Source organism: Allobosea sp. P1_A7 (genome assembly GCF_056406775.1).
Genome location: NZ_JBFTZN010000054.1, coordinates 1 through 50,746, shown reverse-complemented (window position 1 = coordinate 50,746; position 50,746 = coordinate 1). Strand labels below are relative to the sequence as shown.

43 protein-coding genes and 2 pseudogenes are annotated in these 50,746 nt (G+C 63.9%); 23 read left to right on the top strand and 22 right to left on the bottom strand.

What is annotated here, in order from left to right; translation table 11 throughout:
* A partial coding sequence (locus tag AC1D34_RS12125; RefSeq protein ID WP_476824317.1) for a methyltransferase domain-containing protein occupies positions 1–2,549 on the bottom strand: 2,549 nt, incomplete at its 3' end.
* Between the two features lie 737 nt (positions 2,550–3,286).
* On the opposite strand from AC1D34_RS12125, the gene AC1D34_RS12120 reads away from it, so the two are divergent.
* Complete coding sequence (locus AC1D34_RS12120) at positions 3,287–4,114, top strand: class I SAM-dependent methyltransferase (protein WP_476824316.1); 828 nt, start codon at positions 3,287–3,289, stop codon at positions 4,112–4,114.
* Between the two features lie 367 nt (positions 4,115–4,481).
* On the opposite strand, the gene AC1D34_RS12115 is transcribed toward AC1D34_RS12120, so the two are convergent.
* The 3 genes from AC1D34_RS12115 to AC1D34_RS12105 all read right to left on the bottom strand — a co-directional run bounded on the left by AC1D34_RS12115 (position 4,482) and on the right by AC1D34_RS12105 (position 8,659).
* On the bottom strand, positions 4,482–5,171 hold the full coding sequence (locus AC1D34_RS12115; RefSeq protein ID WP_476824315.1) for a hypothetical protein: 690 nt from the start codon (positions 5,169–5,171) through the stop codon (positions 4,482–4,484).
* A 569-nt stretch (positions 5,172–5,740) separates the two neighbouring features.
* A complete protein-coding gene (locus AC1D34_RS12110; protein ID WP_476824314.1) occupies positions 5,741–8,137 on the bottom strand; it encodes a putative bifunctional diguanylate cyclase/phosphodiesterase in 2,397 nt (798 codons plus the stop codon).
* Positions 8,138–8,197: 60 nt separating this feature from the next.
* Positions 8,198–8,659, bottom strand: a complete 462-nt coding sequence (locus AC1D34_RS12105) for a putative pterin-binding protein (RefSeq protein ID WP_441493515.1) — start codon at positions 8,657–8,659, stop codon at positions 8,198–8,200.
* Between the two features lie 246 nt (positions 8,660–8,905).
* Between AC1D34_RS12105 and folE the strand changes: the two genes are divergently transcribed.
* The 4 genes from folE to AC1D34_RS12085 all read left to right on the top strand — a co-directional run bounded on the left by folE (position 8,906) and on the right by AC1D34_RS12085 (position 13,418).
* Positions 8,906–9,571: a GTP cyclohydrolase I gene (gene folE / locus AC1D34_RS12100; protein ID WP_476824313.1), complete on the top strand. Its 666-nt coding sequence runs from the start codon at positions 8,906–8,908 to the stop codon at positions 9,569–9,571.
* A gap of 26 nt (positions 9,572–9,597) precedes the next feature.
* The gene (locus AC1D34_RS12095) at positions 9,598–10,092 is read left to right on the top strand and encodes a 6-pyruvoyl trahydropterin synthase family protein (RefSeq protein ID WP_476824312.1); all 495 of its coding nucleotides are present in this window, start codon (positions 9,598–9,600) and stop codon (positions 10,090–10,092) included.
* A 464-nt stretch (positions 10,093–10,556) separates the two neighbouring features.
* Positions 10,557–12,989, top strand: coding sequence for an arylsulfatase (locus tag AC1D34_RS12090; RefSeq protein ID WP_476824311.1), 2,433 nt, complete (start codon positions 10,557–10,559; stop codon positions 12,987–12,989).
* A gap of 57 nt (positions 12,990–13,046) precedes the next feature.
* Positions 13,047–13,418, top strand: coding sequence for a hypothetical protein (locus tag AC1D34_RS12085; RefSeq protein WP_476824310.1), 372 nt, complete (start codon positions 13,047–13,049; stop codon positions 13,416–13,418).
* 165 nt (positions 13,419–13,583) lie between these two features.
* On the opposite strand, the gene AC1D34_RS12080 is transcribed toward AC1D34_RS12085, so the two are convergent.
* The 7 genes from AC1D34_RS12080 to AC1D34_RS12050 all read right to left on the bottom strand — a co-directional run bounded on the left by AC1D34_RS12080 (position 13,584) and on the right by AC1D34_RS12050 (position 22,063).
* Complete coding sequence (locus AC1D34_RS12080; protein ID WP_476824309.1) at positions 13,584–15,680, bottom strand: acetate--CoA ligase family protein; 2,097 nt, start codon at positions 15,678–15,680, stop codon at positions 13,584–13,586.
* A gap of 61 nt (positions 15,681–15,741) precedes the next feature.
* Positions 15,742–17,376, bottom strand: a complete 1,635-nt coding sequence (locus AC1D34_RS12075; protein ID WP_476824308.1) for an ABC transporter substrate-binding protein — start codon at positions 17,374–17,376, stop codon at positions 15,742–15,744.
* 41 nt (positions 17,377–17,417) lie between these two features.
* Positions 17,418–18,440, bottom strand: coding sequence for an oligopeptide/dipeptide ABC transporter ATP-binding protein (locus AC1D34_RS12070; RefSeq protein WP_476824307.1), 1,023 nt, complete (start codon positions 18,438–18,440; stop codon positions 17,418–17,420).
* Between the two features lie 17 nt (positions 18,441–18,457).
* Positions 18,458–19,270 (bottom strand): ABC transporter ATP-binding protein, encoded by an 813-nt coding sequence (locus tag AC1D34_RS12065; RefSeq protein WP_476824306.1) that lies wholly within the window; start codon positions 19,268–19,270, stop codon positions 18,458–18,460.
* Positions 19,267–20,169, bottom strand: coding sequence for an ABC transporter permease (locus AC1D34_RS12060; protein ID WP_441493499.1), 903 nt, complete (start codon positions 20,167–20,169; stop codon positions 19,267–19,269). The genes AC1D34_RS12065 and AC1D34_RS12060 overlap by 4 nt, the downstream gene beginning before the upstream one ends.
* Before the next feature lie 10 nt (positions 20,170–20,179).
* Positions 20,180–21,148, bottom strand: a complete 969-nt coding sequence (locus tag AC1D34_RS12055; protein ID WP_441493498.1) for an ABC transporter permease — start codon at positions 21,146–21,148, stop codon at positions 20,180–20,182.
* A 12-nt stretch (positions 21,149–21,160) separates the two neighbouring features.
* The gene (locus AC1D34_RS12050; protein WP_441493497.1) at positions 21,161–22,063 is read right to left on the bottom strand and encodes an amidohydrolase family protein; all 903 of its coding nucleotides are present in this window, start codon (positions 22,061–22,063) and stop codon (positions 21,161–21,163) included.
* A 270-nt stretch (positions 22,064–22,333) separates the two neighbouring features.
* Between AC1D34_RS12050 and AC1D34_RS12045 the strand changes: the two genes are divergently transcribed.
* Positions 22,334–23,113 (top strand): IclR family transcriptional regulator, encoded by a 780-nt coding sequence (locus AC1D34_RS12045; RefSeq protein ID WP_441493496.1) that lies wholly within the window; start codon positions 22,334–22,336, stop codon positions 23,111–23,113.
* A gap of 10 nt (positions 23,114–23,123) precedes the next feature.
* On the opposite strand, the gene AC1D34_RS12040 is transcribed toward AC1D34_RS12045, so the two are convergent.
* Positions 23,124–23,843 carry a TetR/AcrR family transcriptional regulator gene (locus tag AC1D34_RS12040; protein ID WP_441493495.1) on the bottom strand — a complete coding sequence of 240 codons (720 nt, stop codon included), beginning with the start codon at positions 23,841–23,843 and terminating at the stop codon, positions 23,124–23,126.
* A 135-nt stretch (positions 23,844–23,978) separates the two neighbouring features.
* On the opposite strand from AC1D34_RS12040, the gene AC1D34_RS12035 reads away from it, so the two are divergent.
* Positions 23,979–25,034: an ABC transporter ATP-binding protein gene (locus AC1D34_RS12035; protein WP_441493494.1), complete on the top strand. Its 1,056-nt coding sequence runs from the start codon at positions 23,979–23,981 to the stop codon at positions 25,032–25,034.
* A 117-nt stretch (positions 25,035–25,151) separates the two neighbouring features.
* Here the strand turns inward: AC1D34_RS12035 and AC1D34_RS12030 are convergent, their stop codons facing one another.
* The gene (locus tag AC1D34_RS12030; protein ID WP_476824305.1) at positions 25,152–25,295 is read right to left on the bottom strand and encodes a hypothetical protein; all 144 of its coding nucleotides are present in this window, start codon (positions 25,293–25,295) and stop codon (positions 25,152–25,154) included.
* Positions 25,296–25,414: 119 nt separating this feature from the next.
* On the opposite strand from AC1D34_RS12030, the gene AC1D34_RS12025 reads away from it, so the two are divergent.
* The 5 genes from AC1D34_RS12025 to AC1D34_RS12005 are packed head-to-tail and all read left to right on the top strand — an operon-like array spanning position 25,415 to position 30,119.
* Complete coding sequence (locus AC1D34_RS12025) at positions 25,415–25,966, top strand: extracellular solute-binding protein (RefSeq protein WP_476824318.1); 552 nt, start codon at positions 25,415–25,417, stop codon at positions 25,964–25,966.
* 24 nt (positions 25,967–25,990) lie between these two features.
* Complete coding sequence (locus AC1D34_RS12020) at positions 25,991–26,839, top strand: ABC transporter permease (protein WP_476824304.1); 849 nt, start codon at positions 25,991–25,993, stop codon at positions 26,837–26,839.
* Positions 26,836–27,636, top strand: a complete 801-nt coding sequence (locus AC1D34_RS12015) for an ABC transporter permease (RefSeq protein ID WP_441493491.1) — start codon at positions 26,836–26,838, stop codon at positions 27,634–27,636. The genes AC1D34_RS12020 and AC1D34_RS12015 overlap by 4 nt, the downstream gene beginning before the upstream one ends.
* Position 27,637: 1 nt before the next feature.
* On the top strand, positions 27,638–29,296 hold the full coding sequence (locus AC1D34_RS12010) for an AMP-binding protein (RefSeq protein ID WP_441493490.1): 1,659 nt from the start codon (positions 27,638–27,640) through the stop codon (positions 29,294–29,296).
* A gap of 22 nt (positions 29,297–29,318) precedes the next feature.
* On the top strand, positions 29,319–30,119 hold the full coding sequence (locus AC1D34_RS12005) for an enoyl-CoA hydratase/isomerase family protein (RefSeq protein WP_476824303.1): 801 nt from the start codon (positions 29,319–29,321) through the stop codon (positions 30,117–30,119).
* 177 nt (positions 30,120–30,296) lie between these two features.
* Here AC1D34_RS12005 and AC1D34_RS12000 read toward each other — a convergent pair whose 3' ends face one another.
* From AC1D34_RS12000 to AC1D34_RS11970, 7 genes are all read right to left on the bottom strand, one after another.
* Positions 30,297–31,085, bottom strand: a complete 789-nt coding sequence (locus tag AC1D34_RS12000; RefSeq protein ID WP_441493488.1) for an SDR family NAD(P)-dependent oxidoreductase — start codon at positions 31,083–31,085, stop codon at positions 30,297–30,299.
* 13 nt (positions 31,086–31,098) lie between these two features.
* Positions 31,099–32,172, bottom strand: coding sequence for a phosphotransferase family protein (locus AC1D34_RS11995; protein ID WP_441493487.1), 1,074 nt, complete (start codon positions 32,170–32,172; stop codon positions 31,099–31,101).
* 8 nt (positions 32,173–32,180) lie between these two features.
* Entirely contained in the window at positions 32,181–32,936 is a 756-nt protein-coding gene (locus AC1D34_RS11990; protein ID WP_441493486.1) for an SDR family NAD(P)-dependent oxidoreductase, read from the bottom strand.
* A gap of 10 nt (positions 32,937–32,946) precedes the next feature.
* Positions 32,947–34,152 carry an acyl-CoA dehydrogenase family protein gene (locus tag AC1D34_RS11985; RefSeq protein WP_441493485.1) on the bottom strand — a complete coding sequence of 402 codons (1,206 nt, stop codon included), beginning with the start codon at positions 34,150–34,152 and terminating at the stop codon, positions 32,947–32,949.
* Complete coding sequence (locus tag AC1D34_RS11980; protein WP_441493484.1) at positions 34,145–34,585, bottom strand: PaaI family thioesterase; 441 nt, start codon at positions 34,583–34,585, stop codon at positions 34,145–34,147. Before AC1D34_RS11980 ends, AC1D34_RS11985 begins: the two co-directional genes overlap by 8 nt.
* Positions 34,582–35,571: an NADPH:quinone oxidoreductase family protein gene (locus tag AC1D34_RS11975; protein WP_476824302.1), complete on the bottom strand. Its 990-nt coding sequence runs from the start codon at positions 35,569–35,571 to the stop codon at positions 34,582–34,584. The genes AC1D34_RS11980 and AC1D34_RS11975 overlap by 4 nt, the downstream gene beginning before the upstream one ends.
* Before the next feature lie 81 nt (positions 35,572–35,652).
* Entirely contained in the window at positions 35,653–36,828 is a 1,176-nt protein-coding gene (locus AC1D34_RS11970; RefSeq protein WP_441493482.1) for an acyl-CoA dehydrogenase family protein, read from the bottom strand.
* A gap of 145 nt (positions 36,829–36,973) precedes the next feature.
* On the opposite strand from AC1D34_RS11970, the gene AC1D34_RS11965 reads away from it, so the two are divergent.
* From AC1D34_RS11965 to AC1D34_RS11955, 3 genes are all read left to right on the top strand, one after another.
* The gene (locus AC1D34_RS11965; protein WP_441493481.1) at positions 36,974–37,780 is read left to right on the top strand and encodes an IclR family transcriptional regulator; all 807 of its coding nucleotides are present in this window, start codon (positions 36,974–36,976) and stop codon (positions 37,778–37,780) included.
* 205 nt (positions 37,781–37,985) lie between these two features.
* Positions 37,986–38,411: a hypothetical protein gene (locus AC1D34_RS11960; RefSeq protein ID WP_476824301.1), complete on the top strand. Its 426-nt coding sequence runs from the start codon at positions 37,986–37,988 to the stop codon at positions 38,409–38,411.
* Positions 38,412–38,813: 402 nt separating this feature from the next.
* A complete protein-coding gene (locus AC1D34_RS11955; protein WP_476824300.1) occupies positions 38,814–40,463 on the top strand; it encodes a SulP family inorganic anion transporter in 1,650 nt (549 codons plus the stop codon).
* A gap of 102 nt (positions 40,464–40,565) precedes the next feature.
* Here AC1D34_RS11955 and AC1D34_RS11950 read toward each other — a convergent pair whose 3' ends face one another.
* Positions 40,566–41,591 (bottom strand): saccharopine dehydrogenase NADP-binding domain-containing protein, encoded by a 1,026-nt coding sequence (locus tag AC1D34_RS11950; RefSeq protein WP_476824299.1) that lies wholly within the window; start codon positions 41,589–41,591, stop codon positions 40,566–40,568.
* A gap of 105 nt (positions 41,592–41,696) precedes the next feature.
* Between AC1D34_RS11950 and AC1D34_RS11945 the strand changes: the two genes are divergently transcribed.
* The gene (locus AC1D34_RS11945) at positions 41,697–42,320 is read left to right on the top strand and encodes a TetR/AcrR family transcriptional regulator (RefSeq protein WP_476770860.1); all 624 of its coding nucleotides are present in this window, start codon (positions 41,697–41,699) and stop codon (positions 42,318–42,320) included.
* Positions 42,321–42,380: 60 nt separating this feature from the next.
* On the opposite strand, the gene AC1D34_RS11940 is transcribed toward AC1D34_RS11945, so the two are convergent.
* Positions 42,381–43,250, bottom strand: coding sequence for a LysR substrate-binding domain-containing protein (locus AC1D34_RS11940; protein WP_441493476.1), 870 nt, complete (start codon positions 43,248–43,250; stop codon positions 42,381–42,383).
* 120 nt (positions 43,251–43,370) lie between these two features.
* On the opposite strand from AC1D34_RS11940, the gene psrA reads away from it, so the two are divergent.
* From psrA to AC1D34_RS11905, 7 genes and pseudogenes are all read left to right on the top strand, one after another.
* Entirely contained in the window at positions 43,371–44,462 is a 1,092-nt protein-coding gene (gene psrA / locus AC1D34_RS11935; RefSeq protein ID WP_476824298.1) for an iron-containing alcohol dehydrogenase PsrA, read from the top strand.
* A gap of 83 nt (positions 44,463–44,545) precedes the next feature.
* Positions 44,546–45,424 (top strand): phosphonate ABC transporter substrate-binding protein, encoded by an 879-nt coding sequence (gene phnD, locus AC1D34_RS11930; RefSeq protein ID WP_441493474.1) that lies wholly within the window; start codon positions 44,546–44,548, stop codon positions 45,422–45,424.
* A gap of 33 nt (positions 45,425–45,457) precedes the next feature.
* Positions 45,458–46,267, top strand: a complete 810-nt coding sequence (gene phnC / locus AC1D34_RS11925; RefSeq protein WP_441493473.1) for a phosphonate ABC transporter ATP-binding protein — start codon at positions 45,458–45,460, stop codon at positions 46,265–46,267.
* Positions 46,268–46,287: 20 nt separating this feature from the next.
* Positions 46,288–47,091, top strand: coding sequence for a phosphonate ABC transporter, permease protein PhnE (gene phnE / locus AC1D34_RS11920; protein WP_441493472.1), 804 nt, complete (start codon positions 46,288–46,290; stop codon positions 47,089–47,091).
* A 128-nt stretch (positions 47,092–47,219) separates the two neighbouring features.
* Entirely contained in the window at positions 47,220–48,467 is a 1,248-nt protein-coding gene (gene phnA / locus AC1D34_RS11915) for a phosphonoacetate hydrolase (protein WP_476824297.1), read from the top strand.
* Positions 48,468–48,477: 10 nt separating this feature from the next.
* Positions 48,478–49,928, top strand: a pseudogene (gene phnY / locus AC1D34_RS11910) (phosphonoacetaldehyde dehydrogenase).
* Between the two features lie 169 nt (positions 49,929–50,097).
* Positions 50,098–50,746: pseudogene (locus AC1D34_RS11905) on the top strand (hypothetical protein); the annotation flags it as partial.

The window sequence follows — 50,746 nt, the reverse complement described above, 5'->3', positions numbered from 1 at the left end:
CTGACGGACTCGGTCGCACCGGTCTGGGTCAGGTCGGCCTCGACGAAGCGGATTTCAGGGTAGCGCCCGCGCGCGAAGGCGAGCATTTCCGGCGAAATATCGACGCCGACGATGTCGTCGAAGGCCTCTTCATGCAGTTCCAGGATGCGCCCGGTCCCGCAGGCGAAATCGAGGGACCTCGACGCGCCGCGGGCCGCCAGCCCCGCAAGGATCTCCCGGAGCAACGGCGCTTCGATCTCGCGCCAGTTGATGGCGTAATAGCCCTCGGCGAAGGTCCTGACATAGCGCCGGCCATAGCCTGCACCGGTCGAGCCCACCCGGTAGGATTCGGATTGCGGGACGTTCGGCCGGCCCAGGCCTCCGCCCCCGTGCGCTCCGCCTTGGGGTTCCCACTCCCAGGTCGCGCCAACGGCCGAAGCACCGCTGTGTCCGTTCACCAGCTGCGATCTGGACCAATGCATCGGCACCGGAGGCACGGCCAGGGCCAGGCCGGGCCTGATCTGAAGGCGCAGACGCAGGAAGATGGCCAGCGCCAGGTTCAATGCGATCAATGTGGCAACCGATGCCACCGCGGCGCCGGTCAATCCCCAGAACCGGTTCGCCACAACCGTGGCCACGATGTTCGCCCCGGCGCCCACGATCAGCGTCGCGGCTGCAGCCCGCTCGTGCCCCGCCATCGTCATGAGCGACTGCTGCGAGCCGAAAGCGGCCGCTATAACCTGACCGATCAGGAGGATGCGAAGGACGGGGGCCGCGGATTCGAAATCCGGGCCGAGCCAATTCAGCAAGGGCTCGGTGAGCAGGAGCAGCGGAACCGAGATCAGGACCGCCGCCATCAATGACAGCCTGGCGGAGTGGCTCAGCAGCGCCTGAAGTTGCGGTCGATCATCCCCGCCGCCGAAACGCGAGGCCAGAGGCAGGATCGATCGGCCAAAAGCCACCAGGGGGCGCGTCGTCAGCGTCGCCATGCTGAGGGCAATGCCGAAGATACCGGCCTTGGTAATGCAACCCTCGAGGCCGAGCACGATGACACCGGCCCGGTTCAGGACGATCTCGGCGGCGACGATCATCGTAAGGGGCGCGATGGAAGAGCGCCATTCGGTGGTGGCATAATTCGCGACGGCCATGCGGACCGCCTGTGGCCGGACCTCCCGCAGGGTCGGCACGAGCACCATCGCCGCCATCGCCGACCCGACGAGCGTGGAGCCCATGACGAGCGTCGCATCGCGTGGCCAGAGATGGTACCAGGCCGTCAGGAAGATCATGCCGAGAACGAGCCCGTTCAGGACGACACGTTCGATCGTGAGGACCGACAGGGCACCGCCGTAGCTGCGCGTCACGGAGCCGCTGATCAGGAGAAGCGTGAGCAGAGGTGTCGCGGCCAGCGCCATCAGACCGGTTGAGATGACCTCCTGCCGAAATGTCCCGGGATACATGGTGATGAAGGTCGCTCCGAGCACGGCGATCGCCACCGCGGTCGCCAGCGTCCTGCGGACAGCATACTGGATCACGCCCCGGGCGAGGCTGCTCTCCTGCCGCGCGAGATAGGCTGGCAGGAGGCGCATCAGCGAAATATTGAAACCCAGCGTGGAGCTGTAGGCGACCACGCTCGCGCAGGCGAAGGCGAAGGCATAGATGCCGTAGCTATGGGCGCCGATGACCCTGGCGGCGAGAAATTCGACGAGAAAGGCGAGAAAGGCCCCGATCAGATAGGGCAGCAGCGCACGCATGCTGGGGAGCGGAATGGCCCGCTGGGGAGCGGCGACACTCCCGGCTGCCACGATCGCGCCCCGAACCGGCACAGCGGGATGAGCCGGACCGGGGCGCGTTGCTGCACGGTCGGCTGCCGCTGCCGCGGCGGATGTGCCGATCGGGGCGCGAACCGGGCGCCTCGCCAGGACCTCCTCGACGGCTGCGTCCAGCGCGCTGCCGAGCGTCGCCTCGTCGTGAAAGGTGAGCGAGATCACCGGCGTCTCGTGCTCATGCAAGAGGCCGTCGGCGCGAGCGATGACGGGCGCCGCGGCGTGGCTCATTCCGAAATCCGTTTCGGGCGTCTCCGAGGGGGCATCGATGCAGATGATCAGATCGGCCTTTGGCACCTGTTCGAGGGCTGCTTCCAGGGTAGCCGCGCTCAGGGCCCAACTATGCGTGGCGAGCAGGCAGACGGTTTGAACGAAGCCTTGTTCGAAGATCACGATCTGGTCCGACCGGGCCGCCTCCGACCAGGCATGGCTCAGGCTCGCATTATAGTTGCGCAGGACGCCGAACCAGGCCGCATTGGCCGGCGGCAGCATGGCGAGGATATCGAAGCCGGGCCAGAAACCGAGCCTGCGACTGAGCGGGAGGACCGCCGCCGCGGCCCATTTGCCAATGCCGCGGTAGACATGCCCGGTGGTTTGGCCCGGGGGGTCGCGGGCCGGATCCCCTGTCGCGGGCCAGTGGCCCTGAATGATCTCGGCAGTCTGGCCGCTCTCGCGGAGCCTCTCGCACAATTCGCTGGCAAAGCTTGCTCTGCTGGCACCGGTGGCACCGAAAAGATCAATGATCATAAGCCGATACCCTTGCATTGAGAGGCAGTGCCACTGCATTGGGGGCCGGGCGCACTCCGGCGTTTTGACACTCTGCTCCCGTGATTACCGTCGTTCGGCGGCGATGGCGGCTCCACCCTGACGAAGCAGGGAGACCGTGCAGCAGGCGACCCCACAGGTCCCACGATCGGCGTCGGTTGTTCGTCGCGCATCGGATCAACCCTGTCTTCGGCGGCCGGCTGCGGGATTGACCTCAACCGGCTACGCCTGGGGCGCGGCCAGTTCATCCTTCGAATGAACGAAGCCGGCCTCGATTGCGCCCTTGCCGGCGCCTCGGCGCAGGGGCCGGAACGGGCGGCCGGACAGCCAGGAAATGCCGGGTYATCCTTCGTTCGGAGGATGCCGAGTGCCTGCCTGGCGCGTACCAGAGACAGGCTTGGCTCGCTCGGGCGCAGCTGGCCTTTGAAACCGAAGCCCCGAGCGGGAGGAGTCCTCGTTTCTTGTGCGACCTGAACGCCGACCGTGGGCGCCTCGGCTCCAGATCCTCGCATGCGTCTCGATGACCGGATGGTCGCATGAGGCGAGAGCTCAGGCTCAGCGGCAACCGAGCCTCGGTGGGTACGCAGGATGCCGGCTCGGGCGCCCCGCCTGCCCTGTTGTCAGCAGCGTTCCAACAGCTTCCGACGCCTGGAGCGGGTGACACGCCCCCAAGCATCCGCAGGCGAGAAGCCATCGGCGATTCAGCCTGGGAGATTGCGATGCCGGTCGTTCAAATGCGTCCATTCAGCTATGATATCTGTGATCACTCAACAGCGGCCGAGGTCGAGCGTATCAAATCCGCCTATGCGAAATATGCGGAGAGGGATCGCAGAGACCCGGACAGGGAAAGACGCCCCGGACGCCTGCGCATGGTGCGCGATCGCGATGTAGCCCTGTACGGGTTGCTCGATCGGCAAGCGGCCCCTCCCCTCAAGCAATATCGTGTCCTCGACCTGGGCTGCGGGACGGGGGATCTGGTCCGCCGATTGCAGCGCTACGGTTTTCCCAACGACCGCCTGTTCGGGATCGACCTGCTTCCGGAAGCCCTCGCGACCGCCAGACGAAAATGCCCGGAGGTGTCGTTCACGGAAGCCAATGCGGAGAATGTGCCGTTTCCCGACCAGCATTTCGATTTCATCCTGGTCTTCACGGTGTTCTCCTCGATTCTGAGCCCCCTCATGGCCAGGAACGTGGCGCGCGAGATCAATCGCGTCCTGACTCCGAACGGGGTGATCATCTGGTATGACATGCGCTATCCCAATCCCTGGAACCGCAATGTCAGGGCCATGACACGGCGCCACATCCAGGACCTGTTTCCCGAGTTCGAGAGTGAACTGGCCTCGAGAACGCTGATTCCCCCCATTGCCTACCGTCTCGGCGCTCTCACCGATCCGCTCTATCCGGCGCTGACATTCTTCCCCGCCTTTCGCTCGCACTATTTCGGCATGCTGCAACGGGCGTCTGCCGCCGTGGCCGAACCTGGGGACACCGTGTCCTCGCCATTGCGCCCGACCGAACTCAAATCGCGACGGAGCGCTTCCGTCTGACGCCGATGAGCTTGTGCATGGGCTCGCGGGGAAACCGCGGGCCTCCTTGCGCTCTCCCGCCCGTCGAGGCTCAAGCTGCGTGGCGCCGGAGCTGCGCTGCCAGCCCGATCGTGGGGGCCCGGACAGAGGCAGCCATCCGAGTGAAATCCGGGATGTCGCGAGCGACAGCCTCGACGACAGGGCCGGTGATCGCGGCGACCTCCACCGCGGCCGGCAGCTCAGGTCACCCGAGCCAATGCCGATCCCCCGCCCCGACCCAGGCGCCACAGCATCACCCGAGAACGGGGGGTGCGGTTTTCGAGAAGGCCGGGGAACTCACGGAGGGTTGGATCATCGGACCGGATACGCGGATGTCCAGTCGGATGATCTAATGTGAGAGCGCCGCATAACCACGTGCTGCGGGCTCCTCCGCGACAACGCGCGATGGGCGCATCCTGGACTGCACCTCGGCGGTGATCCGATCGATCGACAGATCGCAGCTAGGGGCATCGATGCTGCTGATCCGGATCATGGGGAGCGCGCGTGCGCTGACCATGTCGGAGATCAGGTCGACATGGTCGACATGGTCCAGGCTACCTTGCAGGTCGATTTCGAGGTAGCGCTGAAGTGGACCGATCTTCTGCCAGCGATCCCGAAGGCGCTCCTCCAGAAGGGTACGTGGCGCCTCGAAGCGGATGAGCAGATCCGGCTTCGGCACGATGTCGAGCGCGCGTCCGACGGGGTCGCGGTCGGTTATGCCGCTGAGCAGGATGAGCGAGGCCACCGCCTGGACCATCCCCTGGTCGAAGATCGTGATCGCATCGGAGGCTTGTGCCGCAGTCCATTCGTGATGGAGCAAGGCCAGGTGCCAATACAGACGAATGAACCAAAGCCGATCCTTCGGCGGCAGGATCCGGAAGAGCTCGGCGACGCCAGCGGCCGGACCGGCGGACCTGAGCAGCTTGACGCTGGCCAGGCATTTGAGAATCCCGCGCCTCAGCGGATGGGCCCGCACACCGATCCGAGGGTTTACGACATAGCCGAGGCCGCGCAGATGGGCGGTCAGGGCGGAAACCATCGTCGTTTTTCCGGCCCCGGATGGCCCAAACATCTCCAGGATCATCGCGAGCCTCTCCGTCTTGCCTGGGCGCCCGGGAACCGAGCGCTGACTTCAGGGCATTTGGCTGCGCCATGGTCCCCGCGCCTGGCCATTCCCGCCCGTGCGTGCATTCCATGGATCGACGGCATTTCGCCTGCCCCTCCCCACCCAGGCCCGACGCAGATCGGCTTCGGCCCCGGACGGAATCCGGCTATCCCATTGCTGCCTGGCCTCGCCGAAGCGGCGCTTGAGGCAGCCTTGGGAAACTAGGAAGGAGCCTTGCGAACGTCATCCTCCGTTCGAAGGATGAGGCTCAAGCCCCTGCCTGCCGGGCAGGATCGAGGCGGCGCAGTCGCGGGAAACGATGCGCGAGGGTGCGCTGGTCTCCGGCGGACTGGCCTGCCGGCGGCGGTGCCGGGGCTGGGCTCCCCGCCTGGCCGGGAGGACGGCCGCGAGGCCGCCAGGATCGTCGGCCGGAACGGATCCTGTGCCGGGATTGGTGGCTGCGGCGCGACGTCGCCCCCTTACCCGGCAGGCGACCTGCGGCGTCAGGCCGCGAGACGCATCTTCTCCAGGCGCGAGAAGACCTGCGCGACATCCGCAGCGGGGGTCGGCGGCCCGAAATAATAGCCCTGCACCTCGGTGCAGCCGACCGCCATGACCGCCTCCAGCTGTTCCCGGGTTTCGACGCCCTCGGCGGTGGTCGTCATGTTCAGGCTCTGCCCGAGATGGGCGATCGAGGTGACGATGGCGCGGCAATCCTCCTGCACATGCATGTCTTTGACGAAGGACCGGTMGATCTTGATCTTGTCGAAGGGAAAGCTGCGCAGATAGCTGAGCGAGGAGAAGCCGGTGCCGAAATCGTCCATGCAGGTGCGGATGCCGAAGCGGCGCAACTGGTGCAGCACGGCGAGCGTTGCATCGCTGTCCTGAAGCAGCAYGGATTCGGTGATCTCGAGTTCGAGCCGATGAGCCGGCAGCTGGCTGCCAGCCAGCGCACTGAACACGATCTGCGCGAAGTCGTCGTTGCGGAGCTGGACGGCCGACAGATTGACCGATACCCGGGTGCCGTTCGGCCATTGCGCCGCATCGGCACAGGCGCGCCGCAGCACCCACTCACCTATCGTCACGATGAGCCCGGTCTCCTCGGCGACCGGGATGAATTCTGCCGGCGAGATCGCCCCCCGGACCGGGTGGGTCCAGCGCAGCAGCGCCTCGAAACTGACGATCTCCATCCGCTTCAGATTGACGATGGGCTGATAGTAGACCTCCAGTTCGTTTTCCTGGAGCGCCCGACGGAGCGCATCTTCCAGCGCGCGCCGCGCGTCGATCTGCTCTTCCATGGGGGCTTCATAGAAACAGTAGGTCCCCCGTCCGGTATTCTTCGCCGCATACATCGCCATGTCGGCATGGCGCAGCAGCGAATCGCAATCGCTGCCATCCTTGATGGCCATCGCGATGCCGACGCAGGTCCCGATCCTGATGTCGCGACCGGCGATGCGGAAAGGCTGCCCCATGCGTTCGACGATGCGGGTGGCGATGCGGCGAAGCTCGTCGAGATCGGGGTATCCGCGACACAGGACAGCGAATTCATCGCCGCCGAAGCGAGAGACGATATCGCTGCCGCGGACCGCCTTCTTCAATCGGACGCTGACGGATTTCAGCAATGCGTCGCCCAGTTCGTGACCGAGCGTGTCATTGACGGTCTTGAAACGATCGAGGTCGAGATAGAGCACGGCGAAACTGCCGGCCTCGCCGTGATGAAGTTCGAGCGCGCGCTCCAGATGTTCGCGAAACTGAGCGCGGTTCGGCAAATCCGTCAGCGCATCATGATGCGCCATATAGGCAATGCGCTCCTCCGAGYGCCGGCGCTCGGTCACGTCCTCATAGGTCGCAACCCAGCCGCCATCCGGCATCGGCTGCTGCGAGACGGAGCAGACCGTGCCGGCGGCCAGCTCGAACGAGAACGTCGCCGATCGCGGTCCCGACGCAATGGCCTTCTGATGGGCGAGCAGGGCAGCGAAGCGCTCGTCAGCCACGGTCGTAAGACTCGCCCCCGGCTTGGTGCTCGACGCCGGCAGCTCGAACATCTGGCGAAAGCGCTCGTTGCAGACGATCAGGCGGTGTTCGCCGTCGACCAGCAGCAATCCCTGCGACATGTTGTTCAAGGCCGCATCGAAGCGCTGGTTCTGGGTCCGCAATTCGATGTCGCGCAGCACCAGCATCTCGTTTTGATTCTTCAGACTGTCGTTCTTGCTGGAAATGTCCTCATTGGCCCGTTCGAGTTCGCCCTTCGCGTCCTTCAGCCCGTCGGTCAGCACATGCATCTCGCGATGGGCATGATTGAGCAGCCGGTTGCGAAAATGAAGCAGCAGGACCAGGCCAAGCGACATCAGCACGAGCGTCATGATGATGCCCGAGAAGAACCAGTGCAGGCTCAGAAGCTCACGTTGATCGCCATCGACCTGATCGCCGGAAATGCGGTTGGCCGCGGCCGCGAGGCTCGACATCTTCTGGTCGAGCGGCGCCAGTCGCGCACGGATCCGCGCGGCATTCTCTGGGTTGAGATKGTCGACCCAGGGTTCGATCTCGGCCAGGGCCTGGCGGAATTCATCGACGGTCGCGCGCCTGTCGGCACCTTGATTGACGAACTCCTCGAACTCGCCGGAGCTGAGTAGGCTGAGGCGGTTGAGCAGGATCTGATAGCGCAGCGCCACCTCGTCGGCGTCGACCTTGCTGGACGGAATGCTGAAGCTGGCGACGCGCTCCTGGAAGCGCTGGAGCTCGACGACGGACTGGCTCGCAAGCCAGGTTACATTGTAACGCGCCGTCTGTCGGATCAGATTCTGCTGCTCGACGATAAGACTTGATACATACAATGCAGACAAAACGAGGCCGACAAGAACGGCCCCGAGAAAGGTTTCTATCTTCCGCATCTTCAGCATGAGTTAATCCCGGCAGATTCTCCCACAGATGCTAGACAGTTGCCATTATCTACCCTCTCCCTAGCGGACAATCAACTTTGAAACCTGCCAGGCCGAGCGGCTGTAGAACTTCTGGCTGCGCAACTCAGGGTTGCTGTCATAGGGATAGACGATGAACAGCGGCCCCTTGTCCCGGATCGGCATGTATTCACCATTGCGCTTCAGCGCCAGGATGACGTTGTACTTCGCGAAGTCCTCGAGTGGTATTTCTGTCGTATAGTCGTTGAGTGCGATCGCTTGAACGGTGTCGCCCTTGGCGCCGACCGACTTCATCAGTTTATCGAGAGAGATGCCTTCGAATTTCTGCGGTCCGGAGTACCACGGGGTATTGGTTTCGATTGTCATGAGCCCCATCGCCTCGAGCGCGGCGCGATCGAACTGTGCGGAATCCCCGCTATTGGTCACGGAGATCTTTCCGGATATCGTCAGGATGACCTTGTCCGTCGGAGCGGCCAAGGTCTGGGCGCTGACTGTCCCGGCCATGAGCAGACCAATGGACGAGATCGCGCCCAGGGTGATTCCACGTCGCAATGTGTCTATAGACATGAGGGGCTCCCGATCGGTCCAAGCTCGAAATCCTACGAGCCGGCCATTAAAAACCTCTAAAGCGGAAATCGGTTAAATTATTGATATACTTACACAAGAACCCCGCGAATTCCTCTGCGATTTTGACGTACTAACCCGACCCACGTGCGACCCCTACCGCCCACGAAGGCATCTGGATGCAACATGTCACGAGCGAATAGCCTACCGAATTCAGCCCGCCTCGGAAACCACGCGGTCGAGGGCTACCTGGACAMGACCGAGCGGGCGGACATGCGGGCCGCGGCTGCGAAGAAGATCGAAGAGCTGTTCGATATTCTGCAGATCGACCACCAGAACGATCATAACACGCGCGATACACCGGCGCGGGTCGCCAAGATGTTCGTCGAGGAACTCCTGCACGGCCGCTATAACCCGCCGCCGAAGATCACCGAGTTCGACAATGCCACGAGCTACGACCAGCTGATCGTCACCGGCCCGATCGATGTCCGCTCGACCTGCGCCCATCACCTGATGCCGATCTATGGCGTGGCCTTCATCGGCGTGCTGCCGTCGCCGGAAGGCAAGATCATCGGCCTGTCGAAATATGATCGCATCATCCAGCATTTCGCAGCCCGCCTCCAGATTCAGGAAGAGCTGGTCAAGCAGATCGAGCAGCATATCGTCGAGACCACCAATCCCCGCGGCCTGGCGGTGAGGATCAGCGCCGTCCACATGTGCAAGACCCATCGCGGCGTTCGGGCCAGCCATGCCAGCCGCATGGTGAATAGCTCGTTCTACGGCGAGTTTGCCACAAACGCGTCATACAAGGCCGAATTCATACAGGAATGCACATCTCTGGAACGGTATTAGGGCCCAGATCAATGGACAGCGTTGCAATGATGCAGGACMACAAGCCTGCGCGGACCGTTCACCGGGACGTCTATCGGTCGACCAAGACCTATGACTTCGTCGAAGGCCTGTCCTGCTGCTTCCGCCAATGGCGCGCAACGCATTCGCATTGCAGCCTGGTTCACGGCTATGCGCTGTCCTTCAAATTCATCTTCGCCACCCACGAGCTCGACGAGCGCAACTGGTGCTTCGACTTCGGCGGGATGAAGGAGATCAAGACCTGGTTGAAGCACATGTTCGACCACACGATGATTGTCGCGGCCGACGACCCGCATCTCGACGCGTTCCAGGGGCTGGCCGACAAGGGCCTTGTCGACCTGCGGATCATGCCCGCAGTCGGCTGCGAGGCGACGGCGCGCTACACGTYCGACCATGTTGCGGCCTGGCTTGCCAATCAGATCGGCGAGCGTGTCTGGCYGGAATCGGTCGAGGTCCGCGAGCACGACGGAAACTCGGCGATCTTCGAGCGTCGGCAGGGCTAACGGCTGACGCTTCAAAGCCGGCGCCCCATTCGCAGGCCAGATCGCGGGCCGACCTACCGCCTTTCAGGCCAATCCGGAGGATCGGCTCCGGCGAGTTTACGGGGGAAGCGGGGCAGATCCGTCACCCTGGAGGCGACAGACGGTTCAGCCCCGACGTCGCGCCCTGATCGGCGATGCGGGCTGCCGCCGATCGCAACGGCACATCCAGCGCAGGCCATGTGAGGATCGCCCCCTCCGCGCGACGCACGTCAGATCAGGTCGTGGATGCCGGATTGGGACCGAACTCGGTATGCTGTCGGCTTGACGATCGCGGCGTGGCAATTCCTTCCCGTCTTCAGCGGTCAAAGCGTCCGATTCTGCCTAGACCTCCTGTTTTACCGAGATCATGATGGGCGGTCCCCCGGGTGGGAGCGCAGTTTTTTCGCAGCGATGTACCGGTCCCTTCAAGGCAGCGGGAGTTTGCTATGGCGAAACTCGGTCGCAGCGCCCTCGCCGCCGCGAGCCTTCTCACCCTGGTCTACCTGCCGGCACTGGCTCAGCAAGTTACTGGCACCCTAGGTTCGCCAAGCGCGACGACGACGCTGAGCGGAAAGCAGTTGCCGCCCCCCGATCCGAGATTCGGCGGAGTGATCAACCAGAAGGCTTCGGAATCGAAGGCTTGGTGGGCGCCAAGCATCGTGCCGCCAAAGGGCGCGCCCAACGTGCTGCTCATCATGACCGACGATGTCGGCTTCGGTGCGCCGGGCACCTTTGGAGGCGTTGTTCCAACTCCGGCGCTCGACCGCATCGCAAATAGCGGGATCCGCTACACCAATTTCCACTCCACGGCGCTGTGCTCACCGACGCGCGCGGCGCTGATCACCGGGCGCAACCATCACGTCGCCGGCTTCGGCGTGGTGGGCGAAATCGCGACGGGGTTCCCAGGGTACAATTCGATCATCCGGAAGGAGAACGGCACGATCGGGACAATCCTTAGAGAGAATGGCTACGCGACCTCGTGGTTCGGCAAGAACCACAACACACCTTTCTACCAGGCGAGCCAGGCCGGACCATTCGATCAATGGCCGACCGGATTGGGCTTTGACTATTTCTACGGCTTCGTCGGCGGAGACGCGAGCCAATGGCAGCCAAATCTCTTCCGAAACACGACGCCGATCTATCCGTTCCAGGGCGCATCGGACTGGAACCTGACCACAGCCATGGCCGACGAGGCCATCCAGCATATGAAGCAGCTCAAGGAGGTCGCTCCGGACAAGCCGTTCCTCGTCTACTATGTCCCCGGTGGCACGCATGCGCCGCATCATCCCACGCCGGAGTGGATCACCAAGATCAGCGACATGCACCTCTTCGACGGCGGCTGGAACACGCTGCGCGAGACTATCTTCGCCAACCAGAAGAGGCTCGGCATCATGCCGGCCGAGGCCAAGCTGACCCCCTGGCCCAAAGAATTGCCGGAGTGGGATTCGCTCGGTTGGGAGGAGAAAAAGCTCTTCACCAGGCAAATGGATGTCTACGGAGCTTATCTCGCCTATACCGACCACGAGATCGGACGGGTCATCCAGGCCGTCGAGGACCTCGGTCAGCTCGACAACACCCTGATCATCTATATCAGCGGCGACAATGGCGCGAGCGCCGAGGGCATGCTCAACGGCACGCCGAACGAGTTCACCACCTTCAACGGCGTTGCGGTGCCCGTGAAGGACCAGTTGCTCTGGTACGAGTTCTGGGGCTCGGAGCGAACCTTTCCGCATTTTGCCGCCGGCTGGGCCTGGGCGATGAGCACGCCGTTCAAATGGGTCAAGCAGGTCGCCTCCCACTTTGGCGGAACGGCCCAGGGCATGGCCATGTCCTGGCCCGGCCGTGTCAAGGATGTGGGCGGTATCCGGCGGCAGTTCCACCACATCATCGATATCGTGCCGACGATTCTGGAAGCGACCGGTGTCGCTGCCCCCGCTACTCTCAACGGCATCAAGCAGCGTCCGTTCGACGGCGTCAGCATGATGTACACTTGGGACAAGGCGAGTGTGACCGTGCCATCCCGGCGCAAGACCCAGTATTTCGAGATGCTCGGCAACCGCGCGATCTACAATGACGGCTGGGTGGCGGCCACGACGCCGGCGACCCTGCCCTGGGCACTGAGCACGGCCACGCCTCCGGATGTGATCACGGGCTACAACTGGGAGCTTTACAACATCAGGCAGGACCCCACGGAGTCCAATGACCTGGCTGCGAAATTGCCGGACAAGGTCAAGCAGATGCAGGCGTTGTTCTATTCGGAAGCCAAGAAGTACGACGCACTGCCGCTCGACAATTCGTCGCTCGCGCGCTGGAACACACCGCGTCCGAGCCTGACCGCGGGCCGAACGCTCTTCACCTATTCAGGAGAGCTGTCCGGTGTGCCGCCGAGCGCTGCCCCAAGGATCCTCGACAAGTCATACACCATCACCGCAGAGGTCGAGATTCCCGAGGGCGGCGGCGAAGGCATGATCGTGACCGAGGGCGGACGCTTCGGTGGTTATGGCCTCTTCCTGAGCAAGGGCGAATTGGGGATCGGCCGCGGCAAGCCTGTGTTCCTTTACAATCTCCTCGATCTGCAGCGGACGATCTGGGAAGGGCCGGAACTGACGCCGGGAAAACACAGCATCGTCTTCGACTTCAAATCCGACGGCCCCGGCCTGGGTAAGGGCGGCACCGGCGTCCTTTCCGTCGACGGACAGGAAGTGGCCAGAAAATCGATGGACCATACCATCCCGATCACGTTTCCCGAGGACGAGAGCTTCGATGTTGGCCTGGATACCCGCACCGGGGTCGCGCTGCTGGAGCATCGCTATGACCCACCGTTCAAGTTCACCGGCAAGATCAAGAAGCTGACGGTCAAGCTCGAGCCGGTGCAGTGAACGCAGCCAGATCCCTGCGCGCTCCCGTGCATCTCGTGCGAATATTCGATCAACAAGATGGACCGGGTCCAGGCGATGAAGAACGTGCTGACGATCGCCGCCGTGGCAGAGATCGCAACCGGTCTGGCGCTGCTGGTCGTGCCTTCATTCGCCGCGCAAGCGCTGCTCGGCGAGGAACTGGACGGGGCTGCCCTGCAGATCGCGAGCATTGCGGGTATCGCCCTGGTTGCACTGGGGATCGCCTGCTGGCCCGGCCCGCCTCTGCTGGGCATGTTGATCTATAGCGGCGCGGTCGCACTCTATCTCGCCTATCTCGATCTTACCGGAGCTTCCGACGGCGTCTTGCTATGGCCAGCGGTCATCGTCCACGCCGTCCTGACCGCGCTATTGCTCCGGTCGATCCCGCCGCCAGTTCGCGCCTCCGGATGACGCGCGGCCCCTGAGGTGTTTCGCGCGTGCCCAGGATCGATCAAACATCGAACCTCGACCCGGAATGTCTACGCCGCCCGCACGAGCGGCCCAGCGAGACCGGCGCAGGATGGAGGCCGAGCGCCACGTCCTGCAGCCGATCAGGCGCAACCATCACGATCGCTATCAACCGCGAACAAAGAGTGCGTCGACAGCGCGCACGTCGCCCGACCCCTTTCGGATCAAGATCGGGTTCAGATCGCAAGCGGCAAGCAAATCCTCGAAATCGCTGGCGAGCTGCGAGAGCCTCACAGCAAGGTCAACGAGCTGGCTCGTGTCGGTTTGGGGCATCAGGTTGCGATATCCCCCCAGGATGCGATCGAGCTTGGTGCGGCGGAGCATCGTCCCAGCTTCCTCGTGATTGAACGGCGCGAGTGCGACCGCCCGATCCGCAATGAGCTCGACCAGCGTGCCGCCACTTCCCAGGACAACCATCTGGCCAAAGGGGGGCGCAGCCGTGAACCCGGCCATGGCCTCGACAGCGTCGACAAGCTGTTCCTGCAATTCATAGCCGTCGATCGTCGCCGCGGGCAGCGCCCTGCCGACATTCTCGGCGATGGTCGAGATCGCACGACACAATCCGTCCTCATCGCGAATGTCCAGCATCACGCCACCGACATCCGAGCGGTGCTGCACGTCGCGGGATGCGACCTTGACCACCAAGGGAAAGCCGACCTCCCGAACGCGGGCGATCGCCTCGCTCTGGTCCTTCACGACGATCGATCGTACCAGCGGGATTCCGTAGGCGCGCAACAGTCGGAACGACAACTCGGCATCGAGAGAGCCCGAACACTGCTCAATCTCGCGCCTGAGGCCGGCGACCTCCTTGTTGAAGGGGGCGCGCGCTGCGCTACGCTGCCGGGCCCAGGAACCGGCAGGGCCCGGCTTACCGAGGGCGAGGTTACCGACAGCGCGAAGTCCAGCGTGAAGCCCGCGCAGCAGCGGCACCCCGTGATCGGCCAGCATCGAACGAACGCCCGGATCGACATTCTCCGAAGTCGGCGAGATCACGACCAGCGGTGTTTCGCTCGCCTTGCCGGCCTCTGCATAGACGCCGAGCACATTCATGTAATTCTGCAGCGTCGCAGGGTTCAGGCTCTCCTGCGTGTCCTGAAGGGCGACGACGGCACCGACATTCTCGTCACTGAGAACCGCCTGCATGGCTTCGGGCGTATTGCGATCCTCGACATTGACCGTCGCTCCGAAATCGACCGGATTGTTTCCGGCCGTTCCCGGCAAGGCAGCACGAAGGCGTTGCCCGGTCGCCGCGCAATAGGCCGCAACAGTTACACCCTGCACTTCCGCAACATCGCAGGCCAGGGCGGTCTGACCGCCGGAAATGCCGACGATGCCGATGCTTGCTCCCCGGACCATGCGCCGCGCCACCGCCGAGCATTCGAGCGCCGCGATGAGCTCGTCATAATCCGCGACCGTCGCGATATTGGTCTCCCGAAAGAAGCTGTCATAGGCGTCGCGATCACTCACCAGAGCCCCCGTATGGGCCTGGGTGGCCGCAACGCCGACATCCGAGCGACCAACCTTGAGCACCACCAGGGACTTGCCCGCGGCATGAACGCATTCGGCGGCCTCGGCGAGCGCACGGGGAGACTTGATCGACTCCGCGACCACCCCGATGACCCGTGTCTCATCGTCGTCCGCAAACCAGCGCACATAATCTGCGGCCGCGACCTGGAACTCGCTGCCGACGGTCACGACCTTCGAAAGCCCGATGACCGTCGAGTTCATTACCGAGATCGCCGCCGATCCGGATTGGGCCACCAGCGCGACGTTCCCGGGCTTGAGACGCAGCGACGGCCTGGATGGGTAGAGCGGGATCGAGTCGGTGAAATTGACCAGCCCCATGCAGTTGGGGCCGTGCAAGACGATGCGGCTCTGGGCGCCGAATGCACGAATTGCCCTCTCCTCGTCATGCGAGAAACCGTTGGTGAAGACGATCGCCGAGCGTACGGAACTCGACTCGAGTTCCTGCAACATGCCCGGCACATGCGCTGCGGGAATGGCAATGATCGCAAGGTCAGTCTCCGCGCGGATCTCGGCAACCGAGTTGACGGCGCGCAGACCTTCGATCTGATCGGCCTGGGGATGGATCGGGAGGATCTCCCCCGTGTAGCCCCATGATTTCAGATTGCTGATGACCACGTTGCCCTGCGTGACGCGCTTCGCCGAGGCGCCGATAATGGCCACCGAGCGTGGCCTGACCATGGGGGTGACGTCGATATGCAAGGCGATATGTGGGGGCGGCGGGCGCTGTGTCCGATGGGAGTTACTGCTTGTCTTTCGGGAGCCAGGCTTCCGCCCAGTTCGGATGGGTGTTGAACGAGAAGTTGAACTGAGCGTCCAAGTTCTTGAAATTGTTCGTCACGGCCTCGAAGACGCGCGAATTCGTCAGCGCAAGCTGGTTCAGATCGCGCGCGATGATCTCGGCATAGGTCTTGTAGTGCGCCTTCTGCTGATCCGCCGGCGCCGAAGCCGCATTGGCCGCGACCTTGTCGAACTCGGGATTACAGTAGCTCGTCGGGTTGGCGTAGGGGACGCTGGTCTCATTGCAGACGAAGCTGCGGTCGACGCCGAGAACCGGGTTCGAGCGTCCGGTCAGCGAGATGATCGACGCATCGAAATCATGCTGGGTATAGACTTTGTTGGTCCAGATCTGCTGATCCAGCGCGCTGAGCTTCACGTCGATGCCGAGCGCCGTCCACTGCGCCTGCACGACCTGCGCCACCGCGTCATAGGGCGCGGCCGAGATCACCGCGAGCTCGAGCGCGAAACGCTTGCCGTCTTTCAGCGGAAATCCGGCCTCGTCGAGCAGCTGGGCCGCTCGTTTCGGGTCATAGGCGTACATCGTATCGTAGTTGACCGACGTATCGTGCAGGTTCTTGAACTGCGTTGGGATGGCGTTCTTGGCGGTCTCGGCCAGCCCCTGGTAGACATCCCTTACGATCCGCTGGCGATCGATGGCGTGGAACAGGGCCTGCCGGACCTTGACGTTGTTCATCGGCGAGCGCCGCAGATTGAAGTCGATGACGGCAGTCTCTGGCGCGTTGGTGACGATCGGCACAACCCGGAACGAGCCCCGCTTCGCCGCCTGCTGGGTCGCCGGGACCTGCACCACCTCGGGCCGGAACCAGTTGACCTCGCCGTTGACGATGGCGTTGAGGCGCTGCTGCGGGTTCGGGATGAGCGCGAAGATCACCGAGTCGAGATAGGGCTTGGGCGCCTCCCAATAGTGCGGGTTGCGCACGAAGGTGATCGACTGGCCGCTGACCCATTTGTCGAACTTGAACGGGCCAAGGCCCACCGGAGCGATATTGGCTGGGTGAGTGGCGATGTCCTTGCCCTCGTAGACGTGCTTCGGCATCAGCGGAAACACTTCCTTGTCGAACAGATCGAGCGTCGCGGTCAGCGGCTGCTTGAGCGTCAGGACGAAGGTCTTGTCGTCGGGAGCCGAGGCCTTCTCGACCAGCGGCATGAGCTTGGTGAGATAGGTGTTGAACTTGCCGAAATTCTCCAGCGTGAAGACCACGTCGGCGGCAGAGAACCGCTTGCCGTCCGACCACTTCACGCCCTCGCGGAGGTTGAAGGTGTAGGTCTTGCCGTCCTCGGAAATGGTCCAGCTCTTTGCCAGGCGCGGAACGCGATTGGCTTCGCGGTCATAGGTCATCAGCCCGTCCGCCCAGACATCAGCGGCGAACAGCGCTGGGACCGACGATGTCATCTGGGTGTTCAGATTCGGAATTGTCGTAGAATTCAGCGCGGCGATGACCGTGCCACCCGGGACGGGCTTGCCATCGTCCGCCTGGGCTCCGGCGGAGAGCAGAAGGCTCGACGCTCCCGCAAGCAGTGAGATCGCGCCCAGCCTCTGCATCGTCCACGCATCGCTTCGTTTAGCCTTGTCCATGATGTGCTCTCTCCCTTGGCTTTTTTTGAGTAGTCCCTGAATCAGATCTCGACGGGCCTCGGCATCCTCTCTACGGGGGCCACACCTGCCGGACGCGATGACGCGCCGATTTCGTCCGCGCGGTGACAGGCCACGAAGGTTCCGGTCTGGCCGACCGGTTTCAGCGCGGGGTCGGCCGTCGCGCAGATTTCGATCGCAAAGGGGCAGCGATGGCGGAACCGGCAGCCGCCCTGCATGGGCTCAGGCATATCCGCTCGCACTTGTGTCGCGCTCAGGCTGCGGATCCGGCCACGACGTGGATCGAGCGAAAGCCGCGCGTCGAGCAGCAGCCTGGTATAGGGATGGAAGGGGCGCTCGTAGATAGAGTGGCCGATCTCGACGATCCGGCCGCGATACATCACGGCGGTCCGGTCGGCTATCGACTCCATCGCTCCGAGATCGTGGCTGATCACCACGAAGCCGACATTGGTCGCCTTATGCAGGTCGCGCATCAACTGCAGGACCTGAGCCTGGACCGACACGTCGAGGCTGGACAAAGGTTCGTCGGCGATGATGATCGCCGGCCGAAGCATCATCGCCCGCGCAATCGCAATGCGCTGCTGCTGCCCTCCGGATAGCTGGTGCGGATAGCGGTCGAGATAATGCTCCGGGGGGTTGAGGCCGACCGCGGCAAGATGGCCGGCGAGAAAGGCCCGGGTTTCCCGCGGCGTGGCAAGCTCATGGCGCTGAACGATGTAGCCGAGCATGCGTTCGACCGTCATGCGTGGGTTCAGCGACGAGGCCGGGTCCTGAAACACGGCCTGGACCTGGCGTCGGAAGGCCTGTTTCCCGGAGGAGGCGAGCGAGGCCAGCGAGGTGCCGCGAAACTGCACGTCGCCCGCCGTCGGCCGGTTCAGCATCAGGAGTAGCTTCGCGAGCGTGCTCTTGCCTGAGCCGGACTCGCCCACGATCGCCAGGGTTTCGCCCTCGTTAACATCGAGATCGACGCCATCGACCGCCCGAACCGTGTTCCAGCCGGGTCCGTTGGCGTTGCGGCTGGTGTAGAGCTGTTCGACGCGAGTCATTCGCATGATCGGAGCGGTCATAACTGAAGCTCCCGCGTCAGCCGGCGCGTGCTGAGATCGATCAGGCGCCGGGAATAGTCGTGCTGGGGCTGCTCGAAGAGCGCGATGGTCTCGGCGCTCTCGATCACCTTGCCGGCGCGCATCACGTAGACCCGATCGCAAAGCTCGGCGACGACACCGAGGTCGTGCGTGATGATGGCCATCGCCATGTTGCGCTCCTTGTGCAGCCTGTAGAGCGTCTGCAGGACCTGCAGCTGCACGGTCGCGTCGAGGGCCGTCGTCGGTTCGTCGGCAAAGAGAAGCTGAGGATCGCTGGCCAGCGCGATCGCGATCATCACGCGCTGGCGCATGCCGCCCGAAAGTTCATGCGGGTAGCGACGAGCGAGATTGGCCGGGTCGGGTAGACCTACTTCGTCCAGAAGGGTGAGAACGCGGGTCTTGTCGGAGCCGCGCCCTGCATCCCGGGAGAGCGCCTCGTGGATCTGCCGGCCGATCCGCTGCGTCGGGTTGAGATAGCCGAGCGGATCTTGGAAGATCATCGAGAAGCCGCGCCCGCGGCGCAGGGCCCGCAGGTCGCCGTCGTCCATCGCAAGGATATCGCGGCCCTCGAAGGCAAGCCTGCCGCTCAGTTCCTCGATGTTCACGTTCGGCATCAGGCGCGTCACGGCTCGCGCCATCGTGCTCTTGCCCGAACCGGATTCGCCGACGATGCCGACGCATTCGCCCCGGCGGACCTGGAAATCGACCCCGTCGATCGCCTTCACGACCTTGTGGCCGAGACGCAGATGGACCTTCAGGTCGCGCACGTCGAGAAGAAGCGATGCGCTCATTGCAGCCCTCCCATCCCGTTCGTGCTGCGCGGATCGATGACCTCGTTCAGCCCGTCGGCAAAGAGATTGAGGCCGACCACGGTGATGCAGATGGCTGCGCCGGGAAACAGGCTCATCCACCAGGCGCTGTCCATGTAGTCCTGCGCGACGAAGAGCAACCGGCCCCAGCTCACCCTGCTCGGGTCGGAGAGACCGAGGAACCCGAGCCCGGCCTCGATCAGGATCGCGATACTGGCGTCGAGCGCGACCTGGACGATGATTGGCTGTATCGCGTTGGGCAGGATCTCGCGGAACATGATATGGGCCGTCGAGAGGTCGGCGACGCGGGCGGCCGCGATGAATTCGCGGTCGCGAAGCTTGATGTACTGGCCGTAGACGAGGCGGGCCTCCATCGGCCAGATCGCCAGCGCCACCGCCGCGATCAGCAGCCAGAAATTCGAGCCGAACAGCGCCACTGCGCAGAGCACGAGAATTATGACGGGGAGTGTCTGGAACAGTTCCACCAGCCGCATCAGCGCCGCCTCGACCGGGCCCTGGAAATAGCCGGCGAGGATCCCCAGAGTGCCGCCGACGAGCAGTGCGGCCAGCGCCGCCCCGAGCCCGACGAGCAGGGACGAGCGGCTGCCGTGGACGACCAGCGAGAACACGTCCCGGCCGATATTATCCGTGCCGAACAGGAATTGGGACGATGGCGGCGCGAGGCTGAGCGGGGTCTGCTCCAGCGGATTGTAGGGCGCAATCAGCGGAGCGGCGGTCGCCACGATCACCAGGACGATGAGGATGCCTGCTCCGAGCGCGCCGTGACGCGTCCCGAATAGATTGGCGATATGGGCCTGCCAGCTCCCGACCGGGATGCCGTTGCCGGATGCCGGCGCCATGGCGGTTTTGCTGTCTGACATGGCTTCGACCTCACCGCATGGTTCTGATGCGCGGGTCCAGCGCCGCGTAGAGGAGATCGACGATCAGGTTCATGGCGACGACGGCGACGGCCGAGAAGATCACGACACCGACAACCGTCATATTGTCCCTGAGCCGGATCGAGTCGACGAGCAGCAGGCCAAGGCCCGGCCAGGTGAAGACCGTTTCGAGCAGGACGGCGCCGCCGAGGGCGGAGCCGAAGGCATAGCCCGCGATCGTGACCAGCGGCAGGCTCGAATTGCGCATTACGTGGTTGCGGATGATCTGTCCGCGGCTCAAGCCCTTGGAGCGTGCGGTGATGATGTAGCCTTGCGAAAGCGTGTCGATGACGCTGGCGCGCATGATCCGCGCGATCCGCATGCCCTCGTGGACGCCGAAGGCGAGGACCGGCAGCGCGAGATAGCGCATCTTCTCGAAGAGCCAGGCGAGGCCATGTGTCCGGCTGATCAGCGGGCCGATGCCCTGGGTCGGAAACCAGCCGAGCCGGAGCGCGAACAGCATCACCAGGAGCTGACCGAGCCAGAATGTCGGGATCGCGTAGGCGATCAGGGCGGTGGTCGTCCAGAACTTGTCGACACCCGGCCGGCGCGTCGTTCCGGCCGCGATACCGATCGCCATGCCGAGTGGAATCGCGAGCGCGAAGCTGACCGAAGCCAGCAGGATCGTCCGCGGCGCCCGCTCGAGGATGAGGTCGAGAACGCCGCGCTGGTTCTGATAGGAGAATCCGAAATCGCCCTGCGCGACATTCAGCAGATAATTGCCGACCTGAACGAGGAAAGGGTCGTTCAGGCGATACTTCTCTTCGATCGCCTGCCGATACGCCGGCGGAACCGGGTAGTCGCCGACGAGGGCCTGCACAGGATCCCCCGGGATCATGTGCAGCATGGAGAACATCAGGATGATGATCGCCAGGAGCAGAGGGATTGCGTAGAGCGCCCGCCGGCCGACGAAGCGAAGCATCGGACCGCGCCCTCAGTTCAGCCGGAAAAATTCAGCGGCGTTGCCGTACAGCCATTTCTCAATGACCTTTTCCTTGAGCGGCAGCTGCTTGTACTGCTCGATGATGCTCTCGAAGGAGGTTCCGAACAGGTAGCGCGAGAGCCCGACCATGACCTTGTCCTGGAGCAGCGTGTTGCCGAACTGCAGGAACTGCTCCCAGCCTGAGCCGGGCTGGCTGAAATAGCGGGGATGATGGGCCGCCGTATCGACATAGAGCCGCGGGTGTCGGCGGAGCAGCCCGACCATCTCGTTCACCCAGGGCCATCCGGCGAGGCCGGCCACGATCCTGAGCTCGGGAAAATCGATGGCGACATCATCGAGATAGCGCGGATGCCCGAGATCGTACGGCCGGTCATTGGCGTAGTTCATCGCCGTGTAGATGCGGACCGGGACGTCGAGCTCGGCTGCCTTCGCGTAGAGCGGATAGTAGCGGCGATCATTCGCGGGCACGCCGTTATACAGCGCCGACAGGCGCAGGCCGTTTGCGCCCTCCTCCTTGACCAGCCGCTCGAATTCGCGAACCGCCCGCATCCCGTCGAAGGGGTCGAAGGTCGTGAAGAGGAAAAAGCGGCCGGGATGGGCCTGGTGAATCCGGCCCGTCGCACTGTTCTCGGCGCCGACCAGCAATCCCCGCGCGATACCGGCACGGTCCATATCCTCGACCAGCCGCACGAGACCGCCGTCGTCAGCCTCCCCCTTCTTCGGAGCCGCCTCTTTGCTCCTGAAGACATTCCCGTAATTGGCGAATCCGTAGCCCTCGGGCCGCGGCAGCGACTGGGCGAAGGGCGTGCCCGGCCGTCCTCGCGAGATGCGCTCCAGATCCGGATTCGCCTCGCTATGAGGCAAGCTCAGTTCCATGTCGATCACGCGGCTCATTCACATTTTCTCCGTGACGAGTGCAGGCGCAGATATCCACCCGCCTTCGATAATTGAGCGCTCGCTTCGGAGTGGAGTCAAGAGAGTGATTAATTCCTTCCAAAAATGTTCACTATCTTGACATTTGAGCCAAAGAGGCCAATTCTCACCCCGACAACGCAGGGGCAGGTCGAGGCTCTCAACCCCGCTCATCAAGCGCATCCGGTAAATATCAAACAATAATCGATCGAAATAATACGAACGAAGCCAACTACATAGATGGAGAAACTCTTGAAGATCCCCGCAGACGATCCCGACATCGCAACAACTCTCGTCAAGGGACTGGCTGTTCTGGAGACTTTTCGTCCGAATCGCACATTGATGAGCAATGGCGAGATCGCGAAGGAATCGGGGATCAACCGTTCCACGGTCGCACGTTTGACCTATACGCTGGAAAGAATGGGCTACCTCAGGCAGGAGAAATCCAAGTTCCGGCTGAGCTGGCGCGCGCTCATGCTGGTCAACCCGCTGCTGGTCAACCTGAAGCTGCTGCACATCGCGCGGCCCTCGATGCAGAAGCTGGCTCAGGACCTCGGAGGGACCGTCTCGATCGGCACGATCGACCGAACCAACTTCGTCTATCTCGAGACCTCGCGGGTGAACGAGAACATCTGGACCTCGCCCGACCTCGGCACGATCGGGCCGCTGCTGCCGGCCACGATCGGTCATGCGCTCGGCTCCCTCCTGTCAGAGGACGAACTCAAGCTGAAGCTCGAAGAAATGAAGCGTCGCTCGCCCGAACTCTGGACGAAATACTCCGAATCCTTCCTGCAGGGCGTCATCGATTGCCGCAGCCGGGGGTTTTCTGTGGCCAAGGGCGTCTGGATTCCGGGCACCCATTCCGCTGGCGTGCCGCTGATCCGGGACGCCAACGGCGATTGCTTCGGCATGAACTGCCGGGTGCCTGTGTTCCGGCTCAGCCCCAACCAGATCGAAGACGAGGTCGCACCCCGGTTGATTTCGCTGGCTGCGAATATTCGCAATCAACTGAGCTATATCATGCCGAGTTGACGGCGATCACTCAGTCGACCTGGCGTAGCCTTGGCAAACTCGCCCCCGGCGCAATGCGCTCGAGCGATTGCGAACCGTAGATCGTCGAGAACCACATATCGGATAGGGTGCTCGCCACGAGTTGGGGCTTGGCTTGAAACCCAGCGAGCGAAGGCTGGGTCTGCCCGTAGATCTTCAACAACAGCTCATCGACCATTCCGATCAGGCAGAAGATGGTCAGTTTGAGTTTTTCAACATCCCACAGCTCGAGCTGTCCTTCGCGGCGCAGCCTGGCGAGGACGCGCTCCACCATGGCGTTGTCGGCGCTACGGCCAACCTCGGCGATCAGCTCGTCCTCGTCCTTGAGCCGGAAATGGCAACGCATGAGTCCGACATTGCGACGGAAGCATTCGACATAGTGCAGGTTGGCCTGGTGGATTGCTTCGTATTGCGACGCATCACGGGCAATTGGGTGGCGCGATGCGCGCACGAACATGAAATAATCGGCGATAGTCTTAGCAACGACATCGCGCTTGGCTGCGAAATACCGGTAAAACGTCCCGTGCGCGACACCAGCGGTCGCCGCAATGAGATCAACCGAAATTGCGTGATAGTTTTTTTCTCTGAGAAGGCGCGCGGTTGCCAGCTCGAGCTGCAGCTCAGTGCGAATGATCTTCTTCTCGCTTTGCGCGGCAGCCAAGCGTTTCTCCAGGTAATCCACGTAATCGAAATTTACGTTTTCCAACAACAAGGGCCCGCCCTTCTCACTATCGCTTCTGACAGCACACTCAATCGCGCCGCAATCTCAATACCAGCATAGCGCGCTTGACAAAAAATGACACTATCGTCACTTTTCAAATATGCCTCTCATTCGGAGCCGGATCAAATGAGTTCGACCGGAGCGACGATCGATTTCAGAAGCGTTCGAAAGACGTATGGAAAGTTCGTCGCGCTGGAGAGCTTCTCGATGCATGTCGAGCGCGGGGAATTCATGACCCTGCTCGGGGCGAGCGGCTCTGGAAAGACGACCGCCCTCAACGCGCTGGCAGGCTTCACGGATATCGACAGCGGTGAAATTCTCATCGACGGAGTGCCGATCACGAAGCTGCCGACGGAGAAGCGCGACATCGGCATGGTGTTCCAGAGCTATTCGCTCTTTCCCCATCGCAATGTCATCCGCAACATTTCCTTTCCCCTCGAGATGCGCGGCGTGCCGCGGGCCGAAGCCCGGCGGCGCTCGGAGAAGGCGCTCCAGATGGTGCGGCTGGACACACTAGCGAACCGCATGCCGCACGAACTGTCCGGGGGCCAGAAGCAACGCGTGGCCTTTGCACGCGCGGTCGTGTTCGAGCCCCGGGTGCTGTTGATGGACGAGCCGCTGGGCGCCCTTGATCTGAAGCTGCGAGAGACACTCCAGCTCGAGATCAAGGAATACCAGCGCCAGATCGGGTGTACCGTCATCTATGTCACCCATGATCAAGGCGAGGCGCTGACGCTCTCCGACCGGCTGGCGGTCATGGACAAGGGCCAGGTCCTGCAGATCGGCCCTCCGGAAGAGCTCTACGACAAGCCGCAATCACGCTTCGTCGCGGAATTCGTGGGTGCAAACAACATCCTCAAGGTCGAGGGCGCCGCGCCAGCGTCCGTCATGCTCGAAGGGCTTGGCCGCGTGTCCGGGAATGTCGCGCATCTCTCGGCGGCCAGCTTCGCGTCAATCCGGCCGGAGCTCATCCAGATCCGCCAAGATGCCGCCGGCGCGCATCGGGCCACCCTCGCGGAGGCCGTCTTCTTCGGCAATTCCGTCCGCTACGTGCTGCGCGCTGCGGACGGCAAGGACATCTCGGCCATCGAGCCACGCAGGCCAGGACAGGACGTGCTGCCGCTGGGCACGCCGATCAGCTTCGATCTCAACGTCGCTGACCTCGTCTCGCTCACGGGTTGAGCTTCCCAGACCACCAAAAAAACTCAGGGGACTATCGATCATGACGATGACCAGAAGAGCTTTCGGAATCGCCACAGGTGCACTTGCCGGCGTTTTCGCGTTCAAACCCTCTTTCGCTCAGGACGTGACCATCGTCGTCAACGGCTCCGGCGGGGCGCTCGCCACGATGATCACGAAGATCTTCGAAGAGCCTTTCACCAGGGAGACGGGAATCAAGGTCAGGCCGACAGCACCCGTGAGCCTTCCCAAGCTCAAGGCCATGGTCGAGTCCGGCAATGTCGAGTGGGATCTGACCGAGCTGAACGGCGACGACGTCGTGACCGCAACCGCAATCCTGGGCCGATTTCTGGGACGTCAAAGCTTTCCCGGGCCCGCGCTCGCTGGAAAATTCGCCCAAGGGCAACCTCGAATTCGCCCTGCTTGCCGATGGCGTTCCGCTCGACAAGCTCTATCCGCTCGACGTCGACCGCGCCTTCAAGAAGCTCGACCAGCTCAAGCCCCATATCCCGGTCTGGTGGACCAACGGAGCCCAGCACGTCCAGTTGCTGATCGACGGCGAGGTCAGCATGACTTCATGCTGGAACGGCCGCATCACCCCCCTGAGGAACGAGGGCAAGCCCGTCGACATCACCTTCAAGGGCGGAGCCCTGATGCTCTCCTTCCTCGCCATTCCAAAGGGCGCGAAGCACCCCACCGAGGCGATGCGCTTCATGAAGGCTCGCATGGACCCTGCGGCATCGGCGGCATTCGTGAAGCAGGTCCCCTACCCCGGCTTCGTGCCGGGAATGATGGAATTGCTGGACCCGGCCTTCGCAGCGACCCTGCCGACCTCGCCCGAAAACGCGGCGGTGCAGTTCGAGTTCAACAGTGCCTGGTGGGCAGAGAATCTCGACGCGGTCTCAACACGCTGGAACGAATGGCTGCYGATCTGAGCCACTCGGGAACCTGGCTGCATCATGAAACTCCGGTGGACGAAAACCACGCTTTTGCTCGCGCCAGCGACGTTGCTGGCAGCGCTTCTCTTCGTCTTTCCGGTATTCGGCGTCCTGAAGCTGACCGTACACGATGGAACGGCTTTCACGGCCGAGGCGCTGCGACAGGTCTATAATTCGCAGCTTTCCATCATCGTCCTGCAGAGGACGTTCGTCACCGCCGCGACTGTGACGGTGATCTGCCTCGTCATGGGCTACCCCATGGCTTACTTCATGGCGGGGCTCTCGCCGCGCAAGCGGGTGCTGGCGACCTATCTGATCCTCCTACCGTTCTGGATCAGCATCCTGGTCAGGACCTACACCTGGATCATCCTGCTCGGGCGCGAAGGCATTCTCAACAAAGCGCTTGCCGCCCTTGGCCTGACGGCGGAGCCCATTCAGCTGCTCTATACGCCGATCGCCGTTCACATCGGAATGGTTCAGATCCTGCTGCCGATCGTGATCCTGACCTGCCTGACCTCGATACTCGATGTCGAGCGGGATCTCGTGAAAGCGGCCCGATCCCTGGGTGCATCGCCAAGGCAGGCCTTCTGGAAGGTGGTCTTTCCCCTCAGCGTGAGTGGAGCGGCGACGGGTGGCATCATCTGCTTCATCCTCTGCCTCGGCTTCTATGTCACGCCGACGCTGCTGGGCGGCCGCACAAGTCTCCTCATCGCCAATCTCATCGATCTCCAAGTTCACAAGACGCTGAAATGGGACCTGGCGGCGGTGATGGCTTCGACGCTGCTGGCGGCGACCTTCTCCTGTCTTCTGGCTTACTGGGCCCTCACGCGGAAACGCTCCGAATTCGCGACCGGAGGGCTCGCACGATGACCCGGGCCGTCCTGACCGCGTATTTTGTCCTCGTCGCCAGCTTTCTGCTGCTGCCGCTGTTCTTCCTCGTTCCGATTTCGCTGACCGACAGCCAGTTCCTCGAATTCCCGCCGAAGTCGCTGTCCCTGCGCTGGTACAGGGAATTCTTCGTCGATCAGAGTTGGGTCGACGCCACGCTCGCGAGCCTCAGGATCGGGGTCGGTGCGACAATCCTCAGCCTGCTCTTCGGGACCCTGGCGTCGGTCGCGCTCGTTCGTACGGATTTTCGCGGAAAAGGCCTGCTGAGTGCCATCTTCATCGCGCCCCTCATCATCCCATCGGTGGTTATCGCCCTTGCGCTCTACATCGTGTTCCTGCGCTGGCAGCTGGTGAACAATATCTACGCGCTGACATTGGTTCATGCGCTGATCGCCCTGCCCTATGTCGTGATGATCGTGTCGGGCAGCCTTCGCAGATACGACATGACGATCGAGCGGGCAGCGCGTGTCCTTGGCGCGAGCCCCATCCGGGCGTTCCTGCACACGACCCTGCCTTACCTAGCGCCAGCGATGTTTGCTTCGGCGATCCTGGCCTTCTTCGCGTCCTTCGATGAGCTGATCATCACGCTCTTCATCTCCGGCGGATTGCAGACGCTTCCCGTGCGCATCTGGAACGATCTCAGCCTCAAGCTCGATCCGACAGTGCCTGCCGTCGCGGTCATGCTCACTCTTCTCAGCATCGTCGCGATGACCTTGGGTGAGATCGTTCGCCGCCGGAATGAACGCCGATACCAGTCGAATTCAGTGTCCGAGGCCTGACATGCAGCAAAACAACAGCAGCCCCAGCGATTGGTCCGAGCTCAAGCCTCTCGTCGATCATATGAGGAGCACTATCGAGGCGGCGCCGCTGGCGCAGAACATCGGCTCGTTCGTCGACGAGCGGGCCTCGGTGAACGGCGACAAGACCCTCTGGACGTTCTTCGAGGAGAGCGAGGGCGGCGTCGCAACCTATGCCGAAGCCAGGTCRGCGATCGAACAGGCTGCGGCGGGCCTCTATGCGGCGGGCGTGCGCAAAGGCGCTCATGTCGCCGTCATGCTTCCCAACATCCCGGCGTTTCCCCTCACCTGGCTTGCCCTGGCAAAACTCGGGGCCGTCATGGTGCCGGTCAATATCGGCTATACCGGCCGAGAGCTCGACTATGTGCTCACGGACTCGCAGGCGACGTATCTCGTCATCCATGCGGACTGCCTGCCCTCCTACGAGGCGCTGAGTGCGGAGGCACCGTTACGGAGTTCCAACGTTCTTGTCGTCGGGGCCGCTTCCGATGCGTCGGATCGATATGCCCGGATCGAGCGGAATCCGCCCGCCCTCCCCGCGGACCTGCCACAACCCGCGCTCGATGACCTCGTCAACATCCAGTACACGTCCGGCACGACCGGATTCCCGAAAGGCTGCATGCTGACGCACCGATACTGGCTCACCATTTCCCTGGTGGCCGCGATGCGAGGCGGCGACGCCGAGAATTCCAGGAATATCCTGGCGGCTCAGCCCTTCTTCTACATGGATCCGCAGTGGCTGACCTTGATGGCGATGCGTGTCGGCGGCCAGATCTTCGTCGCCCGCCGTGCAAGCGCGACGCGCTTCATGGATTGGGTCAGGACATACAAGATCCATTACTGCCTCTTTCCCGAGATCGTCTATCAGCAGGCACCCAAGCCATCCGACGCCGACAATGAGCTGAAGCGCGTTTCGATCTTCGGCTTCAACAAGGAAAAGCACGCCGACTTCGAGCGGCGCTACAACACGATCGCCCGGGAATCCTTCGGGATGACCGAGGTCGGATCGGCGCTTTTCCTGCCGCGAGAGGCCTATCACATGGTCGGCTCCGGCTCCTGCGGGATGGTCGCGCCCTTCCGCGAGGTACAGATCACCGACCCCGAGGGCAATGTCCTGCCCGCTGGTGAGGTTGGCGAGCTTTGCATCCGCGGGCCGGGCATCATGCTGGGCTATTATCGCAAGCCGGAAGCGAACGAAGCCTCTTTCAGGGGGGATTGGTTCCGCACCGGGGACCTGTTCTGGCGCGACGCCGAAGGCTTCCACTACATCGTCGGGCGCTTGAAGGACATGATCCGCAGAAGCGGCGAGAATATCGCCGCTCGCGAAGTCGAAGCTGCGCTGACCGAAATGCCGCAGGTTCTCGAAGCCGCCGTCGTCGGCGTGAAGGATGCAGCGCGCGGCGAAGAAGTGAAGGCCTATATCGTCTTGCAGCCCGGCGTTTCGGAAGCCGAGGCCTCGCCCGAAATGATCTTCGAGCACTGCAAGAGCCGGCTCGCCCCGTTCAAGACACCTCGTTACGTCGAGTATCGCGACGCGCTTCCGAAGACGCCGTCCGAGAAGATCGCCAAGCAAAAGCTCATTGCCGAAAAAACCGACCTTCGCGTCGGCAGCTTCGACCGCGTCACCAATCAGTGGTTCTGATTATATCTAAGGGATAGATCTCATGCCTTTCGAATACGAGCGCGTCGGCAAGATCGGATACTTCACCATCCGCAACGGATCGGTGAACCCGATGACGCCGGCGATGCACAAGCAATTCTATCATATGATGCTCGAATTCCTCGCCGACGACGAGGTGCGGGTCGGCATTCTGCAGGGCGCCGGAGACCGGGCCTTCTCGGCCGGCGACGACATCAAGAACGACTACGCCAAGTTCGCGACGCCCAAGGACGAACTCGCCTATTACCTTGCCCCGAAGCACCGCGTCGCGGAGGGCGAGCCGGACACGTTCACCTGGTCGCGCGAAGTGCTCTCGCTGAACCGATTCAAGCCGATAGTCGGCGCCGTGCGCGGCTATTGCTACGGCCAGGGCATGATCTATCTCAGCCACCTCACGGATATCCGCGTGGCGTCGGAGGATGCCAAGTTCGGCTTCCCCGAGATCGCCTACGGCATGGGTGGGGCGGGCGGCTCGACCCGGTTGTCTCGGTATGTGCCGCATACGATCGCGATGGAAATGCTGCTGACGGGCGACCCGCTCTCGGCGCAGGACGCGCTGCGGGCGAACCTCGTCAATGCGGTGGTCCCTTCCGATCAAGTCCTGGCGAAGGCCGAGGAATATGCCGCGCGCATCGCACGCCACCCTCAACTCGCGTTGCGGATCGAGATGGAGGCCTSGATGCGCTGCATGGACATGTCCCGCCAGGACGCGCTCGACTACGTGAAGAACCTCTACCGCATGCAGCGCTTGGCCTATAACGGCGAAGAGAAGGTCGATGCCTTTCTCTACAAGGGCAAGAGCTGAGCAAGGCGCGCCACAGCTAGCCGCTCGGAGCGGGGCCGCCCCGCCGGGCGGCTCTGCTCCCTGCCCTGCAGCGGCGGCTAGATCTCGGATCGGTTGTCATATCCGGTCAGAGATCCAGCACTTCCGTGTCTGGATCGAGTTTCCTTAAAACCACAATCGACTTTTCGAGCCGACGCCTTAGACCTTCATGCCGGGGAGATTGAGGGAGGCGGTGTTGCCGCCATCGACGGCGAGAGCCTGGCCCGTGACATAGCTCGCGTCCTCGCTGGCCAGGAAGGCGATCACGCGGGCAACCTCCTCGGGATGGCCATAGCGGCGCAATTCGCAGCGTGCGCCCAGCCGGTCCTCCTTCCCCAGTTCGCGCGCCTTCTCGAAGATCGGCCTGGTCATTCCCGTCTCGATCAGGCCGGGACATACAGCGTTCACCCTGACGCCATAGGCGCCGAAATCGCAGGCGGCCGTCTGGGTCATGTTGATGACGGCAGCCTTCGAAGCGCTATAGGCATTCCCGCCCGCACCAGCCCTGATCCCAGCCACGGAGGCGGTGTTGACGATCGCGCCGCGACGGGCCGCGACCATGGCCGCGCCGGCATGCTTCATGAACAGCATCGCGCCAAAGACATTGACCTGCATCACCCGGTCCCATTCCGCGAGATCCTGCTCGAGCGCGCTCCCCTTGGAACTCGCCATGCCGGCATTGTTGCAGAGAACGTCGATACGCCCATGCCGCTCCAGTGCGCGGGACACACATGCGGAGACCGCGTCCTGGTCAGCGATATCCAGCACCGCGACGGAATGGTCCCGGGCCCGCGGCAGGTCGGCCACGACGTTTGCGAGCTCCGCCTCGTTCCGATCGACTAGGACGAGGAGCGCGCCCTCAGCGGCGAAGCGCTGTGCGGTGGCCCGGCCGATACCGCTGGCCGCTCCAGTCACAATGCAGAGCTGGTCCTTGAAACGCATGGTCATCCCTCGCCTCGTCTCAGTATCGGTTGTTCGTGCCGGACAGGGCCACCTGCCGACCCAGTTCGGCCAGCATCCCGGCGCGCTGTGCAACCTCGGCCGCGTTCGCATCGCTGGCATTGCCCAGCACGGAGCGGGCCATCACGCCGTGCAGGATCGCCGACAGACGGAAGAAGGAGAGCGCCAGGAAGACGTGCCAGTCCGGCAGCGAGGCACGGCCGCTCGCCCGACAGTAATGCGCGATCACCTGGTCCTCGCGGGGGATGCCGAGCTCTTTGAAATCGAGCCCCGATAGCCCCCGTCCGCCCGCGACGGTCGGGCTGATATGATAGGGCATGCAGTAATAGGCGAGATCGCTGAGCGGGTGGCCGAGCGTGGACAGTTCCCAGTCGAGCACCGCCGACACCTGCGGGCCATCGCGGCGGTAGCAGAGATTGCCGATCCGGTAGTCGCCATGCACGATCGTGGTTTCATCGGCCACGCCGCAATGCTCGCGCAGCCAATCGGCGAGCCAGGTCAGGTCGGCGATCTCGCCGGCCTCCGAGGAGGCACGATACTGCTTCGTCCAGCGTTCGACCTGACGCGCGACATAGCCGCCGGAGGGACCGAAATCTCCTAGCCCGACATCCTCGGGAACCACCGCATGCAGCGCCGCCAGGGTATCGACGGCGGCGAAATTGAGCGAAGCGCGGTCGTCGCGCGGCAGGTCGGGAAGCGCCAGGCTGTCAAACTGACGCCCGTCGACGAAATCCATGACGTAGAAGGCTGTCCCGATCACCTCGGCGTCTTCGCCAAGCGCCAATGCCTGCGGAACAGCAACCGCTGTCCCCGCCAGCGCCCTGATGATCCGGAACTCGCGCTCGACCTGATGCGCTTTCGGCAGCAGCTTTCCCGGAGGCTTCTTGCGCAGCACGCAGCGTCGATCGGGCGCAGAGATCAGGAAGGTGGGATTGGATTGGCCGCCCTGGAACTGGCGCACCGAAATCGGGCCGCCGAAACCGGGCACATGGGCGTCGAGCCAGCCGGCCAGCGCTCCCTCGTCGAAACGGTGGTTCTCGATCACGTCGACAAGGGTGGCCACGGGAGCGGTCATCATGCACCTCAGCTGATGGTTTCGCCGCCATCGGCGACGATGACCTGGCCGGTGATGTAGGCGGATGCCGGGCTGGCCAGGAAATGCACGATACCGGCGATATCCTCGACCTCGCCGAAGCGGCGCAAGGGAGTGCGCTGCTCCATCTGCGCGCGCCGCTCGGGCGATTCCACCAGCTCCCGCGCGAAGTCGGTGCGCACGATGCCGGGCGCGATCGCGTTGACCCGGATCCCCTTGGGGCCCCATTCGACGGCCAGATTGCGCGCCAGGGCCGCTTCCGCGGCCTTGGACATGCCATAGGCGCCAATGACTCCGGTGCCGCGCAGGCCCGCGATCGAGGACATCATGATGACGGCGCCGCCGCCGCGATCGGCCATCTGCGGAAGGACGAGGTTGCTGAGCCAGATCGCGCTCTGCACGTTGACCGCCATGATCTTGGTGAAGGCCTCGTCCGGCAGGGTGGACAAGGGTCCGTAGACCGGATTGATCGCCGCGTTGCAGACCAGGATGTCGATCCCGCCCCAGACCTCCAGGACGTGGTCGACGAGCCCCTTCAGCTGCTCATGCGAGCCAACATGGCAGGCTTTGGCGATGGCCTCGCCGCCGCTCGCCCGGATTTCCCCGGCCACGGCATCGCAGGCGTCCTGCTTTCGGCTGGACACCACGACCCGGGCACCGCTGCGCGCCAGTTGCTGCGCGGTTGCCTTGCCGATCCCGCGCGACGAGCCCGTGATCAGAGCGACCTTTCCTTGGACGTCGAACATTGCCTGCACCTCAGTTGCGGTAGGCCTTCAGTTCCATGCGGGCGATGCTGTCGCGATGGACCTCGTCGGGGCCATCGGCGAAGCGCAGACTGCGGGACTTGACCCAGGCGGCGGCGAGGAAATGGTCCTGGGAGACGCCAGCCGCCCCGTGGATCTGGATCGCGCGATCGATGACGTCGCAGGCCATGTTCGGCGCTACCACCTTGATCATCGCGATCTCGCGGCGGGCGGCCTTGTTGCCGACCGTGTCCATCATATGCGCGGCCTTCAGGACGAGCAGCCGCGCCGCCTCGATCTCGCAGCGCGAGCGGGCGATCTGGTCACGGACGACGCCCTGGTCCGCCAGCAGCTTGCCAAAAGCCGTCCGCGACAGGGCACGGCGGCAGGCTGCCTCCAGCGCCCGTTCCGCCAGGCCGATCGAACGCATGCAGTGATGGATGCGGCCGGGCCCGAGCCGCCCCTGCGCGATCTCGAAGCCGCGCCCTTCGCCAAGCAGCATGTTGGTGGCCGGCACACGGACATTCTCGAAAGTAATCTCGGCATGGCCATGCGGCGCATGATCATAGCCGTAGACCGTCAGCGCCCGTTCCACGGTGACCCCGGGCGTATCGAGCGGCACCAGGATCATCGACTGCTGCTGATGCTTGGGCGCATCCGGATTGCTCCGGCCCATTACGATTGCGATCTTGCAATGCTCGCTGAGCGCGCCCGAACTCCACCATTTACGTCCGTTGATGACGTAGTCGTCGCCGTCGCGCCTGATCTCGGTTTGAATATTGGTGGCGTCCGACGAGGCCACATCCGGCTCGGTCATCGAGAAGCAGGAGCGGATCGCCCCGTCGAGCAGCGGCTCGAGCCAGTCCCGCTTCTGGCCTTCCGTGCCATAGAGAACCAGCGTCTCCATATTTCCGGTGTCGGGGGCCGAGCAATTGAAGATCTCGGGCGCGATGGCGGAACGGCCCATCACCTCACAGAAATGGGCATAGTCCAGGTTGTTGAGCCCTGCCCCGTAGCGCGTGTCGGGCAGAAACAGATTCCACAGCCCTTCGGCACGCGCCCGCTGCTGCAGTTCGCCGAGGATCGGTGGCGTGCCCCATCGCGATGGCAACGCGGCGTGCCGGCGCTCAAAGACCGCCTCGTTCGGATAGACATGCTCCTCCATGAAGCGCTCCAACGCCGCCAGGCGCGGCTTGTGGATGTCCCTGAGCTCAAACATCTGCTTTGTCCGCATGCTGGGTGGAAGGATTGGGCTGGCTTCCCGGCCGCCAGCGGAACGTGCCTATGCCATGGGCGATGCGCTCGCCGTCGCTGTCGAAGACATGGGCCTCGGCGGTGAAGCTCGACTTGCCGGCCGAGATCGTCCGCCCCTCGACCGACAGCCATCCGGCCCGGACCGGCCGAGTGAATTGCGTGGTCAGTGAAATGGTGATGGCGAAACGTGGCGCCTGCCCCTCTTCGGCGTGCAGGCCGGAGGCGCAGGCGGCGAAGTCGATCATCGTGCAGAGCACGCCGCCATGGACGTAGCCCATGCGGTTGAGATGTTCCGGGCCGATCCGGAGTCCGCCCTTGACGTGACCGACCGCCGACTCCTGGAGATCGAGCCCGAGCACGCCAAAGATGCCGATATCGGCATAGCTCGTGGCTCTCACGACAGGGCCCGGCCGGTCGTGAGGACGATCTTGCCGATGGCGCTGCGCGCAGCGAGCAACTGAAGCGCCTCGACCGTATCGGCGAGATCAAGCGTCCGGCTGATCAGCGGCTTCAGTTTGCCCTCTTCGAACCAGGTGAAGAGCTGGGCAAAATTATCCTTGTTGTCCTGGCGGTCGCGCGCGGCAAAAGTCCCGAAGAAGACGCCCACGAGCGCGCAGCCCTTGAGCAGCAGAAGGTTTRCAGGAATGCGCGGAATGGTGCCCGCGGCGAAACCGACGACCAGAACGCGGCCCTCCCACGCGGTCACGCGCACGGCCTGCTCCAGAAAATCCCCGCCGACCGGATCGTAGACCACGTCGACGCCCTTGTCGGCCGTGAGCTCCTTGACGCGGTCCCGGAGCGATTCAGTTGCGTAGTTGATCAGGTGATCCGCGCCGGCCGCGCGCGCCACCTCCAGCTTTTCGGCGCTGCTTGCGGCTGCGATCACGGTGGCGCCCATCGCCTTGCCGATTTCGACGGCGGCCAGGCCGACGCCGCCACTTGCACCGAGGACGAGAAGCGTCTCTCCGGGCTGCAGCCGCGCCCGCTGCCTGAGAGCGTGCATGCTGGTGCCGTAGGTCATCGAAAAGCCGGCGGCCGTGACCGGGTCCATGCTGGCGGGACGCCTCATCAGCCGTGCGGCACTGACCACGCATTCCTCGGCGAACGCACCCACGCCCACCATGCCGACGACGGGCATGCCGACCTCGAGATGTGTGACGCCATCGCCGACCGAGCGCACGATGCCCGCGACTTCGGTGCCGGGCGTAAAGGGCAGCGGCGGTTTGACTTGGTACTTGCCCTCGACCATCAGCGTGTCGGGAAAATTGACCCCCGCCGCCTCGATGGCGACGCGCACCTCGCCCGGCCCTGGCTCGCCTAATTCCTTCGCTTCGACGACGAGATCTTCCAGCGGCCCAAACGCCTTGCAGATGACTGCGCGCATTTTTCTCTCCCTATGGTTCGGATACGAGGCTCCCGCCTGAGCCGCGGGTCCGGGGACCCGGTAAGCGGCCTCCCGGTTGAATCAGGCGGCCGCACCGGCCCGGCGGGCATCGCGGATCATGTTCCTCGCGATGACCAGTTGCTGGATCTGGGTCGTACCCTCGTAGATCCGGAACAGGCGCACATCCCGGTAGAAGCGCTCGATCCCGGCATCGGCGACATATCCGGCTCCGCCATGGATCTGGACGGCCTTGTCCGCGACACGCCCCACCATCTCGGAAGCGAACATCTTGGCGCAGGCCGCCTCGGTGGCGATGCCATGGCCGGCATCGCGCCGACGCGCTGTCTCTTCCACCATGCAGCGCGCGGCAAAGCTCTCCGCCTTCATGTCGGCCAACATGGCCTGGACCAGCTGGAATTCCGCGATCGGCTTGCCGAACTGGTGCCGCTCCATGGCGTAGGCGAGACTGTCGGCAATCAAGCGCTCAGCGACGCCGACGCAGACGCCGGCAATGGTCAGGCGCCCGCGATCGAGCACCTTCATGGCGGTAACGAAGCCCTTGCCCTCGTAATCCGGCCCGCCAAGGATCGCCGTCTTCGGCACGCGGACATTGTCGAAGATCACGTCGCAGGTATGGGCGCCCTGCTGCCCCATCTTCTTGTCGGTCCGGCCCAGCGTGATGCCCGGGCGATCGGCATCGACCAGAAACGCTGAAATGCCCGCGGCCGTTTTGCTGTCAGGGTCGGTGCGCGCAAAGACCGTGAAGAGGCCGGCGACCGGGGCGTTTGTGATGAAGCGCTTGGTGCCGTTGATGACAAAGTCATCGCCGTCGCGCCGGGCCGAGCTGCGCAGCGACCCCGCGTCCGAGCCTGCTTCAGGTTCGGTCAGGCAGAAGGAGCCGACGCGCTCCCCGCTCGCCATCTCAGGCAGATAGCGGCTTTTCTGCTCCTCGGTGCCGTCGATGATGATGCCTTGCGAGCCGATGCCGTTATTGGTGCCGATCATCGAGCGGAAGGCCGGAGATGTTCCGCCAAGCAGGAACGAGACCTGGACCTCTTCCGAAAGCGTGAGTTCGAGGCCGCCATAGGCCTCCGGAATCGCCATGCCGAACAGCCCCAGCTCCCGCATCTGCGCAATGATCTCGGCCGGCACCTGATCGTTCTGCGACACGAGCGCCTCGTTCGGCCTCAGCTTTTCGCGGACGAAGCGCTCGACCGCGTCGAGCAACTGGCGGAACACATCAGGGTCGAGCGCCATATAATTCCATTCCTCGGAATTTAATTCCATTATTGAGTTTTCTCGCATATGGTCTATCAGACCGTCAAGCCGGCACGGGCGGTTGGATCGGTTCAAGGCCCGCTTCTTTGGGTCGCAATCAGCTGAGCGATGGTGACGAAGCAGTATGCGCAAACGCGAAACGCCGGTGGGCGCCGCCCTGCCGGGCGAGAATGAGGACCAGGACCCCCGCTTCGTCACAGCGCTGGCGCGCGGCCTGAATGTGCTGCGCTCCTTCAAGCGCGGCGATCGCGCTCTGGGCAATCAGGAACTTGCCGACCGCACCGGGCTGGCGAAATCGACGATTTCGCGGCTGACCTACACGTTGAGCAAGCTCGGCTATCTCGAATACTCACCGATGAACGGGCAGTACTCGCTGTCTGCCGCAGCCCTGGCGCTCGGCTTCTCGGCGCTCGGCAACCTGGCCATTCGGGATGTCGCACGGCCACTGATGCAGGAATTGGCCGATCGCGTCGGCGCCTCAGTCGCACTCGGCGCGCCCGACCAGCGCACGATGATCTATATCGAGGAATGCCGTGGTTCGAGCCCGCTGCATCTCGGCATCGAGATCGGCTCGCATATCCGGATGGCGACCTCGGCGATGGGCCGCGCCTACCTCGCAAGCCTGGATCCGGCGACGCGATCGCGCATCGTCGACGTGCTGTGCGACCATGAACCCGACAGCGAGAGCACCCGGGCCGGCATCGAAACCGCCGTCAGCGAATACGCCGTGCATGGCTATGTTCGCTCGGTCGGGGAATGGAAGCAGGAGATCAATTCGGTCGGAGTGCCCATCCTGCTGCACGGCTCACGCCCGTTTGCGTTGAACTGCGGGGGATCGGCTCTCTCGCTGCCAAGGGAGAAGCTGGATGAGGTGGGCGTGCAGTTGCAGGACGTCGCCCGCCGTATCCGCCAGGCGTTGGGCAGCGACTGAACCTGAGGTGATAAAGGGCATGGGTCGCGGCGAAATCCCGACGGCCGCTGACCGACTCCGGAATACCCTCCTCATGAGCGGTCCATGGCGTTCGCCGCCCAACGTAAACCAAGATCTCGTCATGAGGACGGAAATCGACGTTCACAGCATCGACGGGGATGAGAGACCCGCTATAGTTCGCGAAGGTCGAGCATTGGGGGAACAGATGACTATCGCCTCTTACGCAAGTGCTGCCATCGCCGGTCTTGTCGCCGCAACAGCTCTGGTCTCGCATGGTTGGGCAGCCGAGGGTCGCTACGCGGCCTATCAGGGAGCCTGGCTTGCCGACGGCACGGCCTGTGAGGAGATTTTCTCACCAGGCCGAAACGGCATGACCTTCAAGAGCCCACCCGATCTTTTCGTCTCGGCCTTCATCATCAGCGGTGACCRCATCAGAACATCGGCCGCCACATGCAGGATCCAGTCGGTCAAACGTGTCGGCGATCGCGACTTCCTGTCGCTCGGCTGCGTCAACCCGGTCTCGACCTCACAGGTGTCCGCGATCATGGCCAAGGAACCGGATGGCCGCATCAAGCGCTTCTACAGCGCGAACGACACCAGCGGCACCAATTACAGGCTTTGCCCGAAATAGGACGGCACCGCTCGCGGAACCTCACGGTACTATCCTGAGCCGAACGCTGGTTTCGGCATGCGAGGGGCACCTGATCGGCGCCACGATGGGCAGTGCCGGCCACTTGCAGGTCGGTGGAGGGAGCCGGGCCGCCGGTTTGCGCTGGACGGTTCCCGGCATCGGCGGCTTCATGAGCGGGGCCGTGCACTCTTTGATGTTGATCGTAAGCGGCGCTGACCTTGGAAGACGGTTTGGCCCAGGCCGTCCTGCTTCGGCATTGGCCTTGCCGGAGCCGGGCCATTCACGCAGGCACGATCGTGAGGGCGCGCCATGCAACCAAATGGTCCCCAGGCCGACCGCGGCGGCGGGTCGTCCATCGGCAGATTCACCGAGAACCTGTTCGGATGGGCTCGCCGATATCAGATGGGCAACCTCAAACAGGATATCCCGGCGGGCCTTGCCCTGGCGGCCTTCACGATCCCCGAATCCCTTGCCTATGCTTCGCTCGCCGGTTTGCCTCCCGTCGCCGGGCTCTATTGCTATCTCGTGGCCGGCCCCGGCTATGCCCTGTTCGGCGCGAGCGGCCAGCTCGCCGTTGGGCCGACATCCGCGCTCTCGGTCCTGTTTCCGACCGGCTTGTCCGCCCTCGCCGCAGGAGATCTGTCGCGTTACGCCGCCTTGGCGGCCGCGACCGCGATCGTGTTCGGCCTGATCTGCGTCGCCGGACGCCTGCTTCGCGCCTCGCAGACTGCCTATTTCATCTCGGACACGATCCTGCTCGGGTTCAAGACGGGCGCTGCGCTCTACATCGCGTCGACGCAACTGCCCAAGCTCTTTGGCCTGCCTGGCGGGACCGGTAATTTCCTTCCACGTCTCCTGCAGCTTTGGCGGGAATTGCCCACCGCGCACGGCCCCTCGCTCGCCATGGGCATCGCCGCGGTTGTCCTGTTTCTGGTGCTGGAGAAACTGATGCCGCGGCGGCCCACCACCTTGTTCGTGGTGGGCGCCGCCATCATCGCGACTCACCTGTTCGGCCTTGATAAACTCGGGATCGCGATTGTCGGAGACATCCCACAAGGTCTCCCGCATTTCGGTATCCCCGCGATCAAGCCGGAGGACCTGACGGAGCTCGTACCGCTGGCCTTTGCCTGCTTTCTCCTCGGCTTCGTCGAGACGAGTTCGGTTGCAAGGAGCTTTGCCCAGGAGAACGGCACCGAAATCGATACGGATCGGGAGCTTCTGGCCCTTGGTGCGGCCAATCTGGCCGTGGGTGTTTCGCAGGGCTATGCCGTCTCGGGCGGGATGTCGCAGAGCGCGGTCAACGCCATGGGCGGCGCGGTCTCGCCGGCGGCGCTGCTCGTCAATTCGGCAGCGATCCTGCTCGTACTGCTCTTCTTCACGGGCGTGTTCAAATACCTGCCCGAGCCGGTGCTTGCCGCCATCGTGCTGATGGCCGCGAAGCATCTCGTCCGCTTCCGGCAGATCGGCAACCTGCGGCAGGTTGCGTTCGCGGAATGGATCATCGCGCTGGTCGCGTTCTTTGGCGTGCTGATTGCGGGCGTCCTCAACGGGGTGCTCATTGCAGCGGCGGCATCGCTCATGCTGACCATTGCACAGCTCACCCGGCCGGAGATCGCCACCCTTGGCTTCGATGCCGAGAGCAGCAGCTTCGTGAACCTTGCCAATCGCCCCAGCGCAACCACCGCGCTCGGCGCACTGATCCTGAGGACAGCCCACCCCTGGGTCTATTTCAACGTCGAGAATATTCGGCGCGGGATTCTGGACAGGGTTGCCGAGACACAGGGGCTCAAGCTCGTTGTCCTGGATTTTTCACCGATAACCAGCATCGATGGCACCGCGGCTGCGGCGTTGGCCAGCATCCGCCAAAGGCTCGCGGTCGGCGGAATCGCGCTCGAGATCGCGAATCTGCGCGACGAAGTCGACCAGCGGCTGAAACTCCTTGCCCCGGAAGACGGAGAGGTCGCGTACAAGGTGCATCTCGGAATTCGCGAAGCGTTGGCGGCACATGGCCTCCTGGCCCGCGTTCCGGGCGCCACGCCTGCCGGCACATGAGCTCCACTCTCGCCGAGATCGAACTCCATCGCGCGCAGCGTGCCGACGGAGACCGGGGCGGCGGCACAGCATGAACGCCGCCGCCTGCCACCCCGTCAGTGATCAGAGCGCGAGATCGGGGGCGAGCGCTGCCAGGAAGTCCCGGGCATCGAAAACTGCGCCCGGAGCGAAGACGCCGCCTCGTGCCTTCCCGCCGTTCAGGAGCCGCTCGACGGCCTCGACCACGAGCGGTGCGGTGATGGCATAGATGTCCTGTCCGCGCGCGGCCGCCCGCCGTACGGCATCCCCCCGTCGGATCTCGACCTCGACGAGGAATTTTTGCGCCGAGCGCCCGGACGCGTCGGCCGCGACCGGCGCCGGGGTGGAAACGTCGCGCAGGTCGCGCAGCGGCGCCGTGTTCAGGTAGCTGTGAAGGTCCGACAGCTGGAGATGGCTGTCGATCAGGATCGCCTCGGTGAAAGGCAGCTCGACCATCTCCTGCGCGCCAAAGGGTTCGGCGAAGGGCCAGACGGCGTTCGGAGCCGGATCGGGCAGGTGCTGCAGCCTCCCCTCCGCAATCGTCACGCGCCTTGCCGTGTTGCGCTGCCCGGTCACCCGCGTGCCCTCGGTCGGATGCCAGCTGTCCAGGGCGATCGCGACGCGGGCCTCGTCCGCACCGGTCCAGTCGCCCATTGCAGCTGTGACGAGGAGGTCGCTCAGGCCGCCATAGAAGCCCATGGCCGGAATGACGGCGACACCGGTCTCTTCCGCAGCGGAGGAATAGCGCTCGAAGGTCGCCCGGGCGCTGGGCTGTTCCGCCGTCACGTCGAGATAGGGGATGCGTGTTTGCAAGGCCGCCGGCACCAGGAATTCGGCCGTGTCGAGGAACGGCCCGGCGCAGTTGATCAGCGCCGCCGCTCCGGAGAGGACGCGGGCCAGCGCTGCAGAATCCGCAAGCGCTGCAACTTCTTGCCTGACGCCGGCCGGGAAACCCGCCTCCGCCAGCTTCTCGGCATCTCGCCCGATCGCGATGGCCGGGAAGCCGCGCCGCAGCAGCTCCCTGATCACGAAGCGGCCCGTATGTCCGGCGGCTCCGTAGACTGCGATGGCAGGCTTGCTGATCCCTGCCCCCTCGAACTGATCGCTCATGATTCTCTCACGCTACAGACCTGTCTGTTTCTTTCAGGTACAGACAGGTCTGTAGCGTGTCAACTGGAGATCTGCTATCGTCGCCTCGTCAAGGGAGAACAGTGCATGCGGACGGAGCCGACGAACCAACGGCTGGCTGAGGAACCTGGCCAGGTCGACATGCGCGAGCGGCTGCTCGCGACCGCATCCGACCTGTTCTACCGGCGTGGCGTCCGCGCTGTCGGCGTCGATGTGATCATCGAGGCGGCCGGCGTCGCGAAGACGAGCCTGTACCGTCACTTTCGCACGAAGGATGACCTCATCGCCGCGTATCTGCAGCGGGAAGACGAGGATTTCTGGGCATGCTGGGATGGCGTGGCAGCGCGCCACTCGGACGACGGCGAAGCCGAGCTCGACGCCCATATAGCCTGGATCGGCGAGCGTGTCGGCCGGCCCCATTATCGCGGCTGCCCCCAGATCAATGTCGCCGCGGAGTTCCCGGACGAGGATCACCCTGCCCGGCTCGTGGCCCGCACGCATAAGCAGCAATTGCATCGGCGCCTGCAGGACATCGCCGAGCGGCTGCGGGTCAAGCATCCCGAGGTGCTCGCGACCCAGCTCTCGGTGCTCATCAATGGGGCCTTCGTCAGCTCGCAGATCCTGTCCACCTGCGACGCGACAGCGATCCTGCGGCAGATGACGCACGCCCTGATCACCGCGGCCCGGCACGCTCCGGCCCGCGCCGCGTAGCCGCAGCGCTCTCGCTCGGGTCGGCCCCGAGCGCCCCCCCAACACCAGCGGTTCGAGCGATCACATATCCTTGGTCTGGCGGACGGTGTTGAGGAAGGCCCGCACGATCCGGCTGGCCTCGCGCTTCCGCAAGATGACGACATGCGCGTAGGTGTAGATCTCCGCATCCGCGATCGGGATCAGGCGGAGCGCCGGGTCAGGCACGAATTCGGCGACCGAGACATAGCTGATGCCGAGCCCGCGGATCACCGCCTCGCGGATCGCCTCGCGGCTGCCGATCTCCATGACGGTGCGCGGCCGCGTCCTGGTCGCGGCCAGCGCTTCCTCAAAGGCCCGCCGCGTCGTAGAGCCGCGCTCGCGCACGATCATCGCCTCGCCATCGAGCGCCGCAATCTCGATGCTCGCCTGTCCGGCGAGCCGGTGGTCCTCGCGCACGAACACCGCAACCGGATGCCGGCGATAGGGAATGGTGAGCAGCCGATCATCCTCGTCGAGATAGGCGAGCACGGCAACGTCGCAGCGATACTCGAAGAGATCGTCCAAAACTTCGGTCGAATTGCCGATCTTCACGGCGAGTTCGATCCCGGGATAGGCGCGGTTGAAGGCCGCGAGCATCTCGGTGACGTGATAGGGGCCAACCGCGCTGATCGACAACCGGCCGGTCCTGAGTTCGCGCGACTGCTCGAGAAAGGCGATCGCCTCGTCCTCCTCGGAGAACAGGCGGGTGGTAATCGCCAGCAATTGTCGCCCCGCGTCGCTCAGTTCCCGGCGTCGCCCCTTCCGGACGAAGAGCTCGACCCCGTACTCGTCCTCGAGCGCGCCTACCTGTGCGGTCAGCGTCGGCTGGCTGATGTTGAACTCCGCGGCAGCGGCATTGAAGCCGCCTGCCGTCGCAACGGCATGGAACGAGCGAAGGCGCGTATAACGCATAGCAAATTTCTATCTATCACGTCTGAAAAATCAATTTGTTTATTGGGTCGCCCTTTGTGAGCATCCACTCCAACAGCGCCGGGAAAGCGCGGCGGACGAGACGGAACGAGGGTGGAACGCATGCATTGGGCCTATTGGAATCCCGTCAGGATTCGGTTTGGCGCCGGCCTCTTCAACGAGGTCGCCGGCCTGATCGGCAAGCGGCGCTGGGCGCTCGTCACCTATGACCAGCCAATCTTCCGCGACCTGGCTGAGCGCCTGGCACAGGCTGCCGGGGCGCCGGTGGTGACGATCGCCAATATCGAGACCAATCCCGATTGTGCTGACCTCGTCGAATCCTGCCGCCTGTTCGGCGCCTCTGCAGAGCGGGCCGAGGTCATCGTCGCGCTCGGCGGCGGCTCGATGATCGATGCGGCCAAGGTGCTCGCGGCAAGCGGCGGCAATTTCGAGACGGTGCGCCGCCATCTCGTCGACAAGGTCCCGCTCGACGCCTCGGACATCATCCCGATCATCGCCGTTCCCACGACGGCGGGAACCGGCAGCGAAGTCACCTCCTGGGCCACCGTCTGGGATGCCGCAAATGGCAGCAAATACTCGCTCGCCCATCCCCGGCTCTATCCCGAGGCTGCAGTGCTCGACCCGGCCCTGACGCTGGGCGCGCCGCGCGGCCTGACGCTTGCGACCGGGCTCGACGCGCTCTCGCATGCGCTGGAGAGCATCTGGAACGTCAACGGCAACCCGGTCTCGGCCAATTACGCCGTGGAGGCCGCGCGCGAGATCATCGACACGCTGCCGCGGCTGATGGAGCGGCTCGACGATATCGGCCTCAGGGAGCGCCAGATGCGCGCCAGCCTGCTGGCGGGCCTCGCCTTCTCGAACACCAAGACGGCGCTGGCCCATAACATCTCCTACGACATCACGCTGAAAAGCGGCACGATCCACGGCATCGCCTGCTCCTTCTCGCTGCCGATCGTGATGCGCTGGGCCATGGGCACGCAGCCACAATGCGATGCCGCGCTGCGGCGGGTGTTCGGCAGCGATCTCGATGCCGGCGCCGAACAGCTTGGCCTGTTCCTGCAAGGGCTCGGCGTCAAGACCGACCCGGCCGCCTATGGCGTGTCACCGGTCGAATGGGACCGTCTGGTCGCAAAGGCGCTGGAGGGTGAGCGGGGTCGCAATTTCATCGGGAGACAGGCCGCCAAAGCTGCCTAACATCACTCACATCAGGGCTACGGCGCCCGTAATCGGTTCACCGGCAAGGTCAAAGGACCACCGGATCATCTCGGGAGGATGACATGAACATTTCGCGTCGGAAGGTGTTGACGGGTTCGCTTGCCGCAGCGGGGGCCGTTCTGGCCATGCCGCATCTGGTTCGGGCCCAGACGAAGCTGATCAGGGTCGGGCTGATCCCGTCGGAGGATTCCCGTGCCATGCTGGAATCGAGCCAGCAATTGCTGGACGCCCTGGAGAAGAACCTTGGCATCAAGGTCCAGGGCTTCGTCGCCTCGGACTATAATGGCGTCATCGAAGCCATGCGCTCGGGCCATGTCGAGGTCGCCTATCTCGGCCCGTTCTCCTATGTGCTCGGCACCACGGTTGCGCCGATCGAGGCCTTCGCGACCGCCGAAACCGCCAAGTCCGGCCGCACCTATTATCACGCCCAGATCATCACGCGGAAGGACAGCGGCATCAAGGAGGTGAAGGACCTGAAGGGGCGCACCTTCGCCTTCGTCGATCCCTCCTCCACCTCCGGCCACCTCTTCCCGAAGGCCGGGCTGATGAAGCTCGGCTTCGATCCAGAGAAGGATTTCGGCCGCGTGCTCTTCACCGGCTCGCACGATGCCAATGCGCTCGCCGTCGCCAACAAGCGCGTCGATGCCGCGACGATCGCCGACCGCATCTTCGACGCCGCGGTCCAGAAGAAGCTGATCGACCCCGCCGACATCCAGGTCGTCTGGCGCTCCGACCCGATCCCGGAATCGCCGACCTGCTGGCGCAAGAACCTGCCCGACGACCTGAAGAAGCAGATCAGGACCGCCTTCCTGAACATCAGGGACATCACCTGGGCCGATCAGGGCAAGCTCAACCGCTTCGTCGAGACCAATGACCAGGCCTACGACATCATCCGGGACACAGCGAAGGTGCTGAATCTCGATCTGGCCAAGATGAAGTAGCCGCGCCTGGCGCGGTTCCGCGGAGGATCCGAGATGATCAAGATCGAAGGACTGAAGAAGTCCTATGTCGGTCGGCCGGTGCTGCAGGGCATCGACCTGACCGTGAGAGCGGGCGAGTTCCTGGTCGTGCTCGGCCCCAGCGGCGCCGGCAAGTCGACCCTGCTGCGCTGCATCAACGGGCTCGCCCAGCCCGATGCGGGGCGGACGCTGATCGACGGCACCGTCTTCGATGCCAAGCGCAGCGTGCGCGGCGAGCGGCCCGTCGCCATGATCTTCCAGCACCACAATCTGGTGAAGCGCCTCTCGGTGCTGAAGAACGTGCTCGTCGGCCGCATGGCCGGGCTGTCCTCCTTCCTGTCGATGCTGCAGCTCTTTCCCAGGCGCGATGTCGATATCGCGATGGAATGCCTGACGCGGGTCGAGCTGGCGCACAAGGCCAATGCGCGCGGCGACCAGCTCTCCGGCGGCGAGCAGCAGCGGGTCGGCATCGCCCGGGCGCTGGCCCAGCAGCCGTCCGTGATCCTGTGCGACGAACCGGTGGCGAGCCTCGATCCGAAAACGTCGCGCGTCGTGCTCGGATACCTCAAGGCGATCTGCAAGGAAGAAGGCATCGCCGTGATCTGCAACCTGCACCAGGTCGACTATGCCGTCGAGTTCGGTGAGCGCATCGTCGGGCTCAGCGGCGGCCGGGTGATCTTCGACGACACGCCGGACCAGCTGACCTCCGAGATCGTCCACCAGATCTATCCCGGCCTGGAAGACCCCGGCATCAGCCGCGTCCTGAAGCCGCGCGCGCTGGCTCAGCCGGTGCTGACGCCGCTCATCGCCACCGCAACAGCCTGAACGCGACGGGGAGCCCGATCATGTCATTCGGTACATTGCAACTCGTCCTTCGTCCGCCGCAGGGCCGTTTCGGCTGGTGGGGCGTCAGCGCCCTGTCGCTCGCGATCGTCGTCTTCCTGTGGTGGGCCGCGCTCGGTTCGCAGATCAATGCCAGCAACCTGTGGAACGGCATCCCTTATATGTGGGATTTCCTGGTCCGCATGATGCCGCCCAACCCGGATTTTCTGGATCGACTCTGGAAGCCGGCGCTGGAGAGCCTGCAGGTCGCGGTCTGGGGCACGCTGCTCGGCGTCGTCATCGCGCTGCCGATCTGCTTCTTTGCGGCCCGTAATCTCAGCCCGAGCCCGGTCGTCTATCACGCCACGCGCCAGGTGCTGAACTGCATGCGCGGCATCAACGAGATCATCCTGGCGCTGATCTTCGTCGCCGCCATCGGCCTTGGCCCCTTCGCGGGCGTTCTGGCCCTTGCGATCCACGGGGCCGGCATGCTCGGCAAGTTCTTCGCCGAGGCGATGGAAGATATCGACGAGGGACCGCTGGAGGCTTTCCGCTCGGCCGGCGTCGGGCCCTTCCAGACCTTCTTCTTCGGCGTCCTGCCGCAGGTGCTGCCGACCTGGCTGGGCACGGTGTTCTACCGGCTGGAAACCAATGTCCGGCAGTCGACCGTGCTCGGCATGGTGGGCGCCGGCGGCATCGGCTTCGAGCTCGTCTCCTCCATGAAGCTCTTCAAGTACCAGGATACCGCGACCTGCATCCTGATGATCCTGGCGATGGTGCTTGCGGCCGATCTCATCTCATCGCGTGTCCGGGCCATGATCCGCTAACGCCCTTCGACCGTGGCGCCCCTCGCCACGGTCAACTGACCTTCCCGGCGCGGGCCGCCCGCGCTCCCCCCTGCCTCGACCAGCCCATGTCGCTGAAGCGCCAAGTCCGCTTCTCGAAAGGAAGACCCATGCTCACGCGAGCCCCTAACATCGTGGCCGCCAATGGCCGCAGCTATCGCCTGCCGGAGGTTCCGACCGTCGTGGTCTGCATCGACGGCTCCGAGCCCGGCTATATCGAGGCGGCCATCGCCAGGGGACTGGCGCCCAATCTCGACMGCCTGCTGCGCGCCGGCTCCTACCGGCTGGCGCGCTCGGTGATCCCGAGCTTCACCAATCCGAACAACATCTCGATCATCACCGGACAGCCGCCGGCAGTCCACGGCATCGCGGGCAACTATTTCTACGATCGGGCGGCCGGCGAAGAGGTGATGATGAACGATGTGCGCTTCATGCGCACCGGCACCATCATGCAGGCCTTTGAGGAGGCCGGCGCCAAGGTTGCCGTCGTCACCGCCAAGGACAAGCTTCGCACCCTGCTCGGCAAGGGCCTGGATCCGAAGAGCGGCCGCTCGATCGCCTTCTCCTCGGAAAAGGCCGACAAGGCGACGCTGGCCGAGAACGGCATCGAGAACTTGCTCTCCTTCGTCGGCAAGCCCCTGCCGGAGGTCTACTCGGCCGATCTCTCGGAGTTCGTCTTCGCAGCGGGCGTGAAGCTGATCAGGACGTTCCGGCCGGACGTCATGTATCTCTCGACGACCGACTATATCCAGCACAAGGCCGCACCGGACAGCGAGGTAGCCAACGCCTTCTATGCGATGATGGATCGCTATATCGGCGAACTCGATGCGCTCGGCTGCGTGCTGGCGCTCACCGCCGATCACGGCATGAACGATAAGCACCTCGCCTCGGGCGAGCCCGATGTGCTCTATCTCCAGGATTGGGTCGACGCGCGATGCGGCGCCGGCCAGGCGCGCGTGATCCTGCCGATCACCGACCCCTATGTCGCCCATCACGGCGCGCTCGGCTCCTTCGCTACCATCTATCTGTCGGAGGGAACGGACGGCCGGGCGCTCATCGCCGAGCTCGCAGCCACCAACGGCGTCGAGGTCGTGCTGGACAGCGGCGCTGCCTGCGCCCGCTTCTCGCTCCCGGCCGACCGGATCGGCGACATCGTGGTGATCTCGACCCGCCACAAGGTGCTCGGGACCAGCGCCGCGCGGCACGACCTGGCGGGTTTGACCGAGCCGTTGCGCTCGCATGGCGGCCTGACCGAGCAGCTTGTGCCGATGCTGGTCAACCGCGCCGTCGACTGGCCGCAGGGGCCATTGCGCAATTTCGACGTCTTTGACGTCGCCCTGAATTGCGTCGCGGCGTGAGGACCTGGTGATGAACGCTCCCTTCAGCCCGACACCCCGCCGCGAGACGATGCGGATCGCCGGCAAGCTCGTCTCGACCGACGACATGGTCGAGGTCCGCAATCCCTACGACAATTCCGTCGTCGGCCTGGTGCCGGCGGCGCGGCCCGAGCATGTCCGCGAGGCCTTCGCCAAGGCGCGCGCCTTCARGCCGACACTGACCCGCTATGAGCGCCAGCAGATCCTGCAGAAGACGGCCGAGYTGCTGCGCGACCGCAAGGAAGAGTTCGCCCGGCTGATCACGGCCGAAGCCGGRCTGTGCTGGAAGGATTCGCTCTAYGAGGCGAGCCGSGCCTATGACGTCTGGTCCTTTGCGGCCCAGCTCACCATCAAGGATGATGGCGAGATGTTCTCCTGCGACATCTCGCCGAACGGCAAGGCACGCAAGATCTTCACGACGCGCCAGCCCTTGCTCGGGGTGATCTCGGCGATCACGCCGTTCAACCACCCGCTCAACATGGTCAGCCACAAGCTGGCGCCGGCGATCGCCACCAATAACCGCCTCGTGCTGAAGCCGACCGAGCTGACGCCGCTGACCGCGCTCGCRCTCGCCGACGTGCTCTACGAGGCCGGSCTGCCGCCCGAGATGCTCTCGGTCGTCACCGGCAACCCSTCGACCATGGGCGATGCGTGATCACCGATCCCGATGCGGATCTGGTGACCTTCACCGGCTCGGTCCGGGTCGGCAAGCACATCGCCAATACCGCCGGCTACAAGCGCATCGTGCTCGAACTCGGCGGCAACGACCCGCTGATCGTCATGGAGGATGCCGAYCTCGACAAGGCGGCCGAGCTYGCGGTCACYGGTGCGACCAAGAAYTCCGGCCAGCGCTGCACCGCGGTGAAGCGCATCCTGGTGGTCGAGAGCGTCGCCGACGCCTTCGCCAAACTGGTCGTCGAGAAGGCGAAGACGCTGAAATGCGGCAACCCGATGGATCCGGCAACCGATGTCGGCACCGTCATCAAYGCCCGCTCGGCCGCGCTCTTCCAGGGCCGCGTCGACGACGCGGTGACGCAAGGCGCCGAAGTGCTCTACGGCCAGCGGGCCGAGGGTGCGCTCTTCCATCCGACCGTGGTCGACCGCATCCCCTACGCCTGCGAGCTCGTGCATGAGGAAACCTTCGGCCCGGTGATCCCGATCATCCGCGTGCCGAACGATATCGCCGAGGTGATCCGGATCTCGAATTCGACGGCCTATGGCCTGTCCTCGGGCGTCTGCACCAACCGCTTCGACTACATCCAGCGCTTCGTCGCGGAGCTCGAGGTCGGCACCGTCAACCTCTGGGAGGTTCCCGGCTACCGCATCGAGATGTCGCCCTTCGGCGGCATCAAGGATTCAGGCCTCGGCTACAAGGAGGGCGTCGTCGAAGCCATGAAGAGCTTCACCAACGTCAAGACATGGTCCCTGCCCTGGACGAGTTGATCTCCGCCGCCGCAACGCGCGCCGATCGTCCGGTGCGCGTCCGGAACAGACCGCCCGTGCGTGGATTTAGCCGGCTCGCCAGCCATGCCGTCCACAATCCAGCTTCATCCCCCGCTAGCGGACGCCCCAGGTCTCTCTGTATGGTTACGTTAGGTCAGTGGAGACTGTCGTGGCTATCGCGTTCGGGCAATTCATCGGCGCCTTTCTGTTGGCCGTCATTCTGACGACGATCATCTCCGCGCTCATTCGCAGATTCACCACCACCTCCCGCGTGTTCATCGCCAATGGGCTCTCACTGACCATCGCAACGTTGCTGGGCGGTCTGGGAATGGCCGATGGCGGCGATCCAGATTTTTTCAACTCCTTTGGAACATACGTCCTTCCCCAACTGGCGGTATTTGCCATCGACTTCCTGCGTAGCCGTGGCGCGGCTGCACGCGGGCGGACAAAGCCCAAATCGATGGCCTTCAATCGGGCTGATCCGCCCATGCGCGGTGCTGCGCGCGATATCGCCGCGCCTGCTGCGCCTTCGTCCGCTGCGGCGGCATCCGGCCCCGAGGCCGATCGGCAGGCGCGCCTCCTGCCACCACCGATCGAGCCGGCTGGCCCCACCAATCCCCGGAAGAACTTCATCGTCCGGCACTGGCGCGGCGAGCTGAGTCTCGGCTGGTCCTTCTGGGGCATCGCCGTCCTGGGCAACATCGTCGCGCTGATCACGATCCTGGTGCTCAACCTGATCTTCTCCACCGACACGGGATACGATCCGGCACCGCTCTTTTGGCTCAATGTTCTGACCTGGCTTGTCGTGACGCTCATCG

Coding starts and splice junctions, on each gene's coding strand:
- AC1D34_RS12120 (WP_476824316.1), top strand. CDS start 3,287: ATGCCGGTCGTTCAAATGCGTCCATTCAGCTATGATATCTGTGATCAC.
- AC1D34_RS12115 (WP_476824315.1), bottom strand. CDS start 5,171: ATGGTTTCCGCCCTGACCGCCCATCTGCGCGGCCTCGGCTATGTCGTA.
- AC1D34_RS12105 (WP_441493515.1), bottom strand. CDS start 8,659: ATGGCCGGGACAGTCAGCGCCCAGACCTTGGCCGCTCCGACGGACAAG.
- AC1D34_RS12090 (WP_476824311.1), top strand. CDS start 10,557: ATGGCGAAACTCGGTCGCAGCGCCCTCGCCGCCGCGAGCCTTCTCACC.
- AC1D34_RS12085 (WP_476824310.1), top strand. CDS start 13,047: ATGGACCGGGTCCAGGCGATGAAGAACGTGCTGACGATCGCCGCCGTG.
- AC1D34_RS12080 (WP_476824309.1), bottom strand. CDS start 15,680: ATGGTCAGGCCACGCTCGGTGGCCATTATCGGCGCCTCGGCGAAGCGC.
- AC1D34_RS12075 (WP_476824308.1), bottom strand. CDS start 17,376: ATGGACAAGGCTAAACGAAGCGATGCGTGGACGATGCAGAGGCTGGGC.
- AC1D34_RS12070 (WP_476824307.1), bottom strand. CDS start 18,440: ATGACTCGCGTCGAACAGCTCTACACCAGCCGCAACGCCAACGGACCC.
- AC1D34_RS12065 (WP_476824306.1), bottom strand. CDS start 19,270: ATGAGCGCATCGCTTCTTCTCGACGTGCGCGACCTGAAGGTCCATCTG.
- AC1D34_RS12060 (WP_441493499.1), bottom strand. CDS start 20,169: ATGTCAGACAGCAAAACCGCCATGGCGCCGGCATCCGGCAACGGCATC.
- AC1D34_RS12055 (WP_441493498.1), bottom strand. CDS start 21,148: ATGCTTCGCTTCGTCGGCCGGCGGGCGCTCTACGCAATCCCTCTGCTC.
- AC1D34_RS12050 (WP_441493497.1), bottom strand. CDS start 22,063: ATGAGCCGCGTGATCGACATGGAACTGAGCTTGCCTCATAGCGAGGCG.
- AC1D34_RS12035 (WP_441493494.1), top strand. CDS start 23,979: ATGAGTTCGACCGGAGCGACGATCGATTTCAGAAGCGTTCGAAAGACG.
- AC1D34_RS12030 (WP_476824305.1), bottom strand. CDS start 25,295: ATGGCCTTGAGCTTGGGAAGGCTCACGGGTGCTGTCGGCCTGACCTTG.
- AC1D34_RS12020 (WP_476824304.1), top strand. CDS start 25,991: ATGAAACTCCGGTGGACGAAAACCACGCTTTTGCTCGCGCCAGCGACG.
- AC1D34_RS12015 (WP_441493491.1), top strand. CDS start 26,836: ATGACCCGGGCCGTCCTGACCGCGTATTTTGTCCTCGTCGCCAGCTTT.
- AC1D34_RS12000 (WP_441493488.1), bottom strand. CDS start 31,085: ATGACCATGCGTTTCAAGGACCAGCTCTGCATTGTGACTGGAGCGGCC.
- AC1D34_RS11995 (WP_441493487.1), bottom strand. CDS start 32,172: ATGACCGCTCCCGTGGCCACCCTTGTCGACGTGATCGAGAACCACCGT.
- AC1D34_RS11990 (WP_441493486.1), bottom strand. CDS start 32,936: ATGTTCGACGTCCAAGGAAAGGTCGCTCTGATCACGGGCTCGTCGCGC.
- AC1D34_RS11985 (WP_441493485.1), bottom strand. CDS start 34,152: ATGTTTGAGCTCAGGGACATCCACAAGCCGCGCCTGGCGGCGTTGGAG.
- AC1D34_RS11970 (WP_441493482.1), bottom strand. CDS start 36,828: ATGGCGCTCGACCCTGATGTGTTCCGCCAGTTGCTCGACGCGGTCGAG.
- AC1D34_RS11965 (WP_441493481.1), top strand. CDS start 36,974: ATGCGCAAACGCGAAACGCCGGTGGGCGCCGCCCTGCCGGGCGAGAAT.
- AC1D34_RS11955 (WP_476824300.1), top strand. CDS start 38,814: ATGGGCAACCTCAAACAGGATATCCCGGCGGGCCTTGCCCTGGCGGCC.
- AC1D34_RS11950 (WP_476824299.1), bottom strand. CDS start 41,591: ATGAGCGATCAGTTCGAGGGGGCAGGGATCAGCAAGCCTGCCATCGCA.
- AC1D34_RS11945 (WP_476770860.1), top strand. CDS start 41,697: ATGCGGACGGAGCCGACGAACCAACGGCTGGCTGAGGAACCTGGCCAG.
- AC1D34_RS11940 (WP_441493476.1), bottom strand. CDS start 43,250: ATGCGTTATACGCGCCTTCGCTCGTTCCATGCCGTTGCGACGGCAGGC.
- psrA (WP_476824298.1), top strand. CDS start 43,371: ATGCATTGGGCCTATTGGAATCCCGTCAGGATTCGGTTTGGCGCCGGC.
- phnD (WP_441493474.1), top strand. CDS start 44,546: ATGAACATTTCGCGTCGGAAGGTGTTGACGGGTTCGCTTGCCGCAGCG.
- phnC (WP_441493473.1), top strand. CDS start 45,458: ATGATCAAGATCGAAGGACTGAAGAAGTCCTATGTCGGTCGGCCGGTG.
- phnE (WP_441493472.1), top strand. CDS start 46,288: ATGTCATTCGGTACATTGCAACTCGTCCTTCGTCCGCCGCAGGGCCGT.